Source organism: Myxococcus sp. CA040A, from assembly GCF_013336725.1.
GTDB lineage: Bacteria > Myxococcota > Myxococcia > Myxococcales > Myxococcaceae > Myxococcus > Myxococcus llanfairpwllgwyngyllgogerychwyrndrobwllllantysiliogogogochensis.
On the sequence record NZ_JABUMR010000005.1, the window covers coordinates 238,108 to 295,778 of the forward strand.

Below are 57,671 nucleotides of genomic sequence, written 5' to 3' on the forward strand. Positions count from 1 at the left end.
CACCATCCGTGTCCTTCGCCGGCACCGGCGCGGGGCAACCCTGGTTCTCCGCGGTGCCCTTCTCCTCCGGGCACTTGTCGGACTCATCCGGCACGCCATCGCCATCCGTGTCCTTCGCGGGCGCGGGGCAGCCCTGGTTCTCCACGGTGCCCTTCTCGTTCGGGCACTTGTCCTCGGAATCCGGCACGCCATCGCCGTCCGAGTCAGGGCAGCCGCTCGTCTCCGCGCTCCCAGCCTCGTTCGGGCACTTGTCCAGCCGGTCGACGACGCCGTCGCCATCCGAGTCGCGGTCGGGGCAACCCGCGTTGTCGGGCGACCCCGCCTCCAGCGGGCAACGGTCCGACTTGTTGGGCACGGAGTCACCGTCATCATCGGAGTCGGGGCACTGCTCGGGCGTGTGCGTGCGTCCGCCCTTGCAGACATCCTCACGAGCCGCCGGGTTGTGCGCCCACGCGATTCCCGCGCCCACGCGCCACGAGGGCGTCCCTGGGATATCCGTGAAGCCATGGCCAGCGAGCGCGTTCAGCTCGAAGCCCATGCCAATGGGCAACCGCACGCCTCCGAGCAGCTCCACCGCCACGTCCGGATGCACCAGCGACTCCGCCACCTGCAGGGCGATTTCGCCGCGCAGGCCATCACCCCGGGTCGCCACCACCACGGACTGCTCCAGCTCCGTGCCCACGTCGCGGCCCGGCTCCACCTCCGTGGACCTCACCCGCGCGCCCACGCTCGCGCCGAGCGCGAACATGCCCACCTCGCGCCCCAGGGAGACCCGGGGCGAGAACTGGAGGCCCGCCCAGTGCTCCTGACGTCCGAAGGCGCTCGCCCGTCCCCCCGGGAGCCCCACGTCGAGCCCAACCGCCAGGGACAACGGCGCACCTTCCTCGCGCCGCAGCAGCGAATAGCGCGCGCCCACCTCGGGCGTGCCGAGCCCCGAGGACGAGGGCTCCGCGACACCCGCCAGCCTGTTCGCCCCATGCCCGCCCTGCGAGATGATGACGGGCAATCTGGCGGAGACCTCCAACCGGTCCACCGGAGACCACGCGCCCATGAGCCAGGCCGAGGTCCTGTAATGGATGATGGAGTGCTCGCTCCCGTCACTGCCCTCCAACACGAGGATGCCGCGCTCGTAGTTGGCGAGGAGGCTGAGCCGAAAGCCTCCCTCGGAGAGCACCCGGCCCGTGTCCACCATCAACGAGTCCGTGGCGGCGGCGCTCAGTCGCAAGCGCTCCGCATCGAACGCGACCAGGGGGCTGGAGAGTGCCTGCGCCGAGGCGGTCGTGGCGGCCAGGGCCGCGACGAGCACACCAGTCCGTGCCAATTCACGCAAGGGAAGGTCCTTCAAGCTGAAGAGTCGAATGAGAGGATTCAAGAGGCTCACGGGGCGACTCGCTCCCGGCCGCGACGACGGCCCGCCCAGACGGCGAGGACCGACAGCACGACCAGCACCGCATCTCCACCGCCGCCCGTGGACTGACAGCCACCTCCGGCAATCGAGATCAACCGAGCCTGGACGGAGACCTCGAACGAGCACTGCGCCGTGTTCCCCGCGGCATCCGTGGCCGTGACGGTGACGCGCGTCTGTCCCGAAGAGAAGCGCGAGCCGGACTCCGGCGACGCGGTGACGGTCGCCGGCCCGGAGACGGAGTCCGTCGCCGTGGGCAGCGTGTACGTCACCTGCGCGCCCCCCGGCTCGTCCGAGGCCACCTGGAGGTTTTCCGGGCAGCTCAACGTCGGGGCCGTCGTGTCCCGCACCGTCACCTGGAACGTACACGTGGCCCGGTTGCCCGCCGCATCGTCCGCCGTCACAGTGACCGTCGTCACTCCCAACGGGAAGGTGCTTCCCGACGGCGCTGAGTAGGCCACCACCGGGTCCGCCGCCCCCCCATCCGTCACGGTCGCGGGTTCATAGGTCACCACGGCGCCCGAAGCGTCCTGGGCCTCCACCACCGGGTCCGCGGGACAGGTGAGCACGGGCGAAAGGGTGTCTCGCACCGTCACCAGGAACGTACACGTGGCCCGGTTGCCCGCCGCGTCTTCCGCCGTCACCGTGACCGTCGTGTCCCCCAGCGGCAAGATGCTTCCCGACGGCGGTGAGTACGTCACCAGCGGGGTGCTCCCCACGTCGGAGGCCGTGGCCGGCGGATAGGTCACCGCGGTCCCCGCCTCCGCCACCTGATTCCCAGGACACGTCAGCACGGGCGGAAGCGTGTCTCGCACCGTCACCAGGAACGTACATGTGGCCCGGTTGCCCGCCGCGTCTTCCGCCGTCACAGTGACGGTCGTATCTCCCAGCGGCAAGGTGCTTCCCGACGGCGGTGAGTACGTCACCGTGGGCGAGGCCGTCACCGCGTCGGACGCCGTCGCTGGCAGATAGGTCACCGCGGTCCCCGCCTCCGCCACCTGATTCACCGGACACGTCAGCATGGGCGGCAGGGTGTCTCGCACCGTCACCAGGAACGTGCACGTGGCCCGGTTGCCCGCCGCGTCCTCCGCCGTCGCCGTGACGGTCGTATCTCCCAGCGGCAAGGTGCTTCCCGATGGCGGCGAGTACGTCACCGTGGGCGAGGCCGTCACCGCGTCGGACGCCGTCGCCGCCGGATAGGTCACTGGGGCACCCGAAGGGGCCGTCGCCTCCACCACCATGTTCACCGGACAGGTGACTGTCGGAGGCGTCGTGTCCCGCACCGTCACCAGGAACGTACATGTGGCCCGGTTGCCCGCCGCGTCCTCCGCCGTCGCCGTGACGGTCGTATCTCCCAGCGGCAAGGTGCTTCCCGACGGCGGCGAGTACGTCACCGTGGGCGAGGCCGTCACCGCGTCGGACGCTGTCGCCGCCGGATAGGTCACAAGGGCACCCGAAGGGGCCGTCGCCTCCACCACCATGTTCACCGGACAGGTGACTGTCGGAGGCGTCGTGTCTCGCACCGTCACCAGGAACGTGCACGTGGCCCGGTTGCCCGCCGCGTCCTCCGCCGTCGCCGTGACGGTCGTATCCCCCAACGGCAAGGTGCTTCCCGACAGCGGTGAGTACGTCACCGTGGGCGTGGCCGTCACCGCATCGGACGCCGTCGCCGCCGGATAGGTCACAGGGGCACCCGAAGGGCCCGTCGCCTCCACCACCATGTTCACCGGACAGGTGACTGTCGGAGGCGTCGTGTCCCGCACCGTCACCTGGAACGTGCACGACGCCTGATTGCCGGCCGCGTCCTCCGCCGTCGCCGTGACGGTCGTCATCCCCAATGGCAGCGTGCCGCCCGAGGGCGGTGCGTACGTCACCGTCGGATTCCCGGTGATGACGTCGGTCGCGGTGGCGGGGGGATACGTCACGACAGCGCCCGCCGGGCTCGTCGCCTCCACCTGCTGGTCCGCCGGGCAGGTGATGGTCGGCGGCGTTTCATCCACCACGCCCACCGTCACCGTGGCCACGTTGCTGTCCAGACCGCAGTCCCGGGCCATGAAGGTGAAGCTGTCCGGCCCCACGTAGCCCGGATTCGGCGTGTACGTGACGGCGGGAGGCGTCCCGCTCAGTGTGCCGTTCGCCGGAGGCGTGACGATGACGTAGGTCAGCGGCGGCCCCACCTCGGTATCCGTGGCCACCAGGGTCACATTCACCGGGACTCCGTAGCCCGTTTCCACCGTCTGGTCCTGCGCCACCGGCGCGATGTTCTCCAGCACCGTCACCAGCCGCCCGCTTCCAATCCCGTTGGCGAAGATGGACAGCGCATAGGTGCCAGGCGGCGCGCTGGCGGGAATGGTCACCGTCGCGCCCGTGGCGGACAGGTCCGTCCCCGGCAGGCTCCAGAGCCGACCTCCCTCCACGCCTTGCAGCCGCGCCAGCGGGAAGTCCGCCGAGGAGTCCTTGTAGTCGCCCGAGCTGGCACCGGAGATGCCTCGGAACCGCGCGCCGGTGATTCGGGCGGAGCACGCGCGCGTCACCTCGTCCGGCCCCGTCACCACCGGACGCCATGAGGGCTGCGCCCCCGTGTCTTCGTACAGCTCGGCGCTCGCCAGCCACGCGTTGGCCGCAGACTGACCACCGAGCGCGAGCACCTCGCTCGTGGGCAGCACCACCGCGGCGAAGCGCGCCCTGGGCCCAGCGAGATTCGTCGCGGGCTTCCAGGTATTCGTCGCGCCGTCGTACAGCTCCGCCGTGGCGCGCACCGCGCCTCCCGGCCCCTGGCCTCCCGCGACGAGCACACGGCCCGACGGCAGCAGCACCGCGGAGTGGAAGGCCCGCGCCTCCGCGAGCGAGCCCGCCGGAGTCCAGGTGTTGGAGACCGGGTCATACAGCTCCGCCGACGCCAGCTCCGCCGCGAGCGTGGTGCCCGCCGACGCCAGCACGCGGCCCGAGGACAACACCGTCAGCGTGAAGGACTCGCGTCCCTGCGCGAGGCTCGCCGCTGGAGCCCAGGTGTTGGTGGTCGGGTCATACAGCTCCGCCGTGGCCAACAGCGCCCCCGCATTCTGACCACCCGCCACGAGGACACGCCCGTCGTTCAGCAACACGGCGGCGTGCCGCGAGCGCGGCGTGGCGGCGGATGCGGCGCCGCTCCAGGTATTGGTCGCCGGATCATACAACTCCGCCGTCGCCGCACCCGCGCCGCCCACCACGAACACCCGGCCCGAGCCGAGCACCGTCGCGGTGTGGCCATCGCGTGCCGTGGCCAGGTTGCCCGCGGCCGACCAGGCGTTGGCCGTGGCGTCATACTGCTCGGCGGAGGCCTGCGCTCCCGCGCCATTGGCTCCGCCGACGACGAGCACCCGGCCCGACTGCAACAGGCTCATCGTGGCCCGCTCGCGCGCCGTCGCCAGGGAAGCGGCGGGCGACCAGGCGTTGCTCGCGCGCGTGTAGCGCTCCGCCGTCGCCAGCACGCCGCCCGAGCCGCGTCCTCCGGCCACCAGCACCTGCCCCGAGGGCAACAACACGGCCGCCCTGGAAGCGCGAGCCGCCGCGAGATTGCCGGCGGGAGCCCAGACATCGCTGGACGCGTCATAGACGTCGGCGTTGGCGAAGAAGGTGAGGCTCGGGTTGGAGGCGTAGCCACCGTTGACCAGCACCTGCCCCGTGGGCAGCAGCGTCGCCACCATGTTCTCACGCCCCACCGCCAACGCCCCGGCCGGGCTCCAGGTCCCCGTCGCGGGGTCATACAACTCCGAGACAGTCTGCGTGTTGCGGGCCGCGTCCGCGCCCCCCTGGACGAGCACCTTGCCGTTGGGCAGCAGCGTGGCGGTGTGGCCATTGCGCGGATGGGTGAGCGCTCCCGTGGCGGTCCAGGTGTTGGCCGCCGGGTCATAGAGCTCCGCATGGGTGGTGACGCCGCCGGCCGTGAAGCCGCCCGCGAGCAGCACCCGGCCATCCGGAAGCTGCGTCCCCGTCGCGTAGTGCCGGGGGACCAGGGCAGGCGCCGCGAGAGACCAGGTCTCGGAGACGGGGTCATACAGCTCGGATTCAGGGACCTCGCCCGGGATGAGGTTGCTGAAGCCGCTCATCACCAGCACCCGTCCATTCCTCAGCAGCACGGCCGTGTGGGCACGGTGGATGACCGCCATGGGAGCCGTGGGGGTGAAGGTATTGGTCGCGGCATCGTAGAGTTCCGCGGTCGCCAGGTTGGAGCCACCGGCGACGAGCACCTTGCCCGAGGGCAGCACGGTGGCCGTTGGCAGGCTGCGCGAAGCGGCCATCGCGCCCGTGGCGGTCCAGGTGTTCGTCTGGGCATCGTAGATGCGTCCCGTCAGGCTGCCGTCCGTCATCACCAGCGCCCGTCCCGTGGGCAGCATCACGCCCACCGCGATATTGCCCTGGATGCCGGGGCCCGCGGCGGACGCCCAGGTCCCGCGCTCCGGGTCGAACCGCTCCGCGGTGGTCACGAAGCCCAGCCTGTTGACCCCGCCGGCCACGAGGACCGTGCCATCCGTCAAGAGCAGCGAGGAGTGCTGCGCCCTCGGGGTCGCCATGCTGGCCGTCGACGACCAGCCCGGGTCCACCACCAGCGGCGCGGTGAGTCCGGCGAGCGCCACTTCGGTGACGAGGCTCACGCGAGGGCCCTCCACCTCGAACACGTTCGCGAGCGATGACGCGCGAACTCCCGACAGGCGCGTGTCACCACGCCGGGACTCGCCCCGCGCATCGCGCACCTCGGACGGGTGGAAGCGCAGGACCGGCTGCCCGTCGGTGTCGAGGAACTCCACGTACTCGCCCACATCCCGCAGGCGCGTCACCGAAGGGGGCAGCGTGACGTGGTACTCCGCGCGGTGGAGGGGCTCGGAGCCATCCACCACCCAGGCCTCCTCCAACCGCGAGGAGCGCCACCCCTGGCTCACCTCGGCGGAAGCACCCACCGGGAACCAGAAGTGTCGCGGGCCCGCGAAGGACACCGCTCGCTCGCGAAGCAGGGTACCGGCGTCATCGGCGCCAGCTCCCTGCTCGACGCGGAAGAGCAGGCCCCGCGTCGTCAACTCCAGCGTCCCGCTCGCGGAGAGCCGCGACGTGAGAGCTCGGGAGTCCGCGACGGTGAGGGGGACCTCCGAGGAGGAGAAGACCTTCGACGGCGCCTCCTCCGTGGTCAGCTCCGGAAAGTAGGCCCGAGCCAGAGCGAGCGCTTCCGCTGAAGCCGGCAGGTCCTGCTTCTGCTCGCATGCGGCGACCAGGGCACAACCAACCACCACGACCAGGTATCGCGAGACGCGTCTCGACTGCATCTGTCACCCTCCACACCCATGCGTGTGGCACGGGCTGACGCGCGAGGGACGCCACGGCTGGCGAGCGTGCGCGTGTTGCCTCCGGCTGTATCACGCTTTCACCCCACCGGGTCCTCACCGACGCCTCGAAAAAAGGACGCCAGGGGTCTGGGACACAGGCGGCACAAGTGACGCGTTGTTCAACAGGAGCGTCGCTTTCTCGCGAGGGGAAACACACGCCCGAGGCGGAGGCTGGTCATCCTCCCGAGCAGGATGGCAGGCTGCGGGCCCCGTTGGGTCTCCTGGAGGGACACATGACCGCGACGAAGCACGAGCCCGTCACCGCGCCTGGACTGCCGAAGCCCGTGGGACCCTATTCCCCGGGCATGCGGCTGGACTCGTTGCTCTTCGTCTCCGGACAGGCCGCGACGGACCCAGCCACCGGGAAGCAGGCCGAGGGAATCGAAGCGCAGACGGAACAGGTCCTCCGCAACCTGGAGCGCATCCTGCTGGCGGGTGGCTCCAGCCTCCAGCACGTCCTGCGCTGTGGCGTGTTCCTCGTCGACATGAAGGACTTCTCCCGGATGAATGCCGTCTACGAGCGCGTGTTCGCCGGGCACCGCCCCGCCCGCACCACCGTGCAAGCGGCCGCGCTCCCAGAGGCCGGGCTGCTCGTGGAGATCGACTGCATCGCCTACGTGCCTTGAGACGAAGGGGGTTGTCACGGTCCGAATCAGGACCGGAACTGTCCTAGTGGGCGCATACGGTGCCTCCGATACCCGCTACCGGAGGCCCGATGCGACGCCAGCTCTTCACGCTCCTGCTCTTGCTCACGTGGAAGGCGAGTGCGCTCCCACCGACGCCACCGTCAGGAGCCACCGCCGTGAAACCTGCCTCTCGTGATTGCTGTGCCGTGCTGGAGCTGCGGCAGTACACGCTGCACCCGGGACAGCGCGATGTGCTCATCGACCTGTTCGAGCGTGAGTTCGTCGAGAGTCAGGAAGCCCAGGGCGCGCACCTGGTGGGACAGTTCCGGGACTCGGCGCGGCCCGAGCGCTTCGTCTGGCTGCGCGGCTTCCCGGACATGGTGTCTCGTGAGCAGACCTTGAAGCGGTTCTACGGTGGGCCCGTGTGGAAGGCACACCGGGAGGCGGCCAACGCGACGATGCAGGACTCGAGCAATGTCCTGCTGTTGCGCCCCGTCACCGGAAGTCGGGGGTTCCCCCCGCCGGGTTCCCCCAGACCCGACAAGGGGAACCACCCGACACCGGACTCTCTCGTCCTCGTCACGATTTTCCATCGTGACGCCCCCGTGGACGACGCGTTCCTGCGATTCGTCGAGCAACAGCTCGTGCCTGTCCTGAGTGAGACGGGCGGCGCGCCGCTCACCCTGCTCCAGACGGAGTACGCCCCGAACACCTTCCCGGCCCTCCCCGTGCGCGAGGGCGAACATGTGCTCGTCGCGTTCACCGTGTTCGCGAGTCGGGAGAAATACCGCGCCCATGTCGAACGACTCGCGAACTCACCGCGCTGGAACGACACCGTGCGCCCCGCCCTGCTCAAGCAGCTGAAAGCCGCACCCGAGTCACTGGTGCTGGAGCCCACCGCGCGCTCACTGCTGCGGTGACGGGGTGCCCGCGATTACGGCGACACCGCGAGGGACACGATCCAGGGGCTCCGCATCTGCTCGGGCCCCAGGACGACCTTCGTCAGATTCAGCCGGACCTTCTTGAGCAACGCCAGTCCCAGCGTCGCCTTGCCATAGAGCGCTGACTTGCGTCCCGGCTGACCAATGGCGCCGAAGAAGTCTGCCGTTCCCCAGAGTCCTCCCAGCCAGACATCCCCAAACACCGCGATGTCTCCACTATCGAGGGCCGCCTTCTGTCCAAAGAAGCGCAGCCCGGCTTGCCCCACCCTCACTCCGTTCTCCGTCGCGGACCCGAGTGGCGCTACCTCCAGGTTGAGCGCGGGCACGAAGCTCAACGAGAGCACATCCTGGAGCTGCGCCTCTTTCGAGCGCTTGGGCATATAAGCCACCAGTGGCACCTCCGCGGTCAGCGTCGCATTGCCCCCTGCTTGGATGAAGTTCTCGAGATTTCCCTCACGCGAGGCCTCCAGGGCCTCTCCCTCCTCCGAGGCCGGGGTCTCCGTGGTGGTAATCGCCGCGTACAGGCTCAACTGGACGTTGTCCAAGATGCGAAATCCCAACAGCTTCGCGGTGATGCTCTTCCCTTCCTCGGACACTCCCGTGAAGGTGAAGTACTCGGCCACACTCACCTGCTCCGGCCCGAAGTACGCATCGGAATGCTCTCGAGTCCAGAACCCATACATCAGCCCATGCGGTGCCTCCTTCTCAACTGCGGGAGAGGGGTCCGTCGTCAGGCTCTTGGGGCCCGAGACTCCGGAATCCGCCTGTTCAATTCGTGGAGAGACCACTGAGCGGCTGCCTTTTCGTCGTGTTTCAGGAGGCGCCATCGACTGAGCCAACGCCATCCAAGGAGCCATGACAAGCCACACGAACACCACGCACCGAACCATGCACTTCATAATTCCCCCAGCACGCATCGAAGAGGTGCGCCCGTCGAACGTCGACGGGCGAGCCAAAGACAAACGGAATAAAAATCACACGACCCATGAATGCGCGAAGCGCCTCACGGCGGACCTGGCCCGACGCGACAATCAAAGAAATATCAACAAGAAGTCGGCGAACAACCCGCGACACCCGGAGGTTCAGCGGGAAAGCAGGTGCGCCTTGAGCTGCTCACTGCTCGGCGCTTCCGACATGCCCAGCCAGCGGTAGATTGCGAACTGATGGGACGACCTCGAGCGGACAGCGATAATCCGTCTCGCCGCACAGAGCGTGATGTCGAGTTCATCCACCTGGATGTGTTCGTCGACGATGGCAGCGGGCATGTCCTGATACCCATCCGAGACATAGCCCGGCGGGAGTCTCTGCATGACCCCCTGGACTTCCCCGACGATGCCAGGGCCCGCGAAGCCCAGGCGGCGCACACCCTCCAGAGGCACGTCCAGATTCGCCGCGGATTTCAAGAAGGGCCCGACCGTGTCTTCACGTATGCCCCCAGGACCGAAGTCGCTGTAGGCAATCGACGCGGTGATACCCCAGACCGTCCGCGGCTTGTCCCCTTCCGACAGCCGCGCCTCGAGCCCCTTGAGGACACGCCGTCCCTCCTCACACGCCGCGACTTCACAGCCCAACAACCGCAGCTCGGCCTTCGTGGCGAGGAACTCCCCCAAGCTCGACAGGAGGCCCCAGCTCGTCTCATCCGGGGTCACCACTTCCTGCCCGGGGTCGCCCAGCGTCAGGGTGCCTGGCTTGCCGTGGCCGAAGATATCCACCCGCGACAGGGGCCCTACCTGGTCGAAGACGTCCTTCACAATCCAGTAGAGCTGCTCCCGGCGCTGACACCGCACGAAGCGGCTCAGCGAGTCCTTCGTCCCATCGACGCGGAAGACCGCGCGCTCGATGCGCCAATCGAGCAGGGAGGCATAGGCGATGACGGTCAGGTGCATGGCGCGCCCCTCACCCTTCTTCCCGCGGGTCCGCCAGCGCGGCCAGGAGGGCGGACACCGAACGCATCACCTCGCCTCCGCGCGCGGAGGCCCCTCGGCGCCGGACCGCATCCGCGCCAAACGGCCACTTGCCCCGCCCATCGGAGTACGCGTCCAGGTTGTTGACCTGCTGGGTCGAAAGGAACTTCGCCGTCAGCAGGAGGTAGCCGAACTGACCCGGCTGGGCATTCACCGCGGTGGACGGCACCCCTGGCCAGACATGCGTGGAATTGAAGAGGTCAACCTCCAGCCCCACCAGGTTGGGGACGCCCGGCGCCTCCGCCAGCAGGTCGAACGTGAAGTGCCGGGGGTCCACGCTCTTCACCAGGACCTTGTAGGCGCGGTATCCGCCTCCTGACAGGCCGTTGATCTCCGGCATCCACCAGAACTGCAGGTCCTTCGCTTCGCTCTGCGGCTTGAGGGTCGAATCACCATAGAATGGCGTACTGGGCATGGAGCACTCCCTGGGCTACGAGTGAGACATCAACTGTCCGGCGTCTGGGAATTCCGCCTCAGGCTGAAAGCGTTCATCAAGTTGTAGACATGCTGGCGTGTCAGGTCGAGCCGCTGGGCCACATCCGACACACACCAGTCGGTGGCCTCCAGCTCGCGGCGCAGCAGGTCGCGCTGAAAACACCGGGTCGCTTCGTGGAAGGACACCGGCGCCGTCCCGGGTGGCTCCGCGCCCTCGAACAGGTGGCGCGGCTCCAGGAACGTGGCCGCCTCCGCGCTCGCGTGGATGAGCGCGGCCTCCAGTCGATGCCGCAACTGCCTTACATTGCCCGGCCACTCCGCCGTCTCGCAGGCGGCGAAACACGCGGGTGACGGGCGCAGTCGCGGCAGCCCATTCTCCTCCGCCAGCCGCTCCACCAGCGCCTCCACCAGCGGGACGATGTCCTCACGCCGCTCGGCGAGCGCCGGCATGCGCACCGACAAGACATTGAGCCGGTAGAAGAGGTCCTCACGGAAGCGCCGCTCACGGACCAACTGCTCGAGGTTGGCATTGCTCGCGGCCACCAGCCGGACGTTCGCCTTGAACGGCTTGGGGCTGGCGAGCGGGAAGTACTGCCGCGACTGCAGCAACTGGAGCAGCTTCGCCTGCGCGGACAGGGGAATCTCCGCGATTTCGTCGAGGAAGAGCGTCCCGCCCTCGGCCGCCTCCACCTTGCCGACCGTCCTTCGCGCGCCAGGGAAGGCCCCAGGGAAGGCCCCGAAGAACTCACTCTCGAAGAGTCCTTCCGGGACGGCCGCGCAGTTGAGCTCCACGAAGGGCCCCAACCTGCGCTTGCTGTTGACGTGCAGCGCCTGCGCGAGCTGCGTCTTCCCCGTGCCAGACGGTCCCCCAATCATCACCGTCACATCCAGCGGCGCCGCGACAGCGAGCTGCGCGAACACGTGGGCCAGGCCCGGGCTGCGACCGATGATGTCCTCCAATTGGAAGCGCTCCCGGAAGGGCCGCGTCGGGTCATCTCGGTCCCCTCCACGCTGGAGCAGGGCCCGCTGGGACGCCGCGCCCAGGAAGCGGGCCACGGACTCCGCGAGCGCCACCAACGCCTCCGGGAACGGGCCCGCGCCGCGCTTGCCTTCCAGGTAGAGCACCCCTGGCAACCTCCCAGCGAGCGGCACGCACAACACCGCCTCCAGACGCTGGGCCTTGACGCTGGCGGAGCCGGAGAAGCGCACGTCCAGCAACGCATGCGCCGTGTGTACCGACCTCCCCTCGGCGATGGCCGCGGCGACGATTCCTCGCGACGTCAGCGCGCGAATCTCCTCACGGTCCAGCTCCGAGCATCCATGGAACAGCGACCACTCGCGACGCGCCACCGAGCCTTCTCCATACAGCTCCAGCCCCGCGCGCTGGGCATCCGCCAGCTCGACCAGACAGGTCAACACATCTTGAAGGGGTTGAAGGGGGCTCGGCGCATCCAGGACTCGGAGCACCGCGAGGTAGAGATCTCTCTCACGGGCAAGGCGGGCCTCGGGGGTGACCATGTCTGTCAACATACCACCCGTGCGGAGCACGGCAATGCTGGTGAGCCAGGAGTAGGACATGGTCGCCGACAGGCATTGCAGGGGGCGCGCCAGCGACTGCCTGAGAGTGACACACGGCCGTGCCCGGGTCGCGAGTGTCCACTGGATTTGACAAACACCTCGAGCGTTGTCCAATCCCGTGGACAGACACGCATCGCCTCAGCTTGGACATACGTCTGCATCCCCGCCACGCGCGTCAAGGCATGGTGCTTGCTCTAGCTCGGAAGAGGAGGCCACGCGTTCCCGTGAAGAAGGGACGCGCCTCCATCCGAGGAGACCATGTCACGACTCAAGAAGACCTCCGTCGCGTCCGTGCCCCCGCTGCAGCCGTCACTCGACACCGAGGATACGCCCTCCGCGCTCTTCTCGCCGCGGGATGCACGGCATCAGCTTCGCGAACTCACGCTGGACACCCGCGACGCCACGCTGAAGGGAGACCCGGGCCCCAGCGAGCCCGCGAGCTACCAGGAGCTGTTCCGCCGGCTCTCCGCCGCACGAGACACCCTCCCCGCGTGCTACCGGGACACCTTCTATCAGCCGCTCCTCACCAAGCTGGGTGAGCTGGGCCCCATGCGATACGCGCAGTTGCTGCAACAGGACAAGAAGCGCAGGGGCGCCGCGGGCCTCTTGCTCGACGCAGCCCAGGCCGTCCTCCAGAACGCCGAACGGTACGAGCCCACCGCCACGGATGCCTTCCAGGAAGTCGTCAGCGACCTCTTCGATGGCTTCCTCAGCGCGGAAAGCCGGCGAGGCGTCTCCCCTCCGGACCTGGGCATCCTCCCGCCGTTGGTGAAGTGGGGAAGACCTGAGTTCGGACCGTACACCTGGCCGGTGGACGCCACCTCGAGCGTGCTGGGCTTGAAGGCGGGCGTGGTGAGCCTGCCACCATCGAGCGCTTCCAGAGGGCTGCTGGCCTGGGCCGCGCTCCCGCATGAGGCGGCGGGGCACGACATCCTGGACGCTGACTCGGGGCTCTCCGCGGAGCTGTCCAACGCCGTGTATGACCAGCTCAAGAGCAGCTACCCCACCCTCGCATCCTATTGGGCGGACCGCATCGATGAGACCGCCGCGGACGTACTTGGCATCCTCAACATGGGCCCGACGTCGGGACTGGGGCTGCTCGGCTACCTCCGGGGCCACAACGCCGCCTGGGGGCGCAGCGGGCCGGTGCTGCGCCGCGAAGCCGACTTCGACGAGCCCCATCCCGTGGATGTCCTGCGGGGCTATCTCGCGTCCGCCACGGTCCAGCAGTTGCTGTTCACGAACCGGACCGCCTGGGCCGGACTCATCGAGCGGGAAGTGGATGCGGATGTGAATGAGAAGAAGCTCGTCGTGGGGGGAATCACCGTGACACGCGAGCTCGCCAAGGCATCCGCCGCCGCCGTCGCGCACGTGCTCGTCACCCACCGCGCCGCCGCGCTGGAGGGCCATGCGCTGGGACAGATTCAGAACTGGCGCGACGATGACGAGGCACGCGTCAACCGGCTCGCCCAGGGGCTGCTGCAAGGGCCACCAGAGTTGCCCGAGGGGCTGCTCGAAGGCACCTACGCCGCGCATCTCGTCGCCGCCGCCGTGGTCGCCGGGCTCACGCTCGACACAGACCCGCACGCGGTCCAGTCCCGCATGCTGAGTCAACTCAAGCAGATGCACGACGCCAATCCGGTGTGGAGTTCGCTGTTCGTCGCCTACCGGGGCAATGTCGTGCCGCACTACATCTATCGTCCCTCGCGCCGCGCCGTGTGAAAGCCGTCAGGGAGCAGGCACCCGCTCCACGCAGCGGGTGCCAATGCCGAACTCGAAGCGACGCGAAGGAAGGTGGTTGGCCCAGAAGAGCCAGTGCTGCCGCGTCTCGGGCGGCGCGTCCCAGCGCCCACCCGCCACCATGCGGAAGCCCGGGTAGTCACCTTCCGTGGCGATGGTCGCCGTCCACTCCGCCACGTTGCCCGCGAGGTCCATGATTCCATAAGGGCTGCGGTCCTCCGGGAACGAGCCCACGGGGGCGAGTGTGGCGAAGGCATCCTTCGCATACAGGTTGGCGGGCGGCACCGGCCGGTCGTCACCCCAGACAGTCCGACGACGGGGCGCGGGATTGGGCACCTCGCCCTTCGCGTCGAGGACCTCTCCTCCCCGCCCCGCCTTCGACCACTCGTCGTAGGTCGGCAACTCCTTGCCCATGAAGTGGCAATAGGCCTCGGCCACCCCGGCGTCGATTCCGGTGACGGGAATCCTGGGCAGGTTCGCCGGCTCATAGTCCGGATGGGCGGGGGCGGCCTCCCGCGCGCCACCCATGAGCGGAAGGATTCGCTCCTGGAACAGCCGAAACTCGGCGTTGGTGGCCTCCGTCCTGTCCATCGCGAAGGCGCCTATCTCGAAGCGCGCCTCCTCCTTCAGCGACAGCTCGGGCCTCCAGTATCCACCCGCCGGGACGAGCACCTGCCCGGCCCGGGACGTGGCGCAGGTCGGCACCGGCAGCCGCAGCTCCTCTCGGCGGGCCCGCTGCGCGTAGCCGGGAAGTCGCAGGAGGCGTATCCGCGAAGGAGGACAGTCTCCTCGCTCCACGGTGAGCCACGCGGCCCGCGAGGGCGCCTCCACGCGCTCGCGCCACGCCCCCTGCTCATCCACCCGTCCCTCGGGAGGTGCCCCCTTCATGGGCAGCTCGTCCGGCCGTGCCTCCGGGCTCAGCTCCAGCGCCCACCGCACGGGCGCGGTGACGGGCGCACGGGTCCACGTCAGGGCGCGCGCATCGAAGTCGAAGAACTCCAGCACCAGGTCGAAGTCCCCCATGTCCGCGGCCATGAGCCGCATCTCCCGCTGCTGGCGCGCGGTCTCCTGCTGGTTCTGCTGGAACGCGAACACCACCGACGTGCCCACCCCCGTGGCGAGCACGAGCAGCAGCACCACCACGGCAATCCCCACCCGGCGCCGCTGGACGTGCCCCTGCTCCCGCTTGCGCCCTGCATCGAGGAACGCGCGCGAGCGGCTGGCGAGCGGCACCTTCCAGTCCGCCACCCGCCGCAGCACCTGCCCCAGCGCATCACCGCCCCACGTCTCCTCGTCCCGGCGTCCGCGCCGATGCCACAGCTCCGCGGCCTGGTCGATTTCCGTGACGAGCAGGTGCTCATCACGAGACTCCTGCCGCCAGCGCGCCAGCTCCGGCCACGCCGTGGCCAGGGCCTCGTGCGCCAGCTCCACCAGCGCCCCGTCATTGCGCACGTCGCGGGAGGCGACCACCAGCCGGTGCGCGAGCAACGAGTCGAGCACCCTCCCCGCGCCCACGCCCAGCTCCTCCAACAACTCCTCGCGCACCCGAGGGCGTCGGGTCCCCTCGGGCGTGAGCAATTGAAGCAGGAGGAGTCGAACCGTGTGGATGTCATCCGCCGGGAGCTGTCCCAGCAATTGACGTCCCTGCGCCGCCAGGGCCCCCGCCACGCCGCCCAGCTCCTCGTACACGGCCGCGCGCAGCAGACGCCGCGCCTTGTCCCTGCGCTCCCACAGCGCCGAACAGGTGGCCTGCAAGAGCGGCAGGCCCGCGGGTTGGGCACGGACGTCCGCGACAATGCGCTCGACCAGCCCGGGCTCGTCCGTGGCATGGCCCGCGCGACGCAAGGGACCAGTGACGGCCTCCACCAGCGCCGAGGGCGACAACGGCCCCACCACGAACGCATTGCCGAGAAAGGCCCCCAGGTGCTCCACCCGGGCGAACTGCCCCAGGTAGTCATCACGCAGCACCACCAGCACCCGCCACCCGATGCCCGCGGACGCCACCGCGAACAGGCACCGCGCCAGGGCCATCGCCTCCTCCGCCGCCCCCAGGGTGAAGACCTCCTCGAACGCATCCACCAACAACAGCGCGGGCGCCGGAGCGCGCGCCCGCAGCAACTCCACGATGGCCCCGGGGGTCAGGACCAGCGTCCGCGCGACTCCCGCGTCCAGCGACAGGACCTCCGTCAACCGATGGAGGGGACGCGGTCCGGGACGAAAGGCGACCACCTCCCAGCTCGCCATCTGCCGCAGTCGCGGCACCAGGCCCGCATGCACGAGCGAGCTCTTGCCAATCCCCGAAGGGCCCGTCAGCACCACCGGAGCCGCCTGCCGCAGCCGCTCGACGAGCGCCGCCACCTCCGCCTCCCGGCCCGAGAAGTCCTCCGCGTCGCCCTCCGTGAAGGCCCGCAGCCCCCGGAACGGATGCCGCTCGGGGTCTGCCTCCAACGGCCTCCGGGCCGGCTCCAGCAGGTCCGTCAGCGCTCTCGCCAATGACTCCGCCGTCGGCCGGGCCTCCGGCGCCAGCGAGAGACAGTCCTTCACGAGCGCCGCTCCGGCGAGCTCCGGCGTCGGGCCCGGGAGCGGACGCGGCGTGAAGGCGAACGCGGGGAGGCTCGCGTCGTCCACCGGGCGGCGGCCGTCCAGCAGCTCGTGGAGAATCACTCCCAGCGACCAGAGGTCCATCGCCGGCGCGGGCGGGGTCCCCCTCCAGCGCTCGGGCGACATGTACGCGGGAGTCCCGGACGCCGCGCCCGCAGAGGTGCCCGCGTGACGGGCGAGCCCGAAGTCCACCACGCGCAGCCGTCCATCCCTCGGCAGGAGGATGTTCTCCGGCTTGAGGTCCGCGTGGACGATGCCATGACGGTGCGCCTCCGCGAGCGCGTCCGCGATGGCGCGCCCCACGCGCAGCACCTCCCCCGGCGACATCCGCTCCCGAGACATCCGCTCGCGCAACGTCTCGCCCTCCAGGTACTCCAAGGCCAGAAAGGGTTGGCCCTGATACACACCCGCCGCGTGCACGGTGACGATGTGGGGGTGGTTGAAGCGGGCCGTGGTGCGCGCCTCTTCCAGCAGCCGCTCCGCGCTCTGGGGCCCCAGCAGCTCCGGCCGCAGGAACTTGAGCGCGATGTGTCGCCCCAGCGCCAGGTCCTGCGCGAGATACACCCTGCCCGAAGCGCCCTCGCCGAGCAGCTTCAGCACGCGAAAGCCTTCCACGAGCGAGCCCGAGGCGAGCGGCTCCTCCGCCTCCAGCAGCCTGCCCGGGGCCAGCTTGCTCATCTCGAACCACCCCCAGCCGCCATGACAGCCGCATCCGAGCCCGCACGCATCCACCGCGACTCGCCGGGGATGTTAGGGCCAATCCACCATGACGCGCCACGGCTCCACGTGAAGCAGGTCAGCCCCTCCGGACGCCCTCGCACCCACCCGGCTCAATCCCAGACACGGGGTCCGCCAGGACCATGGCCGACGGGAGCCCAACCCCTGGGGCGCGATACACCCGAGACACCCCGGACACCCTGTCTCCAGGCGCCCCCGCGCGGAGCGGACGTGCGCGAGCCGCGGGGGCCGCCCGCGCAGGTCCAGCCGTCCATGCAGCTGGAGCGCGGGTACCGGAGCCCGCCGGGCTGCCCCGTCATCGCCCTGCTTGTGCCCCGGCTCCTCGTACCCGGAGCCCTCGTACCGAGACGCTTCTGAGCATGTAAGGGATTGGTACTAGTCCTTTCCTCCAATTCCCTTGCGCAGTGTCTCCTTGCGAGCCCCCTCGGGGACAGGCGGGCGTTGCTGACACGGGCTGCTCACCCCAGCTTGCCGCGTGGCCCGTCCATCCCGGACAGGCTTCGAGCCCCGGACTTCCGCCACGCCTTGCGCGAGCGCGGTGCCCGGCCGGTCTCGAGAGGAGCACACATGAAGAGGTGGGTGGGTTGGGTATCCTTGGGGATGGCCTTGCTGTGGGCCTGGGGCGCGAGCGCGACGGAGCAGGAGCCACAAGCCCCTGCGAACTCCGACACGTTCGCCACGAGCTGGATCTACCGCGACGCCATGGAGTCGCCCTGGTTCGACTACTCCTGGGCGACGCATTCACTCAGGGCCACCTCGCCCGTCGCGGAGGGGCAGTATTCCATCTCCGCGACGATGCGCAGCGAGGAGGCCCTGTACTTCTACACGTCGCCGCACGTCGCCGACGCGGGAGCCACCTTCGTCCTGCGCGTCCACGGAGGCACGGCGGGGACGGGCGCGGTGGTGCGCGTCAGGGCCTACGCCGACGACACGCTGACGACCGGCACGGAGCTGGGGCCGCGCTGCACCGGGGGACGCATCCTGGCCAACACCTGGGTGACGTGCACCGTGCCGTTCTCCGCCCTCGTCACCCCGGGTGCGCGAATCAAGGGACTCGTGCTCCAGGAAGGGCGCGGGGTGACGCTGCCCACGCTCTACTTCGACTCGCTGCGCGCGGAGGGACTGCGCATCCCGTCCCCCGTGGTGGTCTCCCTCAACCCCGCCTCCCTCTCGATGACGGCCGGAACCTCCCGGACCTTCATCGCCACGGTGACGGGGAGCACGAACACGGCGGTGACCTGGTCCGTCCTCGAGGGCGCGGCGGGCGGCTCCATCACCACCTCGGGCCGCTACACCGCGCCCAGGACGCCAGGCACGTACCACGTGGTGGCCACCAGCGTCGCGGACCCCACGCAGTCCGCGTCGGCTCCCGTCAGGGTCACCCCCGCACCGGCCAGCGGGCTCTGGGTGTCGGGCTACTACACCGGCTGGAACGCGGACCTCTATCCTCCGGAGAAGGTCGACTTCAGCGCGATGACCCACATCGTGGTCGGCCGCGTCACTCCCAATCCCGACGGCACGGTGAACACCCAGTTCGACAATGACAACGGCCCCGCCATCGCCCGCACCCTCTCCACGCGGGCCCACGCGGCCAGCCGCAAGGCCATCATCATGGTGGGAGGCTCCGGCGAGCATGACGGCTGGGTGGGCGCCGCCTCCAATGCCAACCGCGCCCGCTTCGTGAGCAACCTCCTGGCCGCCATGGACAGCTTTGGCTACGACGGCCTGGATATCGACTGGGAGCCGGTGGAGGCCGCCGACAAGCCCTTCCTGCTCGCGCTGGTGCGAGAGCTGCGAACGGCCCGTCCCGGCATGCTCCTCACCTTCCCCATCAACTGGATCAACTCCAACTTCCCCGAGGACGCCGACCCGTGGTTCGTCAACATGGTGCCCTACCTGGACCAGATAAACGTCATGTCCTACGAGATGACGGGGCCGTGGGGCGGGTGGACCTCCTGGTACTCCTCCGCCCTGACGGGAGAGTCGGGCACCCACCCCACCTCGGTGGCGTCCAGCCTGAATGCCTGGGTGGCCGCGGGAATCCCGAAGGCGAAGCTGGGCATGGGGTTGCCCTTCTATGGAATGGCCTGGCGCAACATCACCGGCCCGTATCAGCCCTACACGGACTGGTCCGACTATGTGGGCAGTGACAATGACTTCACCTACGGGCGCATCCTCGCGTTGACCGCCACGGGTGGGGTGTACCACTGGGACTCCGTGGCGCAGTCCAGCTACGTCACCTTCGCCACGCCCGTGGTGGATGGCACCGTGCGCTGGATTTCCTATGACTCGCCGCAATCGATTGCCGCCAAGGGCGCCTATGCGCGCGCCAACGGCTTCGGCGGCACCATCATCTGGACCCTCAACCAGGGCTGCACCAACCCCGTGACGGGAGCCAACCCTCCACTCGACGCGGTGAAGGGCGCCTTCCTCCCCTAGCCCAGGGAAACGCACCACCCTGAGTGGGTAGCCGACAGCCTCCTCGGCCCCGCACCGGAGACCTCCCCTCGGCCCAGGCCCTGTTGCCCGCTGGACCGAGGGGATGCCCTCCATGGACAGGTGAGCGCCTCGCAGTGGATGCCCCGGCTGGCGCGGCTCCGGGTCTGCCACCCAGCACACGCATCAAGCGTGCGGTGAGCGGGGGCCGCCAGTCTGGCCGCCTTGGCGCCCACGAGGTTGGCGCCCAGTCTGCAATGGCCAGACGCCAACCGGGGTGCCCCGGTCTTCTCGCAGCTGGAGCTGTCCACATGAAAACCCTGAAGAGTGCCATTGCCGCGACCGCCGTCGCGGCCTCCCTCGCCGTCGCGTCTCCCGCAGACGCGGCCACCGCCACCGCCAACCTGACGGTGACGGCCACGGTGAACTCCGCGTGCAGCATCAACTCCGGCTCGCTCAACTTCGGCAACTACGACCCGGTGCTCCTCAACGGCAGCGCGGGCGTGGACCTTCTCGGCACCGGGACGCTGACGGTGCAGTGCACCCTGCTGAGCACCGCGGTCGTCACGCTGGGCCAGGGCGCGCACGCCAACACGGGCTCCACGGATGCGGTGCCGCTGCGCCGGATGCTGCACACGACGTCCACCGACTACCTGTCCTATTCGCTGTACCAGGACCTGACGCGACTGGTGGTCTGGGGCAACACGCCCGGCACGGGCCTGCCGTACATCGGCACGGGGCTGTCCACGCCGGTGACGGTCTTCGGCACCGTGCCCAGGGGACAGAACGTTCCCTCCGGCACCTACAACGACACCGTCGTCGCCACCATCACCTTCTAACGGAAAGACCTCCCTCTCATGCGCATCCGTCCTTCCGCCTGGTCCCGATGTCTGGGATTGATGGCCGTCCTGAGCGGGGTCCTTCCCGGGGCGGGACACGCCGCGTCGCTCGAGGTCAATCCCGTCCGGCTCGAGCTGGAGACCGGAGCCCGGGGCGTGGTGGTCACCGTGAGAAACCAGGGCGCGGAGACCACGCGCTTCCAGGCCTCGGTCCACACCTGGGTCCAGGATGAAGAAGGGCGCATGACGTTGGAGCCGACGCGGGAGCTGTTCTTCTTCCCGTCGATGCTGACGCTGGAGCCGGGGGAATCCCGCCCCATCCGGGTGGGCATTTCCTCGGCGCCGCGAGACACGGAGCGCGCCTTCCGGCTCATCGTCGAGGAGCTGCCTCCGCTCGCGCCGGTGCAGCCCTCCATGGGCCTGAAGATTCTCACCCGCGTCTCCCTCCCCGTATTCGTCGCGCCCAGGCACAAGGACGTCCAGGGCCGCGTCGAGGACGTGGACCTGCGCCAGTCCCGGTTCCACTTCCGCGTGAGGAACCCGGGCACGGTGAACTTCTTCATCCGTCAGACGCGGGTGCGCGGCCTGGATGCCCAGGGCCAGCGACTGGTGGAGAAGGACCAGGTGGGCTGGTACGTGCTGCCGGGCGGCTCGCAGGTGTTCGCGCTCGACACCTCCGCCGAGCACTGCCAGCGGATCCGCTCGCTGGAAGTGGAGGTGGAGACGGACCGGGGCGTGTTCCGCCACAGCGCCCCCGTCACCGCCGCCGCGCCCTGTGGACCCACGCCGTCGCCATGAGCCGATTCCAGAAGTCGGCGGCCCGGGGCGCGCTGGCCCTGGCGCTGGCGTGCGCCTTCAGCCTGGTGCCCTGGCGCGCGTCCTCGGACGAGCCCGAGCGCGTGGTTCCCATCGTGGTGGAGTTCACGCTGAACGGCGTCCCCCGAGGTGACGTCTTCCCGCTGGTGAGAGGCACGGACGTGCTGCTGCCCGCGGCCACACTGGAGGCAAACGGGGTCGACCTGACGCGGCTGGGGGCGCGCCTGGAGCGCATCGAGGGTCAGGATTATGTCTCGCTGCAATCCCTGGCACCCCGGGGCCGCTTCGAGCTCGACGAGCGCACCACCTCCCTGCACTGCGAGCTGCCGTCCACCGCCTTCGTGCCGACGCGCATCGACCTGGGCACCGCGCCCCCCGAAGGCTACGCCGTCACCGGCAGCCCGAGCGGGTTCATCAACTACGCCGCGCACCTGCGCAACACGCGGCTGGCGCTGTTCGGCGAGGTCGGCGCGTCGGTGGGCCGGGGCCTGTTGACCACCCAGGGGCGGTGGAGTCCTGGCACGACACCGCTGCGCGGACTGACCCAACTGTCGGTGGATTTTCCGGAGGTCATGGTGCGCGCCCTCGCGGGTGAGGCCACCGGCCTGGGCGGCGTGCTCGGAGGGGGCGCGGTGGTGGCGGGCCTGCACGTCATGCGCTCCTTCGAGCTCAACCCCTACTTCGTGCGCAACCCCGTGCAGGACCTCGCGGGCGACGTCACCACGCCCTCCACGCTGGAGGTCTACGTCAACAACCGGCTGGTGCGTCGCACCGAGCTGCCACCAGGGCCCTACCGGCTGGAGAACCTCACCGTGCCCCGGGGCGAAGGCACCGCGCGCTACGTGGTGCGCGACGCCTTCGGACGCGTCAGCGAGGTGGATGCGTCGTACTCGCTGGGCGCGCAATTGCTGTCGCCCGGCGTGGCGGACTACCACCTGTCGCTGGGCGTCGAGCGCGAGTCGCCCGGCACGCGCAGCTTCGACTACGGACGACCGCTGCTGCTGGGCACCTTCCGCATGGGCGTGACGTCCTGGCTGACGCCGGGCGTGCGGCTGGAGCTGTCACCGGACCTCTTGAGCACCGGCGCGGTGCAGTGGTTCCAGTTGCCGCTCGGAGAACTGGAGGTGTCCCAGGCCGTGAGTCGCTCCGAGCGACACACCGGCGTGGCGGCCGGCGCGGCCTGGTCCGTCCAGGGGCGGTGGCTGGGAGGGTCCGTCTTCGGCCGGGCGATGAGCGCGCGTTATGCCCACAGCAGCCTCGCCCCGGACGCGGCACACCCGTTGGTGGAGTCGGGGGGCAACCTCTTCGTCGCGCTGGGCCGTCGGGTGAGCGTGGGCGGACAGGCGCTGGTGACGCGCTGGAGGACACGCGGCTGGTCCACCTGGCTGAGCGCGTCCACCTCCGCCCAATTGACCGAGCGGACCCTGATTTCGTTCTCCGCCAGCCGAGGCCAGTTGCTCCTGGGCCCCTCCACGCTGGAAGGCATGGTGTCCCTGAACGCCGTCCTCGACCCGAGGACGACGGGCTCGCTGGGCCACACCCAGAACCGGGGAGGAGGCATCACCTCGGTGGATGTCTCGCGCGGTGTCCCCGTGGAAGGCGGACTGGGCTTCCAGGTCCAGGGGCAGACGGGCCTTCACCACCAGGCCCTCGGCCGCGTCGACTACGAGACGAACGTGGGCCGCGCCTCGGGCGGCCTGGAGTGGCGCCAGGGCGTGCTGGTGGCCGCGGCCGAGGTCTCCGGTGGATTGGTGGCGCTCGGTGGCCGCGTTCGCCCCACCCGCGCGGTGGACCAGGGGTATGCGCTGGTACGCGTGGAGGGCGTGGAGGGCATCGGCGTGCGGCTCGACAACCACCTCATCGGCCGGACGGATTCGCGCGGCGAGCTGATGGTGACGCGGCTCCAGTCCTACGGGGCCAACCGGCTGTCGCTGACGGACGAGGACCTGCCGCTGGAGGTCTATCTGCGGACGACGCAGAAGCTGGTGGCGCCGTGGCGGCGCGGCGGCGTGGTGCTCGACTTCCAGGTGGACAGGGTGCGCGCGTTCCGAGGCCGGCTGGTGCTCGCCGACGACACGGCCCGGCGGACCCCCGCGCATGGCGAGCTTCAAGTCGACGTCGCGGGTGCGCGCGTCAGCTCCCCCGTGGGCAGGAATGGCGAGTTCGAGCTGGTGGACCTCCCCGCCGGCAAACACACGGCCACCGTCATCTACCCCGGGGGACGTTGCGCCGCGACGCTGGACGTCCCATCCCTGGCGGGCGAGGTCATCGACCTGGGAACGGTGAGGTGCGTGGATGAGGATGCGCGGTGACCTGGCGCTCATGCTGGCGGGCCTGTGCGGGCTGACCTCCGCGAGCGCCCGGGCGGCGTGTGAGATTCGCAACGTCGTGGGCCTGCGCTTCCTCAACTACACCCCCACCTCCACGCTGCCGCTCGACACCACCGGGAGCATCACCTTCCGGTGCACCATCATCCAGCTCACCCCCGTCACCATCGACCTGAGCCAGGGCGGCTCCAACAACTACGCGCTCCGGCGCATGCAGGGCCCGTCCTCCAGCACCCTCGCCTACAACCTCTACCTGGACGCCACCCGCCTGAGCATCTGGGGCAATGGCCTGTCCGGCACGTCCCGCTATGGCCCGGTCCTCCCCTTGCTGGGCCTGGACATCACCGTCCCCATCCACGGCCGCGTCCCCGCCCAGCAGAGCGTGGCGGCGGGCAGCTACTCCGACACGCTGGTGGTGACAGTGACCTTCTGACCCGCGAGCGGCGTCCCCATGCCCCCGTGCTCACACAGGCGTGCGAGTCTCCAGGAGTCGCTGGGACGCAGGGCATGCGCCCGGGGAGGCGCTCCGGCGCGGACGTTGCGCTCGCGGAGCCTGGGCCGCTCGCCTATCCTCGCACCATGAGTTCTTCCGACCCCATCGCGACGACCTTCGTCACCCATGAAGTCACCAATCAGGCGCCCCCCCTGGTGTACGACGCCTGGAAGACAGACCTCCCGCTGCGCGAGGCCGTGGCACGCGAGGGCGGAGGCTGGGCGGAGGCGGACATCGCGAAGTACGGCCCGCTCGCGGGCGGCGAATTGATGCAACTGGGCTTCACCGCCAACGAGAACAAGCCGAAGTTCAAGCCCTTCGACCGCTATGGCAACCGGCTGGACGAGGTGGAGTTCCATCCGGCCTACCACCGCATCATGGAGGCGGCCGTCGCCCACGGCATCCCCAACTTCGCGTGGCGACACGAGAAGACGGTCGGTGCCCACGTCGCGCGGATGGCGCTCTCCTATCTGCACAACCAGGCCGACCAGGGGACCAGCTGTCCGCTGACGATGACGTACGCGTGCGTGCCCACGTTCCGGGCACACGCGGGGCTCGCGGAGAAGTGGCTGCCGCTCGTCACGTCCACCACGTATGACTCGCGCTTCCAGCCCTCCGAGCAGAAGAAGGGCGTCACCATTGGCATGGGCATGACGGAGAAGCAGGGCGGCTCCGACGTGCGCAGCAACAGCACGCGCGCGCACCAACTGGGCGCGAAGGGGCCGGGCAATCCCTACGCGCTCGTGGGGCACAAGTTCTTCTTCTCCGCGCCCATGAGCGACGCCTTCTTCGTCCTGGCCCAGGCCGAGGGCGGCCTGTCGTGCTTCCTGCTGCCGCGCTTCACGCCGGAGGGCACGCGCAACGCCATCCGCATCCAGCGGCTCAAGGACAAGCTGGGCGACTGGAGCAACGCCAGCTCGGAGGTGGAGTTCCAGGGCGCGGTGGCCTTCATGGTCGGCGAGGAAGGCCGGGGCGTGGCGACCATCCTGGAGATGGTGGCCCTCACGCGGCAGGACTGCATGATTGGCTCCAGCAGCCTGATGCGTCAGGCGCTCGTGCAGGCCATCCACCACGCTCGGCACCGCAAGGCGTTCGGCCGGCGGCTCATCGAACAGCCGCTGATGATGAACGTGCTCGCGGACCTGGCGCTCGAGTCGGAGGCCCACACCGTGCTGACGGCGCGCGTGTCCCGCGCCGTGGACGCAAGCCACCGCGACGAGCGCGAGGCCGCCTTCGCGCGCATGGCCACCGCCGTGGGCAAGTACTGGGTGTGCAAGCGCGCCCCCACCTTCGTCAACGAGGCGCAGGAGTGCCTGGGCGGCGCCGGCTACGTCGAGGAGTCCAACCTGGCGCGGCTGTACCGGCAGGCGCCCCTGAACTCCATCTGGGAGGGCAGCGGCAACATCCAGTGCCTGGACGTGCTGCGCGCGGCCACCCGAGAGCCCGCCAGCCGCGAGGCCCTGTTCCAGGAGCTGATGGCGGCCCAAGGCGGCCACCCCGCGCTCGACGCGGAGCTGGCGCGCATCGCCAAGGACTTCTCGGACACCGCCACGCTGGAGACGCGCTCGCGCTTCGTCGTGGAGCGGCTCGCCCTGGCGCTCCAGGCCTCCCTGCTGCTGCGCGCCGGAAACAGCCAGGTCGCCGATGCCTTCTGCGAGTCCCGGCTCGGAGGCGCGCACGGCAACTGCTTCGGGACCCTGCCCGCCCACGCCCCGATGAAGGCCCTCATCGAGCGAGCCTTCAGCGAAGGCGCCGTGAGCTGACCTGGGCGACGCGCGCGCCCTCTGGAAGTCGGGCCCCTTGCCTGCCCGTACGCCCTGTCCCGGCCCACACCGCCGGGCAGGGAGGCTTCCGCCCCGCCCATCGCCACTGGGGGAAGGTGGCGCCTTCGTCTACTGGACGAAAGGGTGAGACAGCCGCTTGCATGGCGACAATTGCGTGTTCTCCTAGGTGGCTGGAAGCGGGGCACCTTGGGCGACAACCACGACCACCTTCTGAACTCCGGTAACGGAGCCATCACCTACTCGAGAGGTGAACACTCCCGTCGGGACACGGAGGACCAGCTCCGTCTGCTCATCTCCAGCGTCACGGACTACGCCATCCTGACGTTGGACGTACGCGGCTACATCGCGAGCTGGAACCTGGGGGCGGAGCGCATCAAGGGCTACCTGGCCGAGGAAATCCTGGGCCAGCACTTCAGCCGCTTCTACCCGCCCGAGGACGTCGCCTGGGGCAAGCCCGAGTGGGAGCTGGAGTCCGCCATCCGGCTGGGCCGGTTCGAGGACGAGGGCTGGCGCATCCGCAAGGACGGGACGCGGTTCTGGGCCAACGTCGTCATCACCGCCCTCTTCGATGAGACGGGAGAGCTGCGCGGCTTCGGCAAGGTGACGCGGGACTTCACCCAGCGCAAGCACGCCGAGGAGACGCGAGAGATGGAGCGGCTGCGCGAGGCCCTGCACGCCCGCGACGAGTTCCTGTCCGTGGCCTCACACGAGCTGAAGACGCCGCTCACGCCCCTCCAGTTGAAGCTGTCCGCCATGCGCCGCACCGCCGAGAGCAACCCCGAAGCGCTCGTGGCGGACGGACGACTCGCCCGGGAGCTCGCCGCGGCGAGCGGTCAGGTGCGCAAGCTCGCCGACCTCATCGATGACCTGCTGGATGTGTCGCGCATCAACGTGGGCAGGCTCCCGCTGGAGCCGGCGCGCATGGACCTGTCCGCCCTGGTGCGGGACGTCACCACGCGCTACGAGGCCCAGGCCGCCGCCGCGGGGTGTCGCCTGGAGCTCGACGTCCCCACCAGCCTGGAGGGGATGTGGGACCGGCGGCGGATGGACCAGGCCGTGACGAACCTGGTCACCAACGCCATCAAGTACGGCGCGGGCAAGCCCATCCGCCTGAGCCTGAGCGCCGACGACACCACCGTGGTGCTCACCGTGCAGGACGAGGGCATCGGCATCGCCCCCACGCAGCAGCACCGCATCTTCGAGCGCTTCGTGCGCGCCGTCTCCGAGCGCAACTACGGCGGCATGGGACTGGGCCTCTTCATCACCCACCAGATTGTCGAGGCCCATGGTGGGACCATCCAGGTGGAGAGTCAGCTGGGGCGCGGCTCGACCTTCACCCTCCGGATTCCCATGAAGAGACTGCCGACGACGGGCGGCCCGGGGATGAGCACCCGCGCCTGAGCGGCGAGCGCGTCTTCCCGCGACACCAAGGCCCCGATGCGCCAGCCCTCGGTCGAGGCTGGCGCCGGACGGGCGTGAAGGTGGGGCCCGCTACTGGAAGCTCACCTTGCCGTCGCGCTGGTAGCAGACGTGGGGCGTGCTGTCCGTCGGGCGGACCGCCACGCTCGGACGTGAGCCCTCCTGCACCGTGCCCAGTTGGGTATAGGTCCAGAAACCCCGCGCATCCGGGGTGATGAGCTCCAGCTTCGTCCCATGGCGCTGGGCGATGAAGACCTTGCCTCCGCCGTAGGTCATGTCGTTCGAGTCGTTCTCGAAGTCGACCGGCGAGGTGGCCAGGGTGCTGGACGTGATGGGCGACTTCACCGTGATGTCCTGCAGAGCGCTCCTCGCGCCGTCGACGCCGCCGCTGGACAGGAGCAGCAGGTGCTGGCTCGGCCCCCAGACCGCGGAGAGCCACAACGTGTTCTCCAGCGTCACACCGTCCAGACGGGTGCGGTCGGTGGCCGCGCCGGGCCTCACGCTCACGTAGGTATCCGAGCTGGAGTTCGCATTGGACGGGATGTACAGCGTGCCCGAGGCGTCGAAGTTGACGTCGCCCATGAGGATCGACATGTTGTGCTGCGCGATGCCCCAGGTGCCCGGCGCCATCCGGGTGGCGACGCGGACTCCCGTCCCGGCCGAGCCATCGCTGAAGACGACGGTGGGCTGCAGGCCCTGGTTGGGATTGAGCGCGACACTCACCCGCGTATAGGACGTGCGGTTGGTGGGCTCGACTTCCTCGCGGACCCAGCTGCCATTGACGCGCGTGGCATAGTTCATCCGCCAGTTGGCCGCCGTCGTGCCGGGCAGGCCCGGCCCCTTGAGATAGACGACGTGCGGCGTCCCGCTCGCCACGTCCAGCGTCAGGGCGATGTTCCAGTTCAACACGTAGGTGCCGCCGTTGTTGAAGCCCGGGCCATCAATCTGCTCCGTCGTCCACGTCGTGCCGTCCCAGGTCGCGTACCACAGCCCCCGGTGGGTCTCGTTCGTGTAGACGAGGTGCCCCTTGCCGGCGTTGTCGAAAGCCAGCTCGCAGAGCACCCCCGTCACGTCCGGCCCCGCGTCCACCCCCGTCACCGGGACGACGACGGCGGAGGCCACCACGTTGAAGTTGAACGCGCCCTCGGCCGTCTTCCCCGACTCCGTCTCCACGGAGACGGACAGGGACGCCGTCCCCTCCTTCGGCAGCGTCCACGTGACGCGCTCGGCTTCGGCCGCGACGACGCCGGCGTTGGCGCTCCAGCGCACGGCCTTGAAGACCTCACCCGCGGCGGTGACCTTGAAGCGCTCCTGCGTCCCCTCGACATAGGGGCCCTCGCCCGTCTCGCGCTCGATGAGCAACACCACCGTTCCGGAGCCGTGCGAGTCGATGACCTCCGCCTTCTTCTGCTCGTTGTCACACGCGGCGAACAGCGTCGTGCTGCCCACCAGGAGAATCCACGAAACCACCAGCTTCTTCAGCATGACCCGTACTCCCCGTCGATGAGGTCCGACGAACCCCTGCCCGTCGGACCGGAGCCGTACTCGCTCCATGCAACGCATCAACGAGACGGCCTCACGGAAGTCTTATGAAAAGCGAGACATGCCGAAAGAAAGTCATGGAAGGGGCTCGATACAAGGGCGGGCGTGCCCTCACGGCGCGCCCTGCGCCTGCTGTCCTGGAGGTTGGCGCCTGCCGGTGGGAGTGGAGACCGCCGCCTGGGTGTGGTCCACGAAGAGCAGCCCGTCATAGGCGGACGCGGCGCGGATGGACCGGGGCTGGATGGCCTTGCTGTAGACGGCACCATAATTGCGAGTGTACCGGGGCTGCATGAAGAACTCCGCCGCGCCGCCGCCGCGCGGCAGGCTCCGCAGGTCGAGCGCGAACGCGGACACTTGAGCCTGGGCGAGCGTTCCATCGAGCCAGCCGATTTCCGCGGGAGGGAGGGTGTGGGCGGTGAGACCCCGTCGCGGCTCGTTCGGCTCGCTCGGCACATGCACGGCCTGGAACGCGCCCTGATTGAAGGCGAAGCCAAAGACATACAGTTGCTGACCGAGGGCCTCGCGCAGGTGCTGCCCCATGGGCGTCACCGCGTTGCGGCCCGTGGCGGCGACATGACCGTTGTGCGCCCAGAGCACCATCCGGGCCTCGGGGCCCTCGTGCTCGAGAATCCAGCGTGCGTTCTCCGCCATCGCCCGGTCCCGGAGGTTGTCATCGGAGAGCTGGCCCACGACGGTTTCGGCGAACTGACCGAGCACCCTCGCGTGGCGAGCCACCAGCGCCTGGGCCTTCGCGGAAGCCTTGCGTGGGGGGAGCTGACGCAGGCGGGCCTCGATGTCCGCGACGAGCCCCGCGAGCACCTGGCCGGTCTCCACCTGGCGAAGCTCGGGGCCCTGCCGCGTGTCGAGGAACGGCGCCATCGGCCCGGCCAGTCGCTGGTGGAAGGCGGGGTCCACCTGGGCGAAGAAATCGAGGACGGCCCGCGAGGAGGCGGCGGTGGCCTGCATGTCCACGCCGTAGAACTTGAGCTTCCTGGCGTGGCGCGGGTCGGCGTTGTAGGCGCGCATCCACCGGATGAGGGCGAGCACCTCCTCGGTGTCCCAGGTCCAGAAGTAGAGGCCCGCGAGGCCCTTCGCCGGGTCGCCCTTGCCGGTGAGGACGTACTCGTTGAGCGCGAGCGCCTCTCCGAAGCTGGCTTCAATCGCGAAGACGGTGAAGCCCAGCTCCGTGGCAAGGAACTCCAGCATCCGGTGTTTGAGCTGGAAGAACTCGCGGGTGCCGTGTGTGGCTTCACCCAGTGCCACGATGCGGGCCTCGGTGAGCCACGGTTTCAACGGTTGCAGGTCGGCGAACCCATGTCCCGCCTCCACTGAAGTGAGCGGCACCAGGGACTGCTTCACCCACGACACGACCTCCGGAGATGGCGGCGTGGTCTCCGGGAGCGCCAGCGCGGTGAAGTCCGCCACCGTCACGGACTTGTTGACCGCGATTTCCAGCGAGCGCCCCATGGGCATGAAGCCCTCGGCGTGGACGGCGGCGCCATACCCGCCGACGGGCAGGGCCACCTCGTAGGCGCCGCTCGCATCCGTCTGGACGTAGAGCATGTCGCCCAGGAAATCGCTGTAGCGTCCCAGGAGCAGCCACACGCCCGCGAGCGGCTTGCCCGACTCCGACTTCACGCTCCCTCGGAGGACCTGCGTTGGCGGAGCGAGCACCACGTCGAGCTCGCGCGGGGCCTCGCCGGCCGCGAGCTTCACGTCCATGAGGAAGCCCGCCTCGTGCGCGGTCGCGCTGACAGTGAGGCCGTACGGGCCAGGAGGCAGGTCAGCGAAGTGGAAGCGGCCATCCGGTCCCGTGCGCATGCGCGCCGCCGGGGGTGAGACGTCCGGGTTCCAGTCCTCACGGGCGGGAACGAGCGTGACCACGGCGCCCTCCACGGGCGTGTTCGTGGCGCTCCGGACCCGGCCGTCCACCGTGACGGTGGCGACAGCGGGGGCTGCCTTCTCGGAGGGAGCGACCGAAGGGGCCGGGACACGTGGCGTGCCGGAGCCGGCGCACGCGAGGGAAAGCATCAGGCACAGCAGGCGAAGGACTTTCATGCGGACCTCGGGACGGACGACGGGGGTGCGGCCAGGACGCGAAGGGCGCACGAGCCCCAGCACGTCCAACGTGAAGTGACTTCGGGATGGACGAAGGGGGTGCGGCCAGGACGCGAAGGGCGCACGAGCCCCAGCACGTCCAACGTGAAGTGACCTCTGGATGGACGACGGGAGTGCGGCCGGGACGAGAAGGGCGCAGAAGGCCCAGCACACCCCACGTGAATCGACCTCGGGATGGACGACGGGAGTGCGGCTGCGACGCGAAGGGCGCACGAGCCCCGGCACGTCCGCCGCAAAGGGGCATCACGATGAAGCGGGGCGCGGGCCTCCTTGGGAGGAGGCGCTCACCGGTGACAACCGGCGACGGCGCGCGAGTGCTCGGATGAAGTCGGGTGCGGGGAACAGAACTCCCCCGCTCATCTCTCCGCTCGCAGCGGACCGCCGACGGTGACCGCTACGGCGAAGCGTCCGCCAGGAAGTCGCTCGGGATGACGAAGCGCGTGACGACCGGTTCGACGACTTGGATGTCCGAAAGAGTGAGCGAGCCGAAGAGGTCGGACTCCTCACGGATGGCATAGCCCAGCTCGGCATCCACCCACTGGGTCAACGTGTCATGCGGAGCGTGGCTCCGGTGCCAGCGTCGGGTGAGGCGTCCCTCGACGAGGTCCTCCCCCTGGAGCACACAGCCCGCCTGATTCTCCGTGCAACCGCCAGGAAGGTGCAGCGGAAGCCCCAGGTCCCCATCGTCGGTAATCACGTCGAAGGTGCGCGCCCTGACATCCAGGGTCACCTGCTCATGGGCGTTGATGTCATAGAGGAGCACCAGGACCGAGGACCCATTCTCGGACTCCAGTCGGATGCGCCCACAGCGGGAGACGAAGACGCGGCTGCGCAAGGTGCGCCCGTCGCTCCGGTAGGAGGCCACGGCGGTGAAGTCCTTGGGATAGACCACGCGGGAGCACACCGCCGTGGCGAGCCCTTGCGAGGACCGCGGAGGCAGGGACATCTCCAGCGGCACCTCCCACGCCCAGGCCGCGCCGGAGACCCCCAACGTCGCGAGCACGCCACCGACGAAACCCACGAGCCGGGCCTTCCGAGGCACCTCCAACACGGGCGACTGCCCCAGCAGCCGCCGCACCCGCGCCGCGAGCGGCCGTGCACCCGCGCCCAGCGCCAGCATCGGGCCCTCCTGCCGCAGTTCCTCGAGCCCCAGCAGCGCGCCGGAATACACGCGGACATCACCACAGAAGCCCACGGCCGCGTCGTCGCAGCAGTGCTCTCGCTCCAGTCGCACCTGACTGGACAGCCAGCGCGCCGCCGGATGGAAGAAGAACAACGCCTCCACCAGGCACTGCACGAAGTTGACGACGGTGTCATGGCGCCGCACGTGCGTCAGCTCGTGTGCCACCACCGCCTCCAACTGTTCCCGGGTGAGTCGCGCATCCACGCCGCACGGGAGCACGAGCACCGGCCGCACCAGCCCCAGCACCAACGGAGAGGGCGCGACAGAGGACTCCCGCACCTCCACCCCACGGCGCAGGCCCAGCCGCTCCGCGACGTGCGACACCGTCAGGCGCATCGACGGGGAGGCCGGCCCCGCGAGGCGAACCAGTCGCCGCGTCATCCGCAACCAGCCCAGGGCGAGGCGCAAGAGCGCCACACACGCCCCGCTGAACCAGAGACCGCCCAGCACGATGGGCCACGGGATGTCGAAGGCCACGGGCTCCGTCGCCGCCTGGAACGTCGGGCTCGGGAGGGAGACTCCCGCGAGGGCCTGGGAGTCCTCGACGATGGACGTCACACGCCCGCTCGCTCCAACCTCCAGCGGCGCCGGAACCGAGTCCGGCGACGACAGCAGCAACGTGACCACGGGCGCGAGCACGAGCGCGGCCAGGGCCAGACACCCCACCGCATAACGAGCCCGCGCCGAGCGGTGCCGCAACAACCACAGCGAGGCGGCCGCGACCAGGGCCACGACGCTCGTCTGCCACACGCCATGGACCAGCCACAGGGCCACGCCTCGCCCCCACTCCGCCATCAGCCAGACGGGGCTCATCACTTCTCCCCCTTCTTGTCCGCGTCCAGCAACCGGCGCAGGTCCTCGAGCTCCTCCTTCGATGCGGGCTTGAGCGACAGCGCCTGCACGGCGAGCGCACCCGAGGAGCCCCCGAAGACGCGGTCGAGCAGGTCCTTCACCAGCTGACGCTTGGTGCGGCCCTCCGCGACGCTCGCGACGTACACGTGGCTGCGCGAGCTCTCGTCACGGCTCACCAACCCCTTGGCGGACATCACCTGGAGCTGCTTGAGCGTGGTGGTGTAGCCCGCGCTCTTGCCGTCCTCCCGCCCGAGCGCCTCGTGAACATCGCGCACGGTGCTGGGACCGCGCTTCCACAGCACGCCCAGGATGGCGAGCTCCACGTCCGTGGGAATGGCATCCGTCGTCATGCCACCTAAGTACGACGTCAGTCGTATGTTGTCAACGATGCACGTCGTACTTCCGCGAGTCGTTACTCCGCGACGACTTCTTGCGAGGGGCCCTTCACGCCATGGGCGGAGATGCATCTGCCGAAGTCGAACGGCTGCTGCGGGGTGAGCGTGCACCGGGACAGGTCACCTCCGGAGTCTCGCTCGCACTCGGGCAGCCGTCCCTGGTTCGCGTCCCGGGTGGCATCCCAGCCCGACAGGCAGCCCAACTGGTGCTCTCGCGCGAACTCCACCAGGCCGCGCTGGTGCTCCAGGGTGAACTCCCGTCCATTGGGATGACGACCGAACATGGGGCACGCCCCCAGGCGCCGCCACACCTTCGCCGCGTCCCACCGAGGGAAGGCCGCGGAGACATGCGCGTGCATGCCCTGGAGCGCGTGGACACAACACTCCAGTGCATCAACCGGTGCCGACTGCCCGAACTCCATCAGCAGGCCATTGATGAGCGAAGGCTCGATGCCCGCGGAGGACAGCTTCTGGAGGAAGCGCACCCCACCGTCGTTGAAGCCCACCAGCGAGCCCGGCGCGCCGTCCGCGGGCAGCGTGTAGGAGAGCTTCAGTGTGGGGTAGACGGCGAGCAGTTGGGAGAGGGCCGCGAGGTGGCGCACCTGTGCGTCCTCGTCATGGAGGAACGCGCCCTCGAAGTCGAAGTCGAGGTGGCGGACTCCGTAGTTGCGAAGGACGGCCGCGTAGGTCGCGACAAGCGTCGCCACATCGGTCTCCTCGGCCTCGAGGGGCACGTTCGACGCGCCCCCAAAGGACAGCACCACCGTGCCGCCGCTTCGGCGGAAGGCTTCGATGTCTCTCTTGCCGTAGTCGGAGACCGTCGCGTCCCCCGAGTACGACTGGCCATCCTCCGAGTCCACCAGGGTGGTGTTGCCACCCCAGGACACCGCCCTGGCACCCCCGTCCGGTCGCGCCACGAGGAAGCCGAGGAAGAAGCCATCCAGGCCGGCCTCTCTTCCGTACTCAGACACGCGCGGCGTGGGCCACGACGTGTAGTCCACGAACGGGGCCCGGGGCACGTCCCAGTCCCCTGCGTCCGGCGGCGCGGCCGACGTGCGAATCTTCACCGTGTCCGAGGACGCCGACACATTGTCGGACACATCCAGCGCCACCACGGAGACCTGGTACTCGCTCCCCGCCGACAGGCCCATCAGGGTGATACCCGGCCGCGTCGACGAAAGCGTCTGGGCCACACCGCCGCCCACCTTCGAGTACGTCACGCGGTAGCCCGCGACGGCGACATTGTCCGTGGACGCGTCCCAACCCAGGGTGACGAGTGCGGAGCCCACGAGGGTGGCGCGCACCCGCTTGGGCGTCGTCGGAGGCTCGCTGTCTCGAGGAGGGTCCGCGGGGCGCCCGTTGACGGTGAAGTCGCGGGGGAGCGGCCCCAGGTCCTGCCCCTCCCCTCGCACCGACAGCCGGAACTCCGTCGAAGCGCGAGGAGGGATGACGTTGCGTTCAGCCACGAGCCGACCGGACACCACCTCCCCGCTCCGCGTCCAGACCAGCCCGTAGTTGTTCTGGATGACCTGCTTCGCCTCCACCTTGAAGGTGATGACGGGATTGACCACCACCTCGTCCGACAGGTTCAGCAACGTCACCTTGAAGGTCGACCCCCAGGGACCGCCGCCTGACACCCACTCCGGACGCGCCACCACCACCAACGTGTTTCCCACCATGCCGACGGTTGTGCCGGATGCGCGGCGGGCACGACATTGCCCACGGGTTCCTGCCCCTTGTCTCTCAAGAGACAGGGTCCGGAGGAAGACGCGAAGCGCCCCGCACGGACACCGCGGGGCGCCTCCAGTGTCCTACGACAGGGTCCAGGTGCTTCGCGAGAGGTGATGGGCTACTTGTCCCGCGACAGGATGACGACGCTGTACGGGCCCAGGTTGTTGAGGGAGCCGCTGGCGGGCAGGCCGTCCTTGCCATTCCACTTGCCGCCCACGTCGAAGCTCTGGGCATTGCCGAAGTCGCCGGAGTAGCCCTGCCAGTCGCTGTTGTAACGCACCTTCCACGTGCCGTCGGAGGGCAGGCCCAGCTCGTAGTTGGAGAGCTGCTTGCCGCCGAAGTTGACCACGACGATGGTGTCGTCACCCGGCCCGCCCTTGTCCCAGCGGTGGAAGGCGATGACCTTGTCGTCGTTGTTCACGTGATGGACGTTGACGTTCTCCCCACGCAGGCCCGCGGTGTTGTCGTTCCAGTTGCGCCGGAGCTTGATGAGGTCCGTGTACGCCTGGTTGATGCCGGCGAAGGACTCCTTCTTCTGCCAGTCGAGCGGGTCGCCGTCCTGGAAGTGGCCGTCCTCGAGGAACTCCTGGCCCTGGAAGAGCATGGGAATGCCAGGGCTGGTCATCGTCAGCGCGGCGCCGATGAGCGAGCGCTTCTTGGCGTGATAGCCACCGGAGTCCCAGCCGCCCACCTCGCTGGGCAGCCGCTGCTTGCCATTGGCCACCTCGTCGTGGCTCTCCGTGTAGATGACCCGCTGGGTGGCGTTGCCGTTGTATTTGAAGCCAATCGCGCGGGCGACGGCGTTCATGTCGCGCTCCGCGTCGGAGAAGGCCGTCAGCGCCGTGCGCACGGGGTGCACGAAGTTGGAGTCCCACTGGCTGTCGAAGTTGGCGCCGTCCGGGTGCGTGAGGCCGCCCTCGTTGCCCAGGTCCTCGGCGATGATGATTTTCTGCGGGAACTCGCGGTTGACGGCGTCGTTGATGTCCCGGAGCAGCTGCCAGCCCTGCGGGTTGTCCTCGCCGCTGGCCTGACGGATTTCCTTGGTGGCATCCAGCCGCAGGCCGTCCATGTGGTAGTCGCGCAGCCACATCATCGCGTTGTCACGCAGGTAGTCGCGCACCTCGGGGCGACCGTAGTCCGGCCGGGTGTCGCCCCACGGCGTCTTCGCGCGCCAGTCCGTGTAGAAGTAGCTGCCGCCCTTGCCGTACGTCTCGCCGTCGAAGTCCCAGTGGGGCAAGTCACTGGGCCCCAGGTGGTTGTAGACGACGTCCATCACCACGCCGATGCCGCGCTTGTGCGCCTCGTCGACGAAGCGCTTGAGGTCCTCGGGGCTGCCGTAGGCGCTCTCCGGCGCGTTGGGGAAGGCGGGGTTGTAGCCCCAGCTGAAGTCGGCGGCGAACTCGGCCGAGGGCATCAACTCCACGACGTTGATGCCCAGGTCCTTCAGGTGGTCCAGCTTGTCGATGGCGCTCTGCCAGTTGCCGGGGCCCCAGCCGGGCGAGTCGTTGAACGTGCCCACGTGCATCTCGTAGATGACCGCCTCGTTCCAGGCCGGCATCTTGAACTCCCAGTCGTGCTTCCACTCGTAGGACTTGTGGTCGACGATGACGGAGTTGCCCGTGGAGTTCGTCACGTCGTTGGCGCGAGGGTCTCCCTTCCAACGCCAGTCGCCGTGCTTGCCCTGGATGACGTACTGGTACTGCTCACCGGCCTTCGCGCCGGGGACGTCCAGGGAGAAGTTGCCGCTCGGCTCGCGCTGGAGCTCCACCGACTCCCAGTTGCTGAAGTCACCGGCCACCTGCACGCGCTGGGCGTTGGGCGCCCACACGCGGAAGGTGCTCCCGCCGTCGTAGGGAATGGCGCCCATGCCCGGACGACTGGAGGGCTGGGTGGGCATGGGCACGGCGGTGGCCCGGGGCAACTCCGCGACCAGGCTGCCGTCCTTGCGGACAAGCTCGCGCCCCGTGGGACCGTGGTCCGGCGGAGCACGCCGAGCCTCCGCGCCACGCGTCCGCCGGACATCGTCGAAGAAGTCCTTCACCGCCGGCCCGCGCGCGCCAGCGCCCTTGGGACTGGACGCGGGCTGCGACGACTTCGCCTCGGCCTCGGTGGAACGGGACGTGGAAGAGGTGGCGGGACGGCTCAGTGGGGGAATCCGGGTGGGCATGGCTCGGCCGTTGTCTGGAGAAATCCAGAATCAGTATCGAGCACACGCCTACAAGGTTGCTTGAGCCATGTTTCAGGCGCCGCTGACGCCCCTGAAACCGCATCAACCTGAAAACAAAAACACGTTATTCACGGCTGCTGACCGCCGACCCGAGCCCACTGCCTCGAATCCAGGGGTCGACTCGCACCCTCTGAGAATGGACGGCACAGGGACGCACCTTCCCGGCGTCGGACCTACTCGCGCGGGAAGAGAGGCTCCCGCGTGACGACGACGTCGTGAGCGGCATCGCGAGTCAGGGCGTCTCCATGAAACCCGGCCTCGCCCACGGAGGGCGCGGAGGAGCCGCGCGAGGCCTCCGCCACGCTCTTGATGTCGGCCAGGCCCCGCTCGAAGTCCCGGCCCATCACCTCGTCCATGCTGGCGAAGAGCTGGAGCGCCTTGCCAGCGAAGGTGTTCTCCCCGGACATCACCCACGTCAGCTTCACGCCGTCCGCGGTGGGTGTGAGCAGGTACTCGGTGGTGTTGGTGGCCCGCATCGGCGCGGTGAAGTCGAGCCGGATTCGCACGTACGCGGGCGGGCGGCTCTCCATGATTTCCATCCGCCCGGAGCCCGTCCGCTCCCCCCGCCACTCATAGATGGCGCCCACGCCCGAGGCCGCTCCGGCCAGGGAAACCTGCTGGGTGGGCTCCAGCTTCCACCAGGGCGACCACTGCTCCCAGTACCGGAAGTCGTTCACCAGCGCGAAGACGACGTCGGCGGGCGCGTGGATGGTCGCGCTCCGCTCGACGCGGAACGTGCCAGGTCGCTGGCCGATGGCGAACAGCAGCAGCACGACGATGACCGTCGAGATGACACCTGATGTCTTCTTCATGAAAACTCCCGAGCGTTCAGAAGGAATGGATACGTCGGGCCCCCCCGGGCCATGCACCGAGCGCTCAATCGCCGCTCTTCAGCGGCGACGAATGAGGACCCCGCAAATCGACACGTGGTTTTCGAATTTCCCGGTCTTTCCAAGTGCCCGGAAAGATTGAGGCTGGCGACCTCGGGGAGCACCCATTAGAAGTGGGCGCCCTCCTCGACGCCCGACACCATGAGAAAGACCCACCGTCCCCTCACCACCGTGGCCCTGGCCCTGAGTCTCTTCATGGCGGCCCTGGAAGTGACTGTCGTATCCACCGCCATGCCCACGGTGGTGGGCGAGCTGGGTGGCATCCAGAGCTACGCGTGGGTCTTCACCGCGTACATGCTGTCCTCCACCATCACCGTCCCCATCTACGGGAAGCTGGCGGACCTGTACGGTCGCAAGCCCATCATCCTGTTCGGCATCGGGCTGTTCCTCGCGGGCTCCATCGCCAGCGGCCTGGCGTCCTCCATGGGGATGCTCATCGCCTTCCGGACGCTTCAGGGCCTGGGCGCGGGGGCCATCCAGCCGGTGGCGCTCACCATGATTGGTGACCTGTACACGATGGAGGAGCGGGCCCGGGTGCAGGGCGCGTTCAGCGCGGTGTGGGGCGTGGCGGGACTGGTGGGCCCCGTCACGGGCGGGCTCATCGTGAAGTACCTGAGCTGGCACTGGATTTTCTTCATCAACGTGCCAGTGGGGATGCTCACCTTCGCGCTCATCGTCGCCTTCTTCCACGAGCAGGTGCAGCACAAGCCGCAGCAGCTGGACTACGCGGGCGCGGGGTTGTTGTGCGCGGGCGTGGTGGCGCTGCTCTTCGGGGTGCAGGGCGTGGGAACGAACCTGTGGGCCCTGCCGGCCGCGCTGGTGTTGCTGGTGGCCTTCGTCCAGGTGGAGCGCCGGGCCCCGGCGCCCGTCATCCCGATGACGATTTTCAAGCACCCCGCCATCGCCATCTCCTCCGTGGCCGGGGCGCTCTTCTCCGCGGCGATGTTCGGAGCGACCACCTATGTGCCGCTGTACGTGCAGGCGGTGCTGGGCGGCTCGCCCACGACGGCGGGCGGGATGATTACGCCGATGATTGTCGGCTGGCCGCTCGCGGCGCTGTTCGCGGGGAAGCTCTTGCTGCGCACGGGCTTCCGGCCGCTCATCGTCGGAGGGCTGGGGCTGACGGTGGTGGGCACGACGCTGATGGCCCTGCTGCTCAAGCAGGACGCGCCCCTCTTCGCGCTCCAGGTGGCGATGGCGCTGTTCGGCGTCGGTCTGGGCTTCGCGTCCACGGCGCTGCTCATCGCGGTGCAGACGAGCGTGGGCTGGGAGCTGCGGGGCGTGGCCACCGCCAGCAACATGTTCTTCCGCACCATCGGCGGAGTGCTCGGCGTGGGGTTGATGGGCGGGGTGATGGTGTCGCGGCTTTTGGCGGACCCGACGATTCCCGTGGAGGCCGCCAACGCGCTGCTCGGTCCCGAGCGGGGCCACGCCTCCATTCCCGAGGCGACGCTGCGGACCTTGAGCGGCGCGCTGACCTCCGGGCTGAGCATCAACTTCTGGCTCATCTGCCTCTTCGCGGTGGGCGCCTTCATCGCGGGGCTGTTCTTCCCCCGCGTCCAGCGCAACGCCGGCACGCCCGTCGCCACCGAGGCCGCCGCCGCGCCGCACTGAGGCGCGCGCGACGCCCTCACCCCCGCGAGAAGACGCGGGGAGCGGGCTCCGTCACCCAGAACAACTCCAGGGCCTTGCCCGGCAGCCTCACGCGCAAGCTGTCCGTGCCCTCGACGGCGAAGAGGCCGTCCTCCGTCATGGGCATCAGCCGGCCAGGCGGACGGCCCGGCCGCACGAGCCACAAGCTCCCGTCACGCAGGCTCACGTCGATTTCTCCATAGCGCCCCGCAAGCGACTTGAGTCGCGCCGAGGAGAGCGACACGGGCCGGCGCTTCGCCTCCAGGCCGGCGCGCGCCCACGCATACTCGGCCAGCTCCTGCGCCGTGGCTCCCGGACGCTGGGCCAGGCGCTCCACCGCCATGGACAGGGCGACCTCCAGGGCCTCGGTGGCGGGCACCTCCCGGTCCGGCGCCACGCCCGTGCCCTCCCAGTTGGACTGGCTGACGGCGTGGACGGGGCGGCCCTCCGACACACTCAACTGGAAGCACGGCGCCACCGGCAGCATCGCGTTGTTGTTCGCCGCGCCCGCCGTCCGCGTGCCCACCAGGGTGCCCAGCTTGAACTGCTGCACGTCGTACGCGAAGTCCTCGCCCGCGGAGCCCACCCGGCCATCAATCAGGACATACAGCGGCTTGCCCATCAGCCGTCCCGCGGGCACGTGCTCCAGCGTGCGCGACTGGACCGGCGGCTGGGTGCCACTCTGGAACGTCATCAAGAGCGTGTCCGGCGCCAGGAAGTGGCTGACCAGGTACTGCACCGCCGCGTGCGAGCCACCGCCGTTGCCGCGCAGGTCGATGATGAGGGCGTCACCGTCGCGAAGGAACCGCATCGCGTCGTCATAGACGCCGCCCGTCTCGTCGCGGACCCACATGAAGCCGGTAACCTTCATCGAGCGCACGTTGCCCGGATGGACCTTCAGCTCCGTCAGGCCGTGGTGCTGACGCAGGGCCTGCTTCCGGTGGAACGCCTCGGCGCTGTCGCTCGCGGAGACCTTCGGGCCCGCCTGCTGCGCGGCGAACCAGGCGGGGTCATGAATCAGGTACAGGTGCCCGTCTCCGCTGGCCGCCTTCAGGTCCTCGGTGACGTGCTCGGCGAGCTGCCCTGGCGTGTTGCCCGCATACCGCCCGGACTTCCGGCCGCGAGCCAATCGCTCGAGGATGACCGCGCGCTTCTCCGGGAAGACATACGAGCGCTGGATGACCGACTCGATGGTGTCCAGGGTGGTGGCCAGCTCCGCCGGGGTGAGCGGCCCGCGCGCGGGCGTCACGGGAGGCGCCACCCTCGGTTGGGCATGGGCGCCTCCGCCCAGAAGGAGCAGCGAGGCAAGGACGGCGAGCCACGGCCTAGACGTCTTCATCTGAGTCTCCGGTGTCATTCGAGGTGTCGATTCCCAGCCGCTCTCCGGCCCGGGCGCGCAGCCCTCGCCGGTCCAGGGCCTGGTCCAGTCCATCCAGTTGCGCCATCAGCGAGGGAGCACCTTCGCGCAGCAGTTCGTCCGCCCCCTGGGCGATGGCGGCCCACAGCGGCGCGAGGCGCGTGGCTGTCCGCTGCCCCTTCGCGCTGAGCAGCAGTCGCTGACGACGGCCATCCTCCGGGTCCGGCTTGCAGAGGATGAGTCCCTCCCGCTCCAGCGCGGTGCGCACCTGGCTGACCGCCGCATGGGTAATCCCGAGCCGCGCGGCCAGTTCGCCCACCGTCAGCGGACCGGAGTCCCTCAAGGTCGTGAAGACCGCGTACCAGCGGGGCTCGAACCGCTCGCCCGCGGCGCGGTAGAGGGCGAGCACGTCCCGGTCCATCCGCTCCACGAGACGCCGCAGGCGCGTCCCGAAAGCCAGGGTGCCCTGCTTCCTGAGGGAGTCCATGAACTCCGTTATCGCTTACGGAGTTTCGCGAAGCAAGGAGGTCGCGTGGGGCGGGCGCTGAAATACGAGACGGGAGCGCGCCCCCCCCATGGACACGCCCCCGTCTCGTGAAGCAACAGCCACTCAGTGGTGGTAGCCGGACGCCTCTTCCCGAGTCATTGGCGCGCTCACCGGGTGGCGCTTGAAGTGCTCGATGCACGCGAGGAGGTCCGTCACCAGCAGCGTGGCCAGATCCCGGCTGACGCCGTGGCGCACCAGCACGCGCTGCACCACCAGGTCCTGGAGGTTGGCGGGCATGGGGTACGCGGGCACCAGCCAGCCACGCTCACGCAGCCGGTCCGCCAGGTCGTAGAGGGTGAAGCCCGGATTCACCCCGTCCTTCATCTTCCAGCACACACCGGGCACGCCGCCCCGGCCGTCGTAGACGATGTCGAACAGGCCAATCTGCTCGATGGCCTTCGCGATGACATTCGCCGTGTCCGAACACGCCTGCTGCAGTCGCCGGTAGCCCTCCTTCCCCAGCCGGAGGAAGTTGTAATACTGGATGACAATCTGCCCGCCCGGCCGCGAGAAGTTCAGCGCGAAGGTCGGCATGTCGCCGCCCAGGTAGTCCACGCGGAAGATGAGCTCCTCGGGGAGGTCCTCCTTGTCGCGCCACACCACCCAGCCGCAACCCAGCGGCGTGAGGCCGAACTTGTGGCCGGAGGCGTTGATGGACTTCACGCGCGGCAGCTTGAAATCCCAGACGACGTCCTGGTGGATGAAGGGCGCGAGGAAGCCGCCGCTGGCCGCGTCCACGTGGATGGGGATGTCCAGCCCGGTGCGCTTCTGGAGCCCATCCAGCGCGGCTGCAATCTCCTGCACCGGCTCATAGATGAGGTTGAAGGTGATGCCCAGCGTGGGCACGACGCCGATGGTGTTCTCGTCGCACAGCTTGAGCACCTCATCGGGCGTCATCACCATGCGGCCCTCGGCCAGCGGCACCTGGCGCAGCTCCACGTCGAAGTAGCGCGCGAACTTGTGCCAGCAAATCTGCACCGGCCCGCAGATGAGGTTGGGCTTGTCGGTGGGCTTGCCCGCCGCCTCGCGCCGCTTGCGCCAGCGCCACTTGAGCGCGAGGCCTCCCAGCATCGCCGCCTCGCTGGAGCCGGTGGTGGAGCAGCCCATGGTGCTGGCCGCGTGCGGCGCGTGCCACAGGTCGGCGAGCATGTTCACGCAGCGCGTCTCGATTTCGGCGGTCTGCGGGTACTCGTCCTTATCAATCATGTTCTTGTCGAGGCACTCGTCCATCAGCTTGTGCACCTGGGGCTCGGACCAGGTCTGGCAGAACGTGGCCAGGTTCTGCCGGGAGTTGCCGTCCAGCAGCAGCTCGTCGTGCACGACGGCGTAGGCATGCTCGGCGCTGTGCTCCTCGTCGGGGATGCGATACTTCGGCATCGGGACGGACAGGTCCGGCGAGGCGTAGACGTCATCGTTGATGCGGTCCCGGACTTCATCTTTTCCATGCAGGGGCATGTGTTCTCCTCGCGTCGGTCCACCGTGAAGGCATCACTCGGACGTGAGATGGAGGCACCCGCCCGGAAGGGCGTCGTCTCCAGGAGAGGGGCAGGCCGACGGGCAGCCGCACGCTCCACCTGGAGGATGCGGCTTGTCAGGCGCGTCGCGAGCGGGGAGGCCGTCTTGATAGGGTCGGCGAATGTTCGAGACTGGGGAGGAAATGCGCGGGCTCATGCGCCGTCGCCCTGGCCTGTATCTCGGGGGCGCCGACGGATTTGCCCTCCACTCACTCGCCGAGGTGGTGCTCCGGTCGGGCGCCGTGGCCGCCAGGGAGCGAGGGACACGCGAGGTATCCCTGAGCATGGGGGCGGACGGCTCCTGCACGGCCGTCTTCGACGGCTGGAGTTGCCCGGCGGGAGTGGAGGCCATGCCGGAGGAGGTCGAGGGCTGGCTCTCCCTCACGAGCTACGACCCGAGGGGCACTAGGCCCGAAGGTGTCACCCGGGGACTGGTGCTTCCGACGTGCTACGACGACCTCGCGATGGTCAGCGTCTTCTCCTCGTCGCTCGACGTCCGCGTGTGGGGACAGGGACGGGCCTGGGGTCAGCGCTTCCGTGAAGGGATTCCCCAGGGAGGCATGCGGCCCGAGGTGCTCGACGTGCCCGCTTCCGACTCGGGCTTGCGCCTCGTCTTCACTCCGGACGCGTCCCTCTTCGCGGAGCCCCCGCGCGAGGTCTCCGAGGAGGTGATTCGGAGAATGCGGGAGCTGGCGACGCTCGTCCCGGGAGTCCTCTGGCGGTTCCACGACGCGCCATCGGGACGCGAGGAGCGGATCCTCCGCGAGCAGGGGCTCGCGGACCTGTGTCGCGAATCCACGGTGTCCTCGGGGCCGCTCCACGAGCCCTGGAGCTTCGAGGGCTTGTCGGGCACGACGCGGTTCCGACTCGCGATGCAGTGGTGTGAGCGCCCCGGTGAGGGCTTCGCCTGTTGGGGCAACCTCCAGCGGTGCTCGCATCGCGACATCCCCCGCGAGGGGCTGAGGCGGGGCCTGCATGAGGCCGTGAGCGCCAGGAGGGCGGCCCTCGGCTATCGACAGGTGAAGCTCCCGTTCAGCAAGTCCGCGCTGGCAACGGGACTCACGGCGGTGATGGAGCTCGTCGTCCCCGTGCCCATCTGGCACCGGCACACGCACGACAGGTTGGAGACCCCCGAGGTCGAGAGCGCCGTGGCCGGGCTCGTCGCGAAATGGGTGGAGGAGGCGCTCGCGCGAAGTCCGGAGCTGGAGGCGCGGCTGCTACCGCTGGCGGCCGTGCGCGCGCCCTCGATGCGCGCGTCACGACGATGACGCACCCGGCCTGACTTCCCCATCGAGTCGACAAGGGCAACTCCAGCGACTCCCAGGTGCTCTCTCAGCGAGTCTCGCCCTGGAACGCCTTCACGAGGGCGTTGATACGCCGTCCGCTCGGGTCCTCCTTTCGCGGGTCAGCGATGACAAGCACCATCTTGCCGGAGACCATCGCGGCTCCGGCGGCATTGCCAACGAGCGTCCAGCCGGCCTCCTCGGCCTGCCGTGCCTTCTCGGTGCTTTCGAACACACACACCGTGGCGTCCAGGCCACTGACCTTTCCAGCCCGGCACTTGCCCCCCGGAAGCTTCTCGCCCACGTCGGTGAACGCCGAAGGCGACTCTCCCGCCGCCCTCCACGCATCAAGCACATCATCCACCCCGCTGGAGCACCCCGCCACCAACAGCAGCATCAACGCCAGAGCCACTCTCGGCACGCTCAATCCCGTCCCTTGTACTTCTTGTGTTTGTGTTTCTTGTGCTTCTTGTGCTTCTTGTGCTCGTGGTGGTCGCAGTGGTCATGATGCACATGCACGCGCTCCTCCCGGACGACGCGCCCCTCCCACTCAGGTGGCGGAGGCGGCGGAGGCGGCCCTCCCACCCGAATCTCGACGCTGGGCACCGGAATGTTCAGGCCCACCTGGATGACGGGGCCGCGGTACTCGGGCGGAGGGCCCACGGTGATGACCGGACGCGGAGCGCTCCAGGAGCGATACACCGTATTGACGCGCACCAGACTCGGGCTCCCTTGCTTGTACTCCTGGGGATACTCGCCCGCGTAGTAGCTGACGTCCTCCTTCTCCACGAACTCGTGGCGCGGCGGAGGCTCGTAGGAATGATAGTGCGGCCCATCGTGGTAGCAGTACTCCACCACGTCCCTGTCGACGGAGATGTTGACGAGGACGTTGAGCACCACGGGATGGTGCCCGTAATAGGCATGCCGCGGCCCCTCGTAGCCAAAGGGCGTCGGGTCTCCAATGAAGACATAGACGTTTTCACGCGTACGATAGAGCGTGTCGGCGTGCAGCGGGGCGGCGGTGTGCACATGCACCATCTCCATGTGGCACAGCCCATCCGCCGGTTGCCCGGTGCGGGGGTGCATGCCCGCGTACCTCCACTGCTTCGCCTCGACCACACCGGCGGAAGCGAGCAGGAGCATCGCGAGCAGGCCGGCCAGATTCATCCGTGACATGGTGGGGTTCTCCCTCGGAGCCGCATTCTATACCGGACCCTTTTCCCGAGAGGTCGAGCACACTCACATCCGAAGCCCGCACCTGCAGTCCCTGCTCGCGTGCTCCACGAGCAACCCCAGTACCGCGGACACGAAACATTTCCGCACCATGACACTCCGCTCCAGGATGCACGCGGCCGAGTAACCTTTCCCTCCGCCTCCGATGCTCCTCCCCTCGCCCCGCTCTCTGCGCCGTTGGCTCCTCTCACTGGCGGGCCTGCTGACTGCCATCGGAGTGGGAGTAGAGGTCGCCTACTCCGCGCTCGGCGCGCGGAAGCTGGAGCCCCTCGTCGCATTTCTCTCCCTGAGCTACGAGCGGAACCTGCCCACCTGGTACGCCTCGGCATTGTTGCTGAGCTGCGCGCTCGTGCTCGCGGGCATCGCCCGCGTGGCGGGACGCCCCCGGGAGCAAGGATGGATTCACTGGTGGGCCCTGGCGCTTGTGTTCGCGTACATCTCCCTGGACGAGAGCGTGGGTCTCCATGAGCACCTCGGAAGCCTGCTCTCCCTGAGTGGAGTGCTGTTCTTCACCTGGGTGGTGCCCGCGGCAATCCTCGTGGTGCTCGGCGGACTTGCCTTCCTGCCCTTCCTCGCGCGGCTCGCGCCGCGACGGCGCGGACAGTTCATCCTGGCGGGTGTGCTGTACGTGGGTGGCGCGCTGCTCATGGAGCTGCCGCTGGGGTGGTGGACGGAGCAACACGGCAACGACAACCTCGTGTATGCGCTCATCGACCACGTGGAGGAGGCACTCGAGCTGGTCGGGGCCAGCCTGTTCCTCGCGGCGCTCGTGGAGGAGCTCAGCGAGCGCGTGGAGTTCGCGGTGCGAAAGGAGGCGGCCCATGGCCCTGGCCCAACCGCGCCCTCCTGAGACACAACCTCCGGTGGAGTCTGTACGAGAGGCCGCTCCTGTATCGGCGCGCTCTTCGTACATCATAGGGCCCACCTACGACTGGGCCTTCTTCCTGCTGCCGCCGCTGCTGGCGCTCGGGTTGGGCATCGCCATCTCAGGCACGCACTTCAGCGACACTCCCGTCCAGTTCTTCGGCCAGGAGAAGACGTGGGCCGGGCTGATGGTGGGCAGCATCATCCATGCGCACCTGGTGGCGGTGTTCTTCCGCAGCCATGGCAACCCCGCCATCTTCCGGCTCCATCCACTGCGCTTCGTCCTCGTCCCCGTGCTGGCCTGGGCGGTCATTCGCGGCTCGGCGGTGGTGGCCGCCGCCGCCACCGTGCTCGCGACGTTCTGGGACGTGTGGCACTCGGGGCTGCAGACGTTCGGCCTGGCACGCATCTATGACCGCAACCAAGGCAACCCACCCGCCGCGGGGCGCCGGCTCGACTACTGGCTGAACCACCTGCTGTACGTCGGCCCCATCCTCGCTGGCGCCACCATGCTGGACCATTTCAGCAGCTTCGAGTCCTTCGAAGCGGTGGGAATGCCGTGGCTCGCCTCCGTGCCCGCGCGCATGACGGCCACCCACCGCGCCTGGACGATGGGCGTCGTGGCCGTGGGGGGCACGTTCCTCGTCTTCTACGTGGCGGCCTCGGTACACCTGTTGAGGAAGGGCCACCATCTCTCCTTCCACAAGGTGTTCCTGTTGGTCACCACAGGCGCCTGCTCCATCTACTCCTGGGGCTTCAACACCTGGGGCGAAGCGTTCTTCATCATGAACCTGCTCCACGCCATCCAGTACCTGGCGCTGGTGTGGGCCATGGAGGGCGAGCGGCTGCGTGAGCGGCTGCGGCTGAAGTGGCGCGGGCTCGCGCTCGCGTTGTTCCTGGGCACGGTGCTCACCTACGGCGTGTGGGCCGAGCTGCTGGACTCCGACCTGGAGAGCCTCTGGTCCCTCACCCTCGTCGTGTCCCTGCTGCACTTCTGGTACGACGGCTTCATCTGGTCCGTCGCGCGCAAGCAGGTGTGAGCACCTCGCTCCACCGGGCTGGCGCTGGTGGAGGAGCTTCCCACGGGCACGGTGACGCTGGACTTCGACCCGGGCACGTTCTCGTTCCAGGTGGCGCGGGAGAAACGGCGGCACCCACCGGATGCGGGGCGTCAAGGCCAACGGTCAACACTGGCGTTCCTTGAGGCGGTGGACTGTCCTCTCCCTGGGACTTGCCTCCACGCGCACGGGCCGCCACCTCCAAGCGGAAGCGGTCCACCACCAACCAGCCCCAGATGCACCGGACTCCAGATGCACCGGGCTCGCCAGGTCGCGACTGTCGCCGCTCTTCTCTTCAGAAGAGCCTGTCCCATCGCGTCCGGGCCCAGTTCTTCCCCGCGTCGAGGCCGTCGCGCACGCCGTCCGCCCTCGAGAGTGAGCCCCAATTGTAGTTGGAGCCGATGTCGACCATCCCGTCGACACCTCGGGCCCGCATCTCCGCGGCGACCTTCGTCGGGTCCTCGGCGTTTCCCCAGACCGAGACAGTCCCCGCGGTCTTGAAGACCTCGATGGCCTCGTCACTCAGCGCATCATGGTGCACCACGAAGGTGGTGGGGCCTCCGCCCGCCCTTCTTGCCTCGTCGACCATCTGCCGGGCATCGGCTGCCCTCACCGTTCCATCGCCGGGCGGCGGATTGATGGCGAGGATGGCATTGGGAAAGCGCGTGCGAATCTCATCTCCCCAGGTCTTCACGTCGCCGAAGCCCAGGTTGAGCATCAGTCGCTCCTGGGGAACACCCACGCGCTCAATCTCGTCGAGCACGGCACCCATGTGCTCGCCTTCCTTGATGTCGAGCTTGAGCCCACGTCCCGACTCCTTCCCCATGCTCAGCCACTCATGGAGGGAGAGGTTGTCCCCGCTCTCGTGCGTCGTGTCGTGACGCATCTCCAGGGAGTCGTGGTTGAGCTCCTTCCGGACGTCGCCCTCGAACCAGTTGGCGTCACTCTGGAGCGCGGACTGGAACTCCTCCTTCGTGTTGGTGCGATGCGCGTTGCGCGCCTCTGAGAGTGGCCTGTCCCCGGACCAGGTGTTTCCCGGCGCGGAGGCCCGCTCGACGGTCCGTGCGCCGCGAGGCGCCTGGAAGCTGTCCACCTGGGAGTATCCGGTGGGCTCCCCCGCGGACTTTGTCTTGGGAGGCGGTGGGGGCGGAGGCGGTGGAGGCTTGGGCCATGCGACAACCTTGCGGCGAATGCGATTCAGGAAACCGAATGACATGTGAGACCTCCCATTCCAATTCTCGGGAGTTGATTCAGGAGGGTGCGGGAGCTGCCCCGTGGGCTGAGCCGGGCGATGACTTCAGAACGCTTGTTCTCAAGCGGCTCTTTCATTGCGAAGGTCAAACTTTGACCTGGATGGACACGTGAAGCCTGTCTTCATTGTTGCCCCGGGTGCGGGGCCTTAGGCTGCGGCGTGTTTCCATCCATGGAATGACATTTCAGGAGGTCACCGTGACGCGTCGTGTACTCATGCCTTTCGCCGGCTTGTGCGGTCTTCTGTTGAGCCTCTGCGTGGGGTGCGGCGTCTCATCCGTGCCTGGCGAGGAAGAAGCGCTGCCAGAAGCCGCCCGTGTGTCGAGTCCCCTGGCGGACACCGAAGCTCCGCCCGTCCCCACGGGCTTGAGCATCCTCGCGGCGAACAGCGGTGTCATCCTGTCGTGGGACCCGAGCCCCGCGGCGGACCTCAAGGACTATGCGGTCCGCTACCGCGTCGTGGGACAGACAACGCCGTCCTACAAGTGGGGAGTGGGCGCGCCGCCCCTGACGCTCCCGGGGCTGGTGAATGGAGTGACCTATGCCTTCGAAGTGAAGGCCCAGGACACCTCGGGCAATGCCTCGGCGTACTGCGCGGCGGTGAACGCCACGCCTACGCCCACCGGGCCGGACGTGACACCTCCCGTGGTGCCAGGACAACTCGTGGCGACTCCAGGCGACACCGTGCTCGGACTGACCTGGAGCGCCAACACCGAGCCGGACTTCCGGCGGTACACGGTGAAGTACCGCGCCGCGGGGGCAGCGACCTACAGTTACCGCTACAGCCTCACCCAGCCCCTGGTGACGCTCACGGGGCTGGTGAATGGCACGACCTACGAGCTGATGGTGAAGGCCGAGGACCTCTCCGGCAATGCCTCGGGCTATGCGACGCCCATCACCGCCACGCCCGCGGCGAGCACGCCGCAGTGCCCGACCTTCGGCGCGCCGGTCAATCTGACGCCCCACAACATCGCCATCCTCACCGATGCCTCGGGGCTCGCGGCCAGCAGGGCCAACGCCCAGGTCGTCTGGACGCACAATGACCGGTGTGGCGCCAGCGGCGGCAACTGCGTCGAGCATGTCTACGCGCTGAGCGCCGTGGACGGCCATTTCCTGGGCACCTACACCCTGTCGAGCAACCCGAACCTGGATTGGGAGGACATGGCCATGGGCCCCGGCCCCGTGAGCGGCGTGGACTACGTCTACGTGGGCCGCATCGGTGACAACAATGGCCTGCCGAGCGTGCGGGAAGTCGTGCGATTCCCCGAGCCGACCGTCAGCGTGGCCCAGGCGCCCGTGACGGTGCCCGTGAGTGGCGTGGAGCGCTTCCCGTTCACCTATCCAGGCGGCGTGGCGCCCAACGCGGAGGCGATGTTCGTGGACACCCAGGGCGACATCTACATCGTGACCAAGGCGCCGTCGGGACACTCGCAGGTGTACCGCTATGCCGTGCCGCTGAACGCGCCGGGCGTGTCCCGGACGCTGGAGCTGGTGGCGGAGCTCGACTTCCTGCCGGGCTCGACGGCGGAGGAGGACCGCGTGGTGACAGGGGGCGCCATCTCCCCCGACGGCGGGGAGATTCTCATCAAGACCTATACGCACACCTTCCTATGGAAGCGACAGGCGGGGCAAAGCGTCCCGGCGGCGCTGCTGGGGACCCGGTGCGAGGTGACGAACCCCGGCTATTCGGAGGCACTCACCTTCGCGCCTGATGGCAGCGCCTTCTTCTCGCTCGGCGAGGGCAACACCAAGGCGCTCAAGCGCGTCACGAGGCTGTAGAGCCCGACAGCTCCGCGCGGCCATCCCCATCAACCCGTTCATGCTCGCGCCCCCGCGCGACCCGAGCGGCGCGAGGCACCGTATCGAAACCCATGTGGCTTTTTATCCCGGGTGGGGCTGGAGGCCCTCGTCGCGCGGTTCCGGAGCCGCGTTCTCGCCGCAGTGGGGCCGTGTGAATGGGGCCGGCATGGGGGCAAACCATGGCATGCCGTCTGCAAACTCGCGGTGCATGAAGGTCAACCGATGAATGACCCACGCCGCGCGCCCCTCTTTTCGGGCCCACGAACCTTCCCGATGGGCGAGGGCGCGGCCGGTCGTCGCGGCGTCCTCGCCCTGGCGCTCTGTCTGGGGCTCGGGAGCACCGCGGCCCTGGCGTCTCCAGACAAGGCCCCCTTCCCGAAAGGCACGGTCCTGGACGAGAAGCTCCTGAAGGATTGGGGTGGGGGGAGCACGCTGAAGCGCCTCGCCTGCGAAGGTCCCTTTTGTTTGTGGCACCTCATCGATGACTTGGGATCCTGCGCCAACGGGTACTGCGCGCTCGAGACACTGATGCTGTCGGACCTCCAGGGGGAGGTCCTGGGGGCAACCTATCGCCTCGAACACGCCCCAGCGAACACCGTGAGGTTCCTCGACCCGGAGCATGTCGAGGTCGTCACCTCGAGCAAGAACCGGCTGCCCTACACCTTCGTCGACTACGGCCTGGCCCAGAAACAGGTGTACCGGCGGGTCATGAAGGTGTCACGGGATGGGGCGCGCTTCATCGCTGTGCCCAGCCAGGAGCCGAAGTGGACGAAGTCCAGCGCTCGGGTCGTGAACGCGCCAGTGAGCCCGAAGCCCCCCAAGCCTCGGGCGGTGAGTGACGAACTCCTCTCTCGGGCCCGCGCCCTGTGTCCCATGGGCGTGCGTTTCAATCCGCTGGAGTACGTCTGTCGGGATGGGACGTGCCTGCTGCTGCTCACGGGGTTCAAGCCCGATCCCGCTCCCGATGCCGTGCCCGAGGATGCGTCCTTGATGTCGGACGGCCGCCTCAAGGGGCCGTTCTGTGTCCTCGTCGTCAAGGGGAAGGAGCTCCACCTGGTTGCGTCCGAAGACTGGGCGACCTCCGTCCTGGTGGAGCCGACGTTCTATCTGTTCTGGGGCCCCATGGGCGTGCGCGGCTCGACGGTGGAGCTAGAGACGTTCTCCCGGGAGCGGCCGGGATACATGGCGTTCGCCAGCACCGCGGGAGCGGTCGTCAATGGGAGCCATCCCTACCCCGTGAGGTTCGCACGGTCCGCCGAGGACGCGCTGGCATTGGCTCCCACGGTCCAGGCCTACACGCAGGCGCATATCTCCTGGGGGCTCGAGGGCTGGAAGGACGCGGCGGACCTGGCGTTCGCGTGGCGCCTGGCGCGCGTGGGCGGAGCGCTCTCCCTCCACGTCGAGGTACATGATGACAAGGTGGCCCCCTTGGGGAGTGGCGAGGGGCTGCATTCAGACCACCTCGAGCTCACCGTGTGGCAGGTGCGAACTTCTGGCCCGCGCTCTGAAGATTTCAAGCTGGGGGTCCTGCTCGGGGCCGGAGGAAAGGTCGAGGCGCGTGACTGGACGAGAGATGCGCACCCGGGGCTTCCGTCCATCCAGGGCGCCTGGCGCAAGCGTCCCCGTGGCTACGAGGTGACGCTCACACTGCCGTTGGCGGAGCTCGGCGTCAGCGAACCCCTCGTGGCCGCCAGCTTCTCGCTCGCGGTCTCGGACGCGGATGCACGAGGCAAGCAGGAGACGGTGATGGGGCACGACGGGATGCTGCGCTTCTGGACCGAGTACCCACCGAGCATCGTCGAGTACCGCCGCCTGGACCGCAGGGACTGACGCGAGGGAAGAGGGCTGCGACGGTGAGCGTCAAGGTCGCTGTCGCGTGAGAGGGTTCAGGCCATGCGCTAGTGGGCTACCAGCTCCCCGAGGCCCAAGGGCCCCGTTCGCGGCGGAGTTGATGTCTGCTGCCTGCGATGGAGGACCCCGCCGCCGTCGCGCCGCGGCGGCGGGTCCTCTCATCAGCGGCGGGAGCGTCGGGGCCGCCTCACGGCGCGCACCTTCCCGCTCGCGCCGCCGCCCGCGTAGAAGAGGTCGCCCCTGTCCGCTTCGAGCCCGGTGACGCTCACTCCCTCGGGCAACGTGAGCCTGACGAGCACGCGGCCGTCAGCCGGGTCGATCCGCCGGATATCACTCGCGCCGTCTTCCAGGGTGCCGTGCCAGAGTTCCCCCTCCGCCCACGTCACGCCCGTGACAAAGCGGTTGGACTCAATGGTGCGCAGGATGGCGCCCGTCTCGGGGTCGATTCGATGGATTCTCCGGCCGCGATACTCACCCACCCACAGCGAGCCTTCGGCCCAGGTGAGCCCCGAGTCACTGCCATTGCCCGGAGCCGGGAGCGTCTTCAACACCTGTCCCGTCTCGGGGTCGATCTTCCGGATGAGCCCTCCGCCGAGCTGAAACAAATGCCGCCCATCGAAGGCGGTCCCCGCGTCACACGCGACGGCGAGCGTGCGCACGGGTTCACCACTCGCCGGGTCGAAGGCATGAAGCGTTTCGCCGCCAGCGAACCAGACCTGTGCGCCGTCGAACGTCACGCCGTGGACGCGCGAGGCGCCCTCGAACGGGCCGTACTCACGGACGACCTCCGCTGGCTGTGTCTCCTCCACCTCGCTCCGAGTCTTGTCCATGTCCGCGCTCCTTCCGATGTCCCGTGCCCCGCTCTACCCAGGGAAACCCGAGGTGGGGAGTAACAAGGTCGTCGTGAAGCCGCTGACCGGGGGAGCCACCCAGCGTCTCGCGCGGCCACGCCCCAGCACCTGGACCTGTCCGGCCTCTTCCAGCGTGGCGAGCGCGCGCTGCACCGTGCGCTGACTTGCCCCCAGCGCGAGCGCGAGCGCGGAGGTCGACCAGTGCTCACCGTCCGCGAGCAGCGCCAACACGGCCCCGTCCGCCCCCTCGACGGGCGGCGTGAGGACCCGGACCTCCACCGGACGCCGGGGAACCAGGACGAAGCCGCGCGGGGTCGCCTGGATGTCCACCAGGTCGCGCGACTGCGTGCGCAGACGCCCCAGCTCCACGCGCAGGCGCGCGCGATGCGAGGCATTCACCCGCCGCGCTCCGAACACGTGCCAGACGAGCGCGTCGCGTGAGGCGTCACCCGGCCAGGCCTCGGCCAGCACCCGCAGGAGCGCGAACAGCACGGGGCGCGTGGACAGTGACACGACCCGCGAGCCCGAACGGAGCGCGCGACGACAGGCGTCAACGACGAGGTGCTCCGAGCCGAGCAGGGACTCGACCTCGTCGAGCAAGACAGGCCGCGCCTCGCCCCGAACGACGACTCGCGCGGCGGGAATGCTCAGGACCCGGGCCGCATGCTCGACCTCGGAGCCCAGCGCGGGGATGCGCGCGTTCCGGGCGGCGACGCGTGCGTGTTCGAGAGCGGTGCGGGCGGAGCGAATCTCCCCCCGGCGCAACGCCACCTCGAACGACAGCAGCCGCGCGAGCGTCGAATGCATCGCGGGCGCATCGCTCGGGTCGAGCTCGGCCAGCAACCGCTCGGCTGCATCGACACGTCCCAGCACCAGGGCATGCCGTGCCTGCAAAAGGCGAGTGTAGCGCGCGTTCTCGGAGTCGCCATGGAGTTCGAAGGTTCGCAGCGCCTCGACGAGCACGACCTCCGCGCCTTCGAAGTCGCGGGATGCGAGCGCCACCTCCGCCTCCGCGACGCCGCAGCGCGCCCGCGCGAGGACGTCCCCGGAGCCATAGGCGCGCGCGGCACGCTTCAACAGATGCAGGGCCCTGGGGAACTCGCCCAACTGCGCCATCGCGACCCCTCTCAGGGCCAACGCCGGAGCGTCCTCTCGGAGCGCCACGCGCTGAAGCGCACCGAGTGGGTCTCCCTCACGAAGCGCCCGAGCCGCCACGGTGACCAGCACATCCATGCCGCGCATCCTCCAGCACCCCACCTGCGTTGGGAAGCCCGTCGCCTTTGTTACTCCCGCCCCACGCCCGCCACCCATTACGTCTGGAGTCCCCAATCCCCGTGGAGGAATCACGTGACACCCGTCATGACGGAATCGAAGAGCGAGTGGCTCGCCGCACGCAAGGAACTGCTGGCGAGGGAGAAGGCCCTCATGCGCATGCACGACGAGCTGAGCGCCACACGCCGCGCCCTCCCCTGGCTGCGCGTGGCCGAGCCCTATGTGTTCAACGGCCCCGACGGTCAGGAGACGCTGGCGCAGCTCTTCGCGGGCCGAAGCCAGCTGGTCGTCTATCACTTCATGTTCGCGCCAGAGTGGGAGGCGGGCTGCAAGAACTGTTCGTTCTGGGCGGACTCCTTCAACGGAGTCGTCGAGCACCTGGCCCAGCGGGACGTGAGCTTCGTCGCCATCTCCCGCGCGGCGCTGCCCAAGCTGCAGGCGTTCCAGCAGCGAATGGGCTGGCGCTTCAAGTGGCTGTCATCCCAGGCCAACACCTTCAACTTCGACTTCAACGTGTCGTTCCACCCGGATGAACGGGAGCGCGGCGAAGCCGTCTACAACTACGGACCGCTACGGGAGTCCAACTCAGACATGCCGGGCATCAGCGCCTTCGCGAAGGACGAGCGCGGCGACGTCTTCCACACCTACGGGACCTATGGACGAGGCATCGAGGTCATCAACACGGCCTACCAGGTCCTGGACCTCGTCCCGAAGGGCCGTGACGAGGACGGGCTGCCTTGGCCGATGCAGTGGGTGCGACTGAGAGACCAGTATGGCCGCTGACCCGTTGACACGCCGCCCGGCGGTGGGCGCGCCGGGCGTGTCGCTGGCCCTGGGGCTGCTGGCCGCGCTCATCCCGAAGTGCCCCCTGTGCATCGCCGCGTATCTGTCGCTGCTCGGGGTGACGGTCGGCGTGGCTGGAGTCATCGGGACACACCTGCGACTCGTGGGCTTCACCGTGGCGGCCCTCTCGCTGGGCTTCATCCTCGTTCGTCGCCTGCGCGGTGCCCCACCACCTCCCCGGGTTGTTGGAGACTGGCCGCGACGCCCCACTCAGGACCCGGCGTCTGGAGGCGACGCTGCACACGCGCCACCTGCTTGCTAGCGTAGCGCGCATGCGAAGACCCATTGTGCTCGTGCTCTTTCCGCTGCTCTCGACGTTCGCCTGCGCGCCCATGGCCTCCGAACCCGATGACGAGGGCACTCGGACTGGCGAGGCGGCGAGGGCGGCCACGACTCCGCTCCGCGCGAAGGCGCTCGGCCGGATGCGGAACGCGGCGACGTACTTCCATGACCAGGTGGCGCGCCAGGGCGGCTATGCGTGGCATCACAATGCCAACAACCTGAGCGAGCGCTGGGGCGACATCCAGCTCGACGAAGAGCAGATCATGATTCAGTCGCCCGGCACGTCGGACGTGGTGATTGCGTTCGTCGAGGCGGCCCTCGCGGACCCGGCCACACCCGCGCTCAAGACGTACGCGACGGACGCGGCGATGGCGCTGCGTCATGGGCAGGTCAAGTCGGGAGGCTGGCGGCTCTACGCGGACTTCAAGGCGACGCCGACGCTGAAGGCGTGCTACCGCCACACCACGGCGAGCTGTAGCTGCGGCGGCTGTACGACGACGACCTACGACGACCAGACCACCCAGAACGCGCTCATCGCGATGATGCGCGCCGACCAGCTCCTCGGGTTCACGAACACGAATATCTCCGACGCCTCGTCCTACGCCCGCGCGCGGGTGGAGACCTCGCAGTTCCCGACGAATGGTGGCTTCCCCCAGGGCTTCACCGGTCCCGTCGCCGCGCGGCCGGCGCTCACGGCCAGCTACCCGCCCTCCATCGGGACCTCGTGTGGCCTCGCGAACTGTTATGCGAATACCTACACCCACGAGTACTGGGATGACCCGACCCTGAACGACAACCTCGCGACGGCCTTCGTGGAGATGCTGAACTGGGCCCAGGAAATCTATCCCGCGCAGGCCACGACCTATCAGGGCATGCGCACCGCGTTCGGGGGATTCCTTCGCCGGGCACAGATGCCCCAGCCCCAGCCCGCCTGGGCGCAGCAATATGACATCCAGATGCAGCCGCGCTGGGCGCGCAACTGGGAGGTTCCAGCCATCGCCGGTCAGGAGAGTCAGGACGCCATGTGGGCGCTGCTTCGTCTCTACCAGCTCGACCCCAGCGTGCCGGCGAACCGCGACGCGGTCGGCACCGCGCTCGCGTACCTGGAGACCGTGGACCATGCGAACGACACACTCATCCACCGCTACATCGAACTGGATGACACCTCTCCGGCGAACACGGGCTTCTTCACGGTGAAGCCCGGCGGCTACCCGGTCCGGTTCTCCCAGGCCCCGCCGACCTACCAGAACTACGGGTGGGCGGGTCCGTCCCAGCTCGTCGCCCTCCGCGCGGAGTACAACCGGCTGTCGAGCGACACGACGGTGATGAAGCGCTCGTGCCAGCAGCTCCGCGCCGACACGGCCCAGGCCGTGGATGCGACGGTGAACAACGAGAAGTGGCTCACGACCTACAGCCCGAGCGGTCCGCGAAGTGGCGCCACGCCGGGTGACTATCTCGACACGAGCACGTTCGTGCGGAACCTGCGCACGCTGGCCGAGTTCGTCACCCGCACGACGACCGACTGCACCGCCTGGAACTACTGAGGGGCGTGGCCTTCAAGCCATCCCCTACGGCGCCGAGCAGCGAAAGCCCCTG

41 protein-coding genes (1 of these 41 running past the window's edge) are annotated in these 57,671 nt (G+C 68.9%); 19 read left to right on the forward strand and 22 right to left on the reverse strand.

Features of this window, described 5'->3' with window-relative positions:
• Together HUA75_RS46880 and HUA75_RS22895 are read right to left on the reverse strand one after the other, a co-directional pair.
• On the reverse strand, positions 1-1,330 hold the 5' portion of the coding sequence (locus HUA75_RS46880) for an OmpA family protein (protein ID WP_254627713.1). Its footprint begins 527 nt before the window's first position; the window shows 1,330 of its 1,857 coding nt (coding positions 1-1,330); the start codon lies at positions 1,328-1,330; its stop codon lies off the left edge, out of view.
• Positions 1,331-1,377: 47 nt separating this feature from the next.
• Positions 1,378-6,702, reverse strand: a complete 5,325-nt coding sequence (locus HUA75_RS22895) for an HYR domain-containing protein (RefSeq protein WP_254627714.1) — start codon at positions 6,700-6,702, stop codon at positions 1,378-1,380.
• 293 nt (positions 6,703-6,995) lie between these two features.
• Here HUA75_RS22895 and HUA75_RS22900 point away from each other — a divergent pair, with 293 nt between their 5' ends.
• Together HUA75_RS22900 and HUA75_RS22905 are read left to right on the forward strand one after the other, a co-directional pair.
• Positions 6,996-7,388, forward strand: a complete 393-nt coding sequence (locus HUA75_RS22900; protein WP_141641494.1) for a RidA family protein — start codon at positions 6,996-6,998, stop codon at positions 7,386-7,388.
• A gap of 176 nt (positions 7,389-7,564) precedes the next feature.
• Positions 7,565-8,308 (forward strand): NIPSNAP family protein, encoded by a 744-nt coding sequence (locus HUA75_RS22905; RefSeq protein WP_371746171.1) that lies wholly within the window; start codon positions 7,565-7,567, stop codon positions 8,306-8,308.
• 14 nt (positions 8,309-8,322) lie between these two features.
• Here HUA75_RS22905 and HUA75_RS22910 read toward each other — a convergent pair whose 3' ends face one another.
• The 4 genes from HUA75_RS22910 to HUA75_RS22925 form a co-directional block, all read right to left on the reverse strand.
• Positions 8,323-9,012, reverse strand: coding sequence for a hypothetical protein (locus HUA75_RS22910; protein ID WP_174487617.1), 690 nt, complete (start codon positions 9,010-9,012; stop codon positions 8,323-8,325).
• 399 nt (positions 9,013-9,411) lie between these two features.
• Positions 9,412-10,215, reverse strand: a complete 804-nt coding sequence (locus HUA75_RS22915) for a DUF4347 domain-containing protein (protein ID WP_174487618.1) — start codon at positions 10,213-10,215, stop codon at positions 9,412-9,414.
• A 10-nt stretch (positions 10,216-10,225) separates the two neighbouring features.
• On the reverse strand, positions 10,226-10,708 hold the full coding sequence (locus HUA75_RS22920; RefSeq protein WP_174487619.1) for a hypothetical protein: 483 nt from the start codon (positions 10,706-10,708) through the stop codon (positions 10,226-10,228).
• 29 nt (positions 10,709-10,737) lie between these two features.
• Positions 10,738-12,258, reverse strand: coding sequence for a sigma-54-dependent Fis family transcriptional regulator (locus HUA75_RS22925; protein WP_254627715.1), 1,521 nt, complete (start codon positions 12,256-12,258; stop codon positions 10,738-10,740).
• Between the two features lie 306 nt (positions 12,259-12,564).
• Here HUA75_RS22925 and HUA75_RS22930 point away from each other — a divergent pair, with 306 nt between their 5' ends.
• The gene (locus HUA75_RS22930; RefSeq protein WP_217446234.1) at positions 12,565-14,028 is read left to right on the forward strand and encodes a hypothetical protein; all 1,464 of its coding nucleotides are present in this window, start codon (positions 12,565-12,567) and stop codon (positions 14,026-14,028) included.
• A 6-nt stretch (positions 14,029-14,034) separates the two neighbouring features.
• On the opposite strand, the gene HUA75_RS22935 is transcribed toward HUA75_RS22930, so the two are convergent.
• Positions 14,035-17,325, reverse strand: coding sequence for a bifunctional serine/threonine-protein kinase/formylglycine-generating enzyme family protein (locus HUA75_RS22935; protein ID WP_174487620.1), 3,291 nt, complete (start codon positions 17,323-17,325; stop codon positions 14,035-14,037).
• A gap of 627 nt (positions 17,326-17,952) precedes the next feature.
• Here HUA75_RS22935 and HUA75_RS22940 point away from each other — a divergent pair.
• From HUA75_RS22940 to HUA75_RS22970, 7 genes are all read left to right on the forward strand, one after another.
• Positions 17,953-19,824, forward strand: coding sequence for a glycoside hydrolase family 18 protein (locus HUA75_RS22940; RefSeq protein ID WP_174487621.1), 1,872 nt, complete (start codon positions 17,953-17,955; stop codon positions 19,822-19,824).
• A gap of 308 nt (positions 19,825-20,132) precedes the next feature.
• Positions 20,133-20,660, forward strand: coding sequence for a fruiting body spore coat protein U (gene pru, locus HUA75_RS22945; RefSeq protein WP_174456400.1), 528 nt, complete (start codon positions 20,133-20,135; stop codon positions 20,658-20,660).
• A gap of 18 nt (positions 20,661-20,678) precedes the next feature.
• Positions 20,679-21,458 (forward strand): molecular chaperone, encoded by a 780-nt coding sequence (locus HUA75_RS22950; protein ID WP_174487622.1) that lies wholly within the window; start codon positions 20,679-20,681, stop codon positions 21,456-21,458.
• A complete protein-coding gene (locus HUA75_RS22955) occupies positions 21,455-23,788 on the forward strand; it encodes a fimbria/pilus outer membrane usher protein (protein WP_174487623.1) in 2,334 nt (777 codons plus the stop codon). Before HUA75_RS22950 ends, HUA75_RS22955 begins: the two co-directional genes overlap by 4 nt.
• Positions 23,772-24,236 (forward strand): spore coat U domain-containing protein, encoded by a 465-nt coding sequence (locus HUA75_RS22960; protein WP_174465191.1) that lies wholly within the window; start codon positions 23,772-23,774, stop codon positions 24,234-24,236. Before HUA75_RS22955 ends, HUA75_RS22960 begins: the two co-directional genes overlap by 17 nt.
• Before the next feature lie 146 nt (positions 24,237-24,382).
• A complete protein-coding gene (locus HUA75_RS22965) occupies positions 24,383-26,059 on the forward strand; it encodes an isovaleryl-CoA dehydrogenase (RefSeq protein ID WP_141645243.1) in 1,677 nt (558 codons plus the stop codon).
• A 207-nt stretch (positions 26,060-26,266) separates the two neighbouring features.
• A complete protein-coding gene (locus tag HUA75_RS22970; RefSeq protein ID WP_254627716.1) occupies positions 26,267-27,481 on the forward strand; it encodes a HAMP domain-containing sensor histidine kinase in 1,215 nt (404 codons plus the stop codon).
• Positions 27,482-27,571: 90 nt separating this feature from the next.
• Here HUA75_RS22970 and HUA75_RS22975 read toward each other — a convergent pair whose 3' ends face one another.
• From HUA75_RS22975 to HUA75_RS23005, 7 genes are all read right to left on the reverse strand, one after another.
• Positions 27,572-28,984 carry a hypothetical protein gene (locus tag HUA75_RS22975; RefSeq protein ID WP_174487625.1) on the reverse strand — a complete coding sequence of 471 codons (1,413 nt, stop codon included), beginning with the start codon at positions 28,982-28,984 and terminating at the stop codon, positions 27,572-27,574.
• Between the two features lie 168 nt (positions 28,985-29,152).
• Positions 29,153-31,099 carry an erythromycin esterase family protein gene (locus HUA75_RS22980; protein ID WP_174487626.1) on the reverse strand — a complete coding sequence of 649 codons (1,947 nt, stop codon included), beginning with the start codon at positions 31,097-31,099 and terminating at the stop codon, positions 29,153-29,155.
• A gap of 454 nt (positions 31,100-31,553) precedes the next feature.
• A complete protein-coding gene (locus tag HUA75_RS22985; protein WP_174487627.1) occupies positions 31,554-33,155 on the reverse strand; it encodes a M56 family metallopeptidase in 1,602 nt (533 codons plus the stop codon).
• Positions 33,155-33,544: a BlaI/MecI/CopY family transcriptional regulator gene (locus HUA75_RS22990; protein ID WP_174487628.1), complete on the reverse strand. Its 390-nt coding sequence runs from the start codon at positions 33,542-33,544 to the stop codon at positions 33,155-33,157. The genes HUA75_RS22985 and HUA75_RS22990 overlap by 1 nt, the downstream gene beginning before the upstream one ends.
• A 62-nt stretch (positions 33,545-33,606) precedes the next feature.
• On the reverse strand, positions 33,607-35,268 hold the full coding sequence (locus tag HUA75_RS22995; protein WP_174487629.1) for a fibronectin type III domain-containing protein: 1,662 nt from the start codon (positions 35,266-35,268) through the stop codon (positions 33,607-33,609).
• 170 nt (positions 35,269-35,438) lie between these two features.
• Positions 35,439-37,487, reverse strand: coding sequence for an alpha-amylase family glycosyl hydrolase (locus HUA75_RS23000; protein ID WP_174487630.1), 2,049 nt, complete (start codon positions 37,485-37,487; stop codon positions 35,439-35,441).
• Positions 37,488-37,720: 233 nt separating this feature from the next.
• On the reverse strand, positions 37,721-38,359 hold the full coding sequence (locus HUA75_RS23005) for an SRPBCC family protein (RefSeq protein ID WP_174487631.1): 639 nt from the start codon (positions 38,357-38,359) through the stop codon (positions 37,721-37,723).
• Positions 38,360-38,578: 219 nt separating this feature from the next.
• On the opposite strand from HUA75_RS23005, the gene HUA75_RS23010 reads away from it, so the two are divergent.
• A complete protein-coding gene (locus tag HUA75_RS23010) occupies positions 38,579-40,051 on the forward strand; it encodes an MDR family MFS transporter (RefSeq protein WP_141645252.1) in 1,473 nt (490 codons plus the stop codon).
• Between the two features lie 16 nt (positions 40,052-40,067).
• Here HUA75_RS23010 and HUA75_RS23015 read toward each other — a convergent pair whose 3' ends face one another.
• From HUA75_RS23015 to HUA75_RS23025, 3 genes are all read right to left on the reverse strand, one after another.
• Positions 40,068-41,408, reverse strand: coding sequence for a S41 family peptidase (locus HUA75_RS23015; RefSeq protein WP_141645253.1), 1,341 nt, complete (start codon positions 41,406-41,408; stop codon positions 40,068-40,070).
• Positions 41,395-41,913 carry a MarR family winged helix-turn-helix transcriptional regulator gene (locus HUA75_RS23020; RefSeq protein ID WP_141645254.1) on the reverse strand — a complete coding sequence of 173 codons (519 nt, stop codon included), beginning with the start codon at positions 41,911-41,913 and terminating at the stop codon, positions 41,395-41,397. Before HUA75_RS23020 ends, HUA75_RS23015 begins: the two co-directional genes overlap by 14 nt.
• A 123-nt stretch (positions 41,914-42,036) precedes the next feature.
• Positions 42,037-43,428: a glutamate decarboxylase gene (locus tag HUA75_RS23025; RefSeq protein ID WP_174487632.1), complete on the reverse strand. Its 1,392-nt coding sequence runs from the start codon at positions 43,426-43,428 to the stop codon at positions 42,037-42,039.
• 214 nt (positions 43,429-43,642) lie between these two features.
• Between HUA75_RS23025 and HUA75_RS23030 the strand changes: the two genes are divergently transcribed.
• Positions 43,643-44,755 carry a DNA gyrase subunit B gene (locus HUA75_RS23030; protein ID WP_174487633.1) on the forward strand — a complete coding sequence of 371 codons (1,113 nt, stop codon included), beginning with the start codon at positions 43,643-43,645 and terminating at the stop codon, positions 44,753-44,755.
• A 64-nt stretch (positions 44,756-44,819) separates the two neighbouring features.
• Here the strand turns inward: HUA75_RS23030 and HUA75_RS23035 are convergent, their stop codons facing one another.
• Both HUA75_RS23035 and HUA75_RS23040 read right to left on the reverse strand, forming a co-directional pair.
• Positions 44,820-45,191, reverse strand: a complete 372-nt coding sequence (locus HUA75_RS23035) for a hypothetical protein (protein WP_141645257.1) — start codon at positions 45,189-45,191, stop codon at positions 44,820-44,822.
• 2 nt (positions 45,192-45,193) lie between these two features.
• Entirely contained in the window at positions 45,194-45,946 is a 753-nt protein-coding gene (locus tag HUA75_RS23040; RefSeq protein WP_141645258.1) for a hypothetical protein, read from the reverse strand.
• Between the two features lie 274 nt (positions 45,947-46,220).
• Here HUA75_RS23040 and HUA75_RS23045 point away from each other — a divergent pair, with 274 nt between their 5' ends.
• Positions 46,221-46,853 (forward strand): hypothetical protein, encoded by a 633-nt coding sequence (locus tag HUA75_RS23045; RefSeq protein ID WP_371746172.1) that lies wholly within the window; start codon positions 46,221-46,223, stop codon positions 46,851-46,853.
• Entirely contained in the window at positions 46,825-47,907 is a 1,083-nt protein-coding gene (locus HUA75_RS23050) for a hypothetical protein (protein WP_141645260.1), read from the forward strand. Before HUA75_RS23045 ends, HUA75_RS23050 begins: the two co-directional genes overlap by 29 nt.
• A 313-nt stretch (positions 47,908-48,220) precedes the next feature.
• On the opposite strand, the gene HUA75_RS23055 is transcribed toward HUA75_RS23050, so the two are convergent.
• Positions 48,221-49,141, reverse strand: a complete 921-nt coding sequence (locus HUA75_RS23055) for an FAM151A/B family protein (RefSeq protein WP_174487634.1) — start codon at positions 49,139-49,141, stop codon at positions 48,221-48,223.
• A gap of 353 nt (positions 49,142-49,494) precedes the next feature.
• Here HUA75_RS23055 and HUA75_RS23060 point away from each other — a divergent pair, with 353 nt between their 5' ends.
• Together HUA75_RS23060 and HUA75_RS23065 are read left to right on the forward strand one after the other, a co-directional pair.
• Positions 49,495-50,955 (forward strand): fibronectin type III domain-containing protein, encoded by a 1,461-nt coding sequence (locus HUA75_RS23060; RefSeq protein ID WP_217446236.1) that lies wholly within the window; start codon positions 49,495-49,497, stop codon positions 50,953-50,955.
• Between the two features lie 243 nt (positions 50,956-51,198).
• Positions 51,199-52,806 carry a hypothetical protein gene (locus HUA75_RS23065; RefSeq protein ID WP_174487636.1) on the forward strand — a complete coding sequence of 536 codons (1,608 nt, stop codon included), beginning with the start codon at positions 51,199-51,201 and terminating at the stop codon, positions 52,804-52,806.
• 182 nt (positions 52,807-52,988) lie between these two features.
• Here the strand turns inward: HUA75_RS23065 and HUA75_RS23070 are convergent, their stop codons facing one another.
• On the reverse strand, positions 52,989-53,657 hold the full coding sequence (locus HUA75_RS23070) for a PQQ-binding-like beta-propeller repeat protein (RefSeq protein WP_174487637.1): 669 nt from the start codon (positions 53,655-53,657) through the stop codon (positions 52,989-52,991).
• Between the two features lie 33 nt (positions 53,658-53,690).
• Complete coding sequence (locus HUA75_RS23075; RefSeq protein WP_174487638.1) at positions 53,691-54,911, reverse strand: HTH domain-containing protein; 1,221 nt, start codon at positions 54,909-54,911, stop codon at positions 53,691-53,693.
• A gap of 126 nt (positions 54,912-55,037) precedes the next feature.
• Here HUA75_RS23075 and HUA75_RS23080 point away from each other — a divergent pair, with 126 nt between their 5' ends.
• Genes HUA75_RS23080 through HUA75_RS23090 form a run of 3 tightly spaced genes read left to right on the forward strand, consistent with a single transcriptional unit; the run spans position 55,038 to position 57,619 of the window.
• On the forward strand, positions 55,038-55,733 hold the full coding sequence (locus HUA75_RS23080; protein ID WP_174487639.1) for a thioredoxin family protein: 696 nt from the start codon (positions 55,038-55,040) through the stop codon (positions 55,731-55,733).
• Positions 55,723-56,055, forward strand: a complete 333-nt coding sequence (locus HUA75_RS23085; protein ID WP_174487640.1) for a hypothetical protein — start codon at positions 55,723-55,725, stop codon at positions 56,053-56,055. The genes HUA75_RS23080 and HUA75_RS23085 overlap by 11 nt, the downstream gene beginning before the upstream one ends.
• 10 nt (positions 56,056-56,065) lie before the next feature.
• Complete coding sequence (locus HUA75_RS23090) at positions 56,066-57,619, forward strand: hypothetical protein (protein ID WP_174487641.1); 1,554 nt, start codon at positions 56,066-56,068, stop codon at positions 57,617-57,619.
• Positions 57,620-57,671: the final 52 nt, after the last annotated feature.

Bases quoted from the DNA above. Each gene is read 5' to 3' on its own strand.
- HUA75_RS22895 (WP_254627714.1), bottom strand. From the start codon at position 6,702: ATGCAGTCGAGACGCGTCTCGCGATACCTGGTCGTGGTGGTTGGTTGT.
- HUA75_RS22900 (WP_141641494.1), top strand. From the start codon at position 6,996: ATGACCGCGACGAAGCACGAGCCCGTCACCGCGCCTGGACTGCCGAAG.
- HUA75_RS22910 (WP_174487617.1), bottom strand. From the start codon at position 9,012: ATGTATGGGTTCTGGACTCGAGAGCATTCCGATGCGTACTTCGGGCCG.
- HUA75_RS22915 (WP_174487618.1), bottom strand. From the start codon at position 10,215: ATGCACCTGACCGTCATCGCCTATGCCTCCCTGCTCGATTGGCGCATC.
- HUA75_RS22920 (WP_174487619.1), bottom strand. From the start codon at position 10,708: ATGCCCAGTACGCCATTCTATGGTGATTCGACCCTCAAGCCGCAGAGC.
- HUA75_RS22925 (WP_254627715.1), bottom strand. From the start codon at position 12,258: ATGTTGACAGACATGGTCACCCCCGAGGCCCGCCTTGCCCGTGAGAGA.
- HUA75_RS22930 (WP_217446234.1), top strand. From the start codon at position 12,565: ATGTCACGACTCAAGAAGACCTCCGTCGCGTCCGTGCCCCCGCTGCAG.
- HUA75_RS22935 (WP_174487620.1), bottom strand. From the start codon at position 17,325: ATGAGCAAGCTGGCCCCGGGCAGGCTGCTGGAGGCGGAGGAGCCGCTC.
- HUA75_RS22940 (WP_174487621.1), top strand. From the start codon at position 17,953: ATGAAGAGGTGGGTGGGTTGGGTATCCTTGGGGATGGCCTTGCTGTGG.
- pru (WP_174456400.1), top strand. From the start codon at position 20,133: ATGAAAACCCTGAAGAGTGCCATTGCCGCGACCGCCGTCGCGGCCTCC.
- HUA75_RS22950 (WP_174487622.1), top strand. From the start codon at position 20,679: ATGCGCATCCGTCCTTCCGCCTGGTCCCGATGTCTGGGATTGATGGCC.
- HUA75_RS22955 (WP_174487623.1), top strand. From the start codon at position 21,455: ATGAGCCGATTCCAGAAGTCGGCGGCCCGGGGCGCGCTGGCCCTGGCG.
- HUA75_RS22960 (WP_174465191.1), top strand. From the start codon at position 23,772: ATGAGGATGCGCGGTGACCTGGCGCTCATGCTGGCGGGCCTGTGCGGG.
- HUA75_RS22965 (WP_141645243.1), top strand. From the start codon at position 24,383: ATGAGTTCTTCCGACCCCATCGCGACGACCTTCGTCACCCATGAAGTC.
- HUA75_RS22975 (WP_174487625.1), bottom strand. From the start codon at position 28,984: ATGCTGAAGAAGCTGGTGGTTTCGTGGATTCTCCTGGTGGGCAGCACG.
- HUA75_RS22980 (WP_174487626.1), bottom strand. From the start codon at position 31,099: ATGAAAGTCCTTCGCCTGCTGTGCCTGATGCTTTCCCTCGCGTGCGCC.
- HUA75_RS22985 (WP_174487627.1), bottom strand. From the start codon at position 33,155: ATGAGCCCCGTCTGGCTGATGGCGGAGTGGGGGCGAGGCGTGGCCCTG.
- HUA75_RS22990 (WP_174487628.1), bottom strand. From the start codon at position 33,544: ATGACGACGGATGCCATTCCCACGGACGTGGAGCTCGCCATCCTGGGC.
- HUA75_RS22995 (WP_174487629.1), bottom strand. From the start codon at position 35,268: ATGGTGGGAAACACGTTGGTGGTGGTGGCGCGTCCGGAGTGGGTGTCA.
- HUA75_RS23000 (WP_174487630.1), bottom strand. From the start codon at position 37,487: ATGCCCACCCGGATTCCCCCACTGAGCCGTCCCGCCACCTCTTCCACG.
- HUA75_RS23005 (WP_174487631.1), bottom strand. From the start codon at position 38,359: ATGAAGAAGACATCAGGTGTCATCTCGACGGTCATCGTCGTGCTGCTG.
- HUA75_RS23010 (WP_141645252.1), top strand. From the start codon at position 38,579: ATGAGAAAGACCCACCGTCCCCTCACCACCGTGGCCCTGGCCCTGAGT.
- HUA75_RS23015 (WP_141645253.1), bottom strand. From the start codon at position 41,408: ATGAAGACGTCTAGGCCGTGGCTCGCCGTCCTTGCCTCGCTGCTCCTT.
- HUA75_RS23020 (WP_141645254.1), bottom strand. From the start codon at position 41,913: ATGGACTCCCTCAGGAAGCAGGGCACCCTGGCTTTCGGGACGCGCCTG.
- HUA75_RS23025 (WP_174487632.1), bottom strand. From the start codon at position 43,428: ATGCCCCTGCATGGAAAAGATGAAGTCCGGGACCGCATCAACGATGAC.
- HUA75_RS23030 (WP_174487633.1), top strand. From the start codon at position 43,643: ATGCGCCGTCGCCCTGGCCTGTATCTCGGGGGCGCCGACGGATTTGCC.
- HUA75_RS23040 (WP_141645258.1), bottom strand. From the start codon at position 45,946: ATGTCACGGATGAATCTGGCCGGCCTGCTCGCGATGCTCCTGCTCGCT.
- HUA75_RS23050 (WP_141645260.1), top strand. From the start codon at position 46,825: ATGGCCCTGGCCCAACCGCGCCCTCCTGAGACACAACCTCCGGTGGAG.
- HUA75_RS23055 (WP_174487634.1), bottom strand. From the start codon at position 49,141: ATGTCATTCGGTTTCCTGAATCGCATTCGCCGCAAGGTTGTCGCATGG.
- HUA75_RS23065 (WP_174487636.1), top strand. From the start codon at position 51,199: ATGAATGACCCACGCCGCGCGCCCCTCTTTTCGGGCCCACGAACCTTC.
- HUA75_RS23070 (WP_174487637.1), bottom strand. From the start codon at position 53,657: ATGGACAAGACTCGGAGCGAGGTGGAGGAGACACAGCCAGCGGAGGTC.
- HUA75_RS23075 (WP_174487638.1), bottom strand. From the start codon at position 54,911: ATGGATGTGCTGGTCACCGTGGCGGCTCGGGCGCTTCGTGAGGGAGAC.
- HUA75_RS23080 (WP_174487639.1), top strand. From the start codon at position 55,038: ATGACGGAATCGAAGAGCGAGTGGCTCGCCGCACGCAAGGAACTGCTG.
- HUA75_RS23085 (WP_174487640.1), top strand. From the start codon at position 55,723: ATGGCCGCTGACCCGTTGACACGCCGCCCGGCGGTGGGCGCGCCGGGC.
- HUA75_RS23090 (WP_174487641.1), top strand. From the start codon at position 56,066: ATGCGAAGACCCATTGTGCTCGTGCTCTTTCCGCTGCTCTCGACGTTC.